This is a genomic window from Pseudomonas sp. 06C 126, assembly GCF_001855215.1.
GTDB classification, from domain to species: Bacteria; Pseudomonadota; Gammaproteobacteria; order Pseudomonadales; family Pseudomonadaceae; genus Aquipseudomonas; species Aquipseudomonas proteolytica.
In genome coordinates this window covers 1-55,803 of the sequence record NZ_MIFU01000094.1, presented here as the reverse complement: position 1 = coordinate 55,803, position 55,803 = coordinate 1, and the positions used below count along the sequence as shown (strand labels likewise).

Here is a 55,803-nt window from a genome sequence, read left to right as displayed (position 1 = left end):
AGATTTCGCCGCAGGTGCTGGAAGTGATCCTCGCCGGCAGCGGCGCGCAGAACCTCGACCCCAACCTTTGGGTGGGCAATGCCTCGCGTGACGACGCCGCGGTGTACGCGATCGACGACGAGCGCGGCGTGGTTTCCACCACTGACTTTTTCATGCCTATCGTCGACGATCCCTTCGATTTCGGGCGCATTGCTGCCACCAACGCCATCAGCGATATCTACGCCATGGGTGGCGACCCGTTGATGGCCATTGCCATTCTCGGTTGGCCGGTCAATGTACTGGCCCCGGAAATCGCCCGGGAAGTGATCCGCGGTGGCCGCTCGGTGTGCGACGCGGCCGGCATTCCCCTGGCCGGTGGCCACTCCATCGACGCCCCGGAGCCGATCTTCGGCCTGGCCGTCACCGGTCTGGTGCACAAGCGCCATATGAAGCGCAACGACACCGCCACCGCTGGCTGCCGCTTGTACCTGACCAAACCCCTGGGTATTGGCATCCTCACCACCGCCGAGAAGAAGGGCAAATTGCGCGAAGCCGATATCGGGTTGGCGCGGGACTGGATGTGCACCCTCAACAAACCCGGCAGCCGCTTTGGCAAACTGGCCGGGGTCAGCGCCATGACTGACGTGACCGGTTTCGGCCTGCTCGGGCACCTGGTGGAAATGGCCGACGGCAGCGGTTTGACTGCCCTGATCGACTACGAAAAAGTCCCACGCCTGCCGGGGGTCGAGTACTACCTGGACCAGGGCTGCGTGCCGGGCGGTACGTTGCGCAACTTCGACAGCTATTCGGGCCAGTTGGGCCGTATCAATGAGTTGCACAAGCGTGTGTTGTGCGACCCGCAGACCAGTGGCGGGCTGCTGGTGGCTGTCACGCCAGAAGGCGAAGCCGAGTTTCTTGCGGCAGCGGCCGAACTGGGCTTGAACCTGGCGCCCATTGGCCAGTTGGTCGAGCGACAGAGCAACGCGGTAGAGGTGTCTTGATGCCCAGCGACATCACCGATTACCGCGACATCTTTCTCAACGACCGCCCGATGATGGATACCCGCGCGCCGGTTGAATTCGTCAAGGGTGCGTTCCCCGGGGTGGTCAATCTACCGTTGATGAACGATGACGAACGCCAGCGGGTGGGCACTTGTTATAAGCAGCAGGGGCAACAGGCGGCGATTGTAATGGGCCATCAGTTGGTGTCCGGGGCGACAAAGGCTGAACGTGTCGAGCAGTGGGCACAGTTCGCGCGGGCCCATCCTGAGGGCTACCTGTATTGCTTTCGCGGCGGCTTGCGCTCGCAGATTGTCCAGCAATGGCTACGCGAGGCGGGTATCGACTATCCGCGGGTCGGTGGTGGCTACAAGGCTATGCGCAGCTTTTTGCTCGATACGGTCGAGCGCGCTACCCGCGAGTGCGACTTCGTCCTGTTGGGCGGCATGACCGGCACTGGGAAAACCGAAGTCCTCGGCCAGTTGCGCAATGCGCTGGATCTGGAGGGGCACGCCAATCACCGGGGCTCCAGCTTCGGTAAGCGCGCTACCGCACAGCCCTCCAACATCGATTTCGAGAACCGCCTGGGGGTTGATCTGCTGAAAAAGCGCGACCAGGGTATCGAGCAATTCGTGGTCGAGGATGAAAGCCGCATGATTGGCAGTTGTGCGCTGCCCCTGGCCTTGCACAAAGGCATGCAGGCATTCCCGATGGTGTGGTTGGAAGATAGCCTGGCGGGGCGGGTCGAGCGAATCCTGGGCGATTATGTGGTGGACCTGTGCGCCGAGTTTGTCAGCGTGTTTGGTGAGTCGGGCCAGCAGGTGTTTGCGCAGCGCCTGACCGAGAGCCTGGGCAATATCCACAAGCGCCTGGGGGGCGAACGGTTCCAGCGGTTGCAGGGCATCCTGCAGCAGGCCCTGGAAGAACAGGCGCGCAGCGGCGCGGTGGATCTGCATCGTGCGTGGATCGAAGGGTTGCTGCGCGAATACTACGACCCGATGTATGCCTTCCAGCGTGAGAAGAAGGGCGCCCGCATCGAGTTCGCAGGGGAGCAGGGGGCAGTGCTGGAGTATTTGCGCGAGCGCGGTGCCCGGCGCGGGTGCTGACGACTGTCCCCGTGGCGATGCGGCGTTCCGACAAGCCCGCTCGCCACAGGAGCCCTTTCAGCAGCATACCTATGCGGCGATGCCCAACCCTACAGCACGACCACCGCCACCAACCCACACACCACACCCATCAACATGGTCAGCCCGGCCACTGTCACCAGCACCCGTGTATCGAAATCCTTGCGCAGCATCAACAGCGACGGCAGGCTCACGCTCGGCAGGGTCATCAACAGGGCCACCGCTGGCCCGGTCCCCAGGCCCAGGGCCATCATGGTCTGCACAATCGGGATTTCCGCCGCGGTGGGAATCACAAACAGGGTGCCGACAATCGCCAGGGGCACCAGCCAAACCAGGCTGTCGGCCATCGCCCCGTCCACATGGGGGAACAGCCATACCCGTGCCGCGCCCAGCAGCAACACCGCCAGGATGTACACCGGGATGGTGCTCCAGAACAACTGCCATAAGGTGCGCAGCCAGCGGGTGAGGAAGGGCTGGCTGTCGGCGCCGCTGACGTTGGCCACGGCCTCCAGCGCCACTTCCGGCACCTGCTCCGGGCGTGCGATGCGTTGAGCGATCAGCGCCACACCGATCACCAACACGATCCCGGCCACCAGCCGCAGTGCGGCAAAGTCCCAGCCCAGGACAAAGCCCATGAACACCAGGGTCGCCGGGTTGAGTACCGGGTTGCCCATCCAGAACGCCAGGGCGGCGCCCACTGACACTTGCTGACGACGCATCCCCGCCGCCACGGGGGCGGCGCAGCAACTGCACATCATGCCCGGCAGGGCGAACAACCCGCCGCGTACCGTGGAACCGAGCCCGGCGCGCCCGAACAGGCGTAATAGCCAGTCCCGTGGAATCAACACTTGCAGCAACGATCCGAGAATCACCGCCAGCACGGCGGCTTTCCAGATTGCCAGGAAATACACCTGGGCATAGGCCAGGGCCGCCGCCAATGGCGAGCCTTGCTGATCGTTGAGGATCGAGTTGCCGATGCTGTGGCTGTCTGCCGCAACGAACGCCTTGAAGTAGTAGGGCGACCACTTCACGTAATACAGGCCGACGCAGGCGACCAACAGGAACAGCGCCGGCTTCCACCAGAAGGACCAGCCGCGTACAGGGCTGGCAGAGGTGAGGTTAGACATGGTCAGGATCCGCAGATAAGTCGATAGCGACGCATCATACGCGGTCCCGCCCCCAGTAGGAGCCGGCTTGCCGGCGATAGCGGTGTGTCACGCGGGACGCAGTCGCCGGTAAGGTCAGCTGTCAGCGTTTACGTGCGTCGCATCCGGGCAGGTCTGCAAGCCGTTATCCAGCCCTTGCTTGTAGTTGCGGCTGAGCAGGCTGGCCTTGCCGTTCTGCCAGGTCAGGGTCAACACGTACAGGGTGTCGAAGTCGCCGCCGGACCAGTCTTCGGTGATGGTGTACTTCTCGCCGACCGCTTCGCTCGCCACCTTGTTGATCAGCTCCGGCAGGTAACCGTGGGACCAGGCGGTGTAGATGGTGGAGTTGTGGTACTTGTCCTCCATCAGCTCGTTCGCCAGGTCGCTGGTATCGTTGGCCGAAAACTCGATGTTCACCGGCAACCCAAGTTTGATCGCGCTGGGGCTGATGGTCATCAATGGCCGGATATAGCTGTATGAGTTATCGAATTCGCCTTCCTCGACATTGCGCGTCGGGTTGGCCGCGAAGACGAAATCGGCGGCGCCGAATTTTTCCGGCAGTACGGTGGCCAGGTTCATCGCGCGGTTGAGGCCCTGGCAATTGAGTTGGCCCAGGCCGCCAGCGGGTTTTTCGCCATGGCGCAGGAACACCAGGGTCTGTACGCCGTTCTTCGGCTCGGCACTGCTCTCGCGGGCTTCGAAGGCCAGCATCAAGGCGCCGCCTACAAAGAACATCGGTAACACGTAATAAGCATATTGTTTGAAACGTTTGCCAAGGCACAAAGGCTTGATTTTCATTGGTTTTCGAGTCTTCAGTGCTTCGGATCAAGACCGCAAGGCCCAGCCACAGCGACGCTCCAAGCATCGTGCGGTTTCCATGAGTGTGGCGGTGTGCCTCCATTCAACCGTTCAAGCGTTTCTAAGAGTGCGCTATAGCGTTTTGGTTCGCTGGGACCCGAGATTAGCGACCCGATGTTGCGGATTGAAGACCAATGCAGCCTGGCCGCTAGATCGCTATCATGGGTTTTTCTCAGCTTGGGGTATATCGATGATTTCACTCGCTGCGTTTCCGATTATTACCAAATGGCCAGCCCAGCATCCCGAGCGCCTGCAGTTGTACTCGCTGCCCACCCCCAATGGCGTCAAGGTTTCGATCATGCTCGAAGAACTGGGCCTGGCGTATGAGGCGCATAAAGTCAGCTTCGACACCCAGGACCAGTTCTCGCCCGAGTTCCTGTCGTTGAACCCCAACAACAAAATCCCGGCGATCATCGACCCCAACGGCCCGGGCGGTGAACCGCTGGCGTTGTTCGAGTCGGGGGCGATCCTGATCTACCTGGCGGAGAAAACCGCGCAACTGCTGCCCCAGGCGCCTGCCGCGCGCTACGAAACCCTGCAATGGCTGATGTTCCAGATGGCCGGGATCGGGCCGATGTTCGGCCAGGTGGGGTTCTTCAATAAATTTGCCGGCAAGGCCTACGAAGACAAGCGCCCTCGCGACCGCTATGCGGCTGAAGCCCGGCGCTTGCTGGAAGTCCTGGAAAAACGCCTGCTGGGCCGTAGTTGGATCATGGGCGATGAGTACACCATCGCCGATATCGCGACCTTCCCCTGGATCCGCAACCTGATCGGTTTTTATGAGTCAGGCGATCTGGTGGGCATCAGCGACTTCCCCAATGTACTGCGCGCGCTGGACGGCTTTGTTGCCCGACCGGCGGTGATTCGTGGCCTGAATATTCCGAGCTGACCCATGCCGACTTTCGATTTCAAGCAACTTGATGTTTTCAGCAGCGTGGCCCTCAAGGGCAACCCATTGGCCGTGGTGCTGGGCGCCGATTGCCTGAGCGACCAGCAGATGGCGGACTTCGCCCAGTGGACCAACCTCAGCGAGACCACGTTCCTGCTGCAACCGCGCGACCCGCGCGCTGACTACCGGGTGCGTATTTTTACGACCACGCAGGAATTGCCCTTCGCCGGCCATCCGACCCTGGGCAGTTGCCATGCGTGGCTGCAAGCCGGTGGCGTGCCCCGGGGCAGCGAGATCATCCAGGAGTGCGAGATCGGCCTGGTGCGCATCCGCCGCCAGGGCCAGGAACTGGCGTTCATCGCACCACCCTTGCTGCGCTCAGGGCCGCTGGATGCCGAGCTGTTGGAGCGTGTGCGCGTGGCCCTCAACCTTGAACCCGAGGCGATTGTACGCAGCCAATGGGTCGATAACGGTGCCGGCTGGCTGGCGCTGATGTTGGCGGACCGGCAGGCGGTGCTGGACCTGCAGCCGGACTATTCGAAGCTGCTCGGGTTGGCAGTGGGCGTGGTTGCCCCATGCGATCCGAGCCGCGACGACGTGGATGCGCAGTTTGAAGTGCGCGGGTTTATTGCCGGCGACGGGGCGCCTGAGGACCCGGCCACCGGCAGCCTGAATGCCGGCGTGGCCCAATGGCTGTTGGGTGAAGGCTTGGCCCCCAGCCAGTACGTGGTCAGCCAGGGCACGGCCATGGGCCGCGCCGGGCGTATTCGGGTACAGCAACAAGGGGATGAGATCTGGATTGGCGGCGCCGTCTCGGTGTGTATCGAAGGCAGCCTGAGCCTTTAACGGTTATGGGCCGCCAGCTTGATCCCAAAGCCGAAGGCATATTGTTACGGGAATGGCAAAACACCGTTATGGCCACGGTATTTGTGCTCTCGGTCAATCCAGGCATAAGCTTTCGCCCTTAAGCTAGCGGCCTTGCCACGTGCCATGGCCCTTTTTGTAGGAAATTGTAGGAAAACCCATGTCCAGCCAGTTCCCCGAAGCCCGCTCCCGCCGCCTGCGCCGTTCCCCCGAGTTGCGCAGCCTGTTCCAGGAAACCGAATTCACCCTCAACGACCTGGTATTGCCGATCTTCGTCGAAGAAGAAATCGACGATTTCGTGCCCATTACCAGCATGCCCGGTGTGATGCGTATCCCCGAATCGAAACTGGCCAGTGAAATCGAGCGCTTCGCCCGCGCCGGGATCAAGTCGGTGATGACGTTTGGCGTGTCCCATCACCTGGACGCCAGCGGCAGCGACACCTGGAACGAGCGCGGTCTGGTCTCCCGCATGTCGGCGATCTGCAAGGATGCGGTGCCGGAGATGATCGTGATGTCCGACACCTGCTTCTGCGAATACACCGACCATGGCCATTGCGGCGTGATGCACGGTAATGAAGTGGACAACGATCGCACCCTCGCCAACCTGGGCAAGCAAGCCGTAGCGGCAGCCCGCGCCGGCGCCGATGTGATCGCGCCTTCGGCAGCGATGGACGGCCAGGTCCAGGCCATTCGCCGGGCACTCGATGCGGCGGGCTTCACCCATATCCCGATCATGGCGTACTCCACCAAATTCGCTTCGGCCCTGTATGGCCCGTTCCGCGAGGCGGGCGGCAGCGCGCTGAAGGGCGACCGCAAAAGCTACCAGATGAACCCGATGAACCGCCGCGAAGCCGTGCGCGAATCCCTGCTCGATGAGCAGGAAGGTGCCGACTCGCTGATGGTCAAGCCGGCCGGTGCGTACCTGGACATCATCCGCGACATCCGCGAAGCCTCGCGCTTGCCCGTGGCGGCGTACCAGGTCAGTGGCGAGTACGCGATGATCAAGTTCGGCGCCCAAGCCGGTGCCATCGACGAAGCCCGTGTGGTGCGCGAGACCCTGGGTTCGATCAAGCGCGCCGGTGCGGACCTGATCTTCACCTACTTTGCGATGGACTTGGCGCTCGCCGGCATCTGATCCCGGCTCCTACATGGGGTGGGGGGTTGTGAGATAGTGGTCAGATCCACCGACTCACAGGACACCCCCCGCATGCTTTCATCCCGGCTGACTCTCTGCCTGACCACCTTGCTGGTGCTGGCCGGCTGCTCAACCCAACGCAGCCAGCCACTTCCAGAACGCAGTGAAACCGAGGTCAAGGCGCAGATCGTGCGGCTGATGCCGGCCAAGGTGGCGGATCGCGCCGGCTGGGCCCAGGATATCTACACGGCGTTCGACAGCCAGAAGATCTACCCCAGCACCGAGAATATCTGTGCGGTACTGGCGGTGACTGAGCAAGAGTCCACCTATCAGGTCGACCCGCCGGTGCCGAACATGGGCAAGATCGCCCAGGATGAAATCCTCAAGCGTGCGGCCAAGGTGCATGTGCCGGCCGTGCTGGTGCGCACCGCGCTGCAACTGCGTTCGCCCACGGGCAAGTCCTACGCCGACCGGCTGAGTGCTGCGCGTACCGAGAAGGACCTGAGTGGGATCTTTGACGACTTTATCGGCACCGTGCCGTTGGGCCGCACCTTGTTTGGCAGTTTCAACCCGGTGCATACCGCAGGCCCGATGCAGGTGAGCATTGCCTTCGCCGAGAAACAGGCCCGGGATTATCCCTACACCGTAGATGGAAGTATTCGCCGGGAAGTGTTCACCCGGCGTGGTGGGATGTACTTCGGTATCGCCCATCTGCTCGGTTATCCGGTGAGCTACGAGCAGCCGCTGTACCGCTTTGCCGACTTCAATGCTGGTTGGTACGCCAGCCGCAATGCGGCGTTCCAGGCCGCTGTCAGCCGTGCTTCCGGGACCCGCCTGGCGCTGGATGGCGATTTGATCCGCTACGGTTCGATCATGCCCGGCACCACCGAACTGGCGGTGCGCTCATTGGGCAAGAAGCTGGACATGCGCAACCCGAGCATCCGCAGCCAGTTGGAGCAGGGCGATCGCCTGGACTTTGAAGAGACCACCCTGTACCAGCGGGTCTTTGCCCTGGCCGAGAAAGCCGAAGGCAAGCCCTTGCCACGGGCGATCCTGCCAGGGATTGTGCTCAAGAGCCCGAAGATCACCCGCAACCTCACCACAGCCTGGTTCGCCCAGCGCGTGGATGAGCGGTACCAGCGCTGCATGAAACGCTAAGGTCAAGGGCGGCGCTTGACCAGCTTGCGCCACAGCCAAACCCACAGCCACAACACCGGGAACGCGAGGATCACGAACGGCAGCACGTAGCTTGAGCGCTCCAGGGCGTCGGCAGTGCCGTCGACCAGGTTGTCGCCCAGGTTGCCGAACATGCGCGCGAAACGTGATTGCTGATGCTCGCCGTCGGATGGGCGGAAGTTCAGGGTCACGCGGTTGGTGTCCAGGCGTCGCTGCTGGCCGGCGGCGATCTGCGCCAGTTCCTGCAGCTCGTTTTCGATGGCGGCTTGTTCCTTGGTGAGGGTGATCAAGTCGCCCACGGTGATGTCCTTGCGCGCGGCCAGCTCATCCAGGCGTTTCTGCTGGGCCTGCAAACGCTCCTGGCGGCGGCGTACATCGGCCACTGCGTCGGCCAGGTCCTCGGCGCTGGTGATGCGCTGGCCCAGCTGCCCGCCCTCGGCCGCCATGCTCACCAACGGCTCGACCCCGCTGGGGGCGATGCGCAACACAATCATGCCGCCGTCGCTGTTTTCTTCGATACGCAGGATGTTGCAGGCGCCGAACTGCGCCGACTCACAGGCTTGGCGCGTGGCCTGCATGCGCGGTGCCAGCAGGGCAACCGGCATCGCCAGGCTCAGCTCGTGTTCATAGGCCAATTGCGCGCCGGCCCGGCCCTGTTCGCCATTGATCTGTGTGGCTTCGGAATACTCCTTGGGCGAACAGCCGCCAAGCAGCAGGGCGGCCAAAAACATCAACGCAGTAGATCTGCCTTCCAGATGGCGCATTACGTCTCCTTCAGTGTGCGGGATAAAGTGCGCGGCGATTAAAGCCGGTTTGCCCGGCGAACGCAAAGTGGGTGTGGGCTTATCGGCACAGATTTACCCGGTTGATCATGCTGGCTGCATCGACCGGCGCGGGTTAAACCTCATGCCTTATCACAAGGAAGATCCACCATGACGGATACCCCTGAAGGTTTTGCCCCCTTATCTCGCAGCAGCCCGCTCCTTGACTTGTTGGGCCCGGTGTATTGCCGCGGCGAGGGCCTGCAGTTGCAACTGGGCCTGCGTGCCGACCACCGCCATGCCAACGGGCGCGGCACGGTGCACGGTGGCGTATTGGCAACCCTGGCGGATGTCGGCATGGGCTATGCCATGGCGTTCTCCAGCGATCCGCCGTTGCCGCTGATCACCGCGAGCATGACCCTCGATTATCTGGGGGCGGTGCAGGTTGGCGATTGGATCGAAGTACGGTTGGAACATCACAAACGCGGACGGCAGATGGCGTTTGCCACGGTCAGCCTGCAGGTGGGGGAAAAGGTCGTAGTGCGAGCCAATGCGGTATTCGCCGTGCCCCAGGCCGCTGTGTAGCTACCCGCAAAGCTGTTACAGCGCTGTTTTATGTACATTGTCGAGTCGTGCGCGTCCCCCTTGTGGCAAGCCCGCTCGCCACAAGGGGGCCAGTTTGCTGCGCGACAGCGCAAATCAGATAGGCAAAAAAAGGCCCGGCTTTTCGTGGAGCCGGGCCTTTTCCATGTTGCTCGTTGAATCAGTCGCGCTCAAGGGCCAATGCCACGCCCTGGCCGCCGCCGATGCACAAGGTGGCCAGGCCTTTCTTGGCATCGCGCTTGATCATTTCATGCAGCAAGGTCACCAGTACGCGGCAGCCTGATGCGCCAATCGGGTGGCCGATGGCAATGGCGCCACCGTTGACGTTGACCTTGGCCGTGTCCCACTCCAGCTCCTTGCCCACTGCCAGCGCCTGTGCGGCGAAGGCTTCGTTGGCCTCGATCAGGTCCAGCTCGGCCAACTGCCAGCCGGCCTTGTCCAGGCAGCGCCGGGTCGCGGACACCGGGCCGATGCCCATGATCGCCGGATCGACCCCCGCGTTGGCGTAGCTGGCGATCCGTGCCAGCACTGGCAGGCCCAGTTCCTTGGCCTTATCGGCGCTCATCAGCAGCACCGCAGCGGCACCGTCGTTGAGGCTCGACGCGTTGCCGGCGGTGACGCTGCCGTCCTTCTTGAAGGCTGGCTTGAGCTTGCCCAGGGATTGGGCGGTGGTGCCGGCGCGAGGTTGCTCGTCCACGGCAAAGGCAATCGGGTCGCCTTTGCGCTGGGGGATCAGAATCGGCGTGATTTCGTCGGCAAAGCGCCCGGCTTCAATGGCGGCAGCCGCTTTCTGCTGGGAAGCGGCGGCAAAGGCGTCCTGGGCTTCACGGCTGATGCCGTACTTGTCCACCAGGTTCTCGGCGGTGATGCCCATGTGGTAGTCGTTGAACGCGTCCCACAGGCCGTCGCTGATCATGCTGTCGACCATCTTCGCATGGCCCATGCGCAGGCCGGTGCGGGCGGCGGGCAACACATAGGGCGCCAGGCTCATGTTTTCCATGCCGCCGGCGATGATCACTTCGGCGTCACCGCAGCGGATGGCCTGTGCGCCCAGGTGCAAGGCCTTGAGGCCCGAGCCACAGACTTTGTTCAAGGTCAGGCTCGGCACCGCGTGCGGCAGGCCGGCGAGGATCGATGCCTGGCGCGCCGGGTTCTGGCCTGAGCCTGCGGTCAGCACTTGGCCAAGGATCACTTCGTCTACAAGCGCTGGGTCCACGCCCGTCTGCTCCAGCAGGCGGCGGATTACCGCGGCTCCCAGTTCCGGTGCCGGGATGGTGGCCAGGGCCCCTTGAAAGCTGCCCACGGCGGTGCGGGTGGCAGCAACAATCACGACGTCTTGCATGGAATCTGTCCTCACTGGAAGTGCATTTCTGGAACGTGGTCCGGGACGATCAGTTTACCGGCGGTCTTGCTCACAATCTCTTCAACGCTGACGCCAGGTGCGCGTTCCTTGAGGACAAAAGCGCCATTTTCGATTTCCAGGTAGGCCAGGTCCGTGAGCACGCGCTTGATGCAGTTGGCACCGGTCAGCGGCAGGCTGCACTGGCTGAGCAACTTGGACTCACCGTCCTTGGAGGCGTGGGTCATGATCACGATGATGTTTTCTGCGCCGGCCACCAGGTCCATGGCGCCGCCCATGCCCTTGACCAGCTTGCCGGGGATCATCCACGAGGCGATATTGCCGTGCACGTCCACTTCAAAGGCGCCGAGGACGGTGAGGTCTACGTGGCCGCCACGAATCATCGCGAAGGATTCGGCCGAAGAGAAGATCGACGCACCGATGCGTGCGGTGACGGTCTGCTTGCCGGCGTTGATCATGTCGGCATCAATGGTGTCTTCGGTAGGAAACGGTCCCATGCCCAGCAGGCCGTTTTCCGACTGCAGCATCACTTCCATGCCTTCGGGAATGTAGTTGGCCACCAGGGTCGGGATGCCGATGCCGAGGTTGACGTAGAAGCCGTCCTGCATTTCGCGGGCGACGCGTTGAGCCATTTGTTCGCGGGTAAGAGCCATTTTATGAGTCCTTATTGTTCGGGCTGGAGGCAGATTATTTGCGGACAGTGCGCTGTTCGATGCGCTTCTCGAAGGTGCCGCAGATGATCCGGTCGACGTAGATACCAGGGGTGTGGATCTGCGCCGGGTCCAGCTCGCCCGGTTCGACGATTTCCTCGACTTCGACCACCGTGATCTTGCCCGCGGTGGCGGCCAGCGGGTTGAAGTTCTGGGCGGTGTGGCGGTAGATCACGTTGCCGAAATGGTCGGCTTTCCAGCCTTTGACGATGGCGAAGTCGCCGGTGATGGACTCTTCCATCAGGTAGGGGCGACCGTTGAACTCGCGGGTTTCCTTGCCTTCGGCGACGGGCGTGCCCACACCGGTGGCGGTAAAGAACGCGGGAATGCCAGCGCCGCCTGCGCGCATTTTTTCTGCGAGGGTGCCTTGGGGGGTCAACACCACTTCGATTTCGCCGCTGAGCAGTTGCTTCTCGAACAGGGCGTTTTCCCCGACGTAGGAGGCGATGACCTTGCTGATCTGCTTTTCTTCGAGCAGTACACCCAGGCCAAAGCCATCCACACCGCAGTTGTTGGAGACGACCGTCAGGTCGCGGGTGCCTTTGCGCTTGATTTCGGCGATGAGGTTTTCCGGGATGCCGCACAGGCCAAAGCCGCCGGAGAGTACGGTCATGCCGTCTTCCAGGCCTGCCAGCGCTTCTTCATAGGACGCCACGCGTTTATCGAAACCTGCCATATGCACCTCTTTTATTGTTTGTGGTCCAGCCAGTGACCCGAGTGTTGCGCCGGTGGATTGATTTGTTAAGTTGTTTTTTAAGGTTGATTGATTTAAAAAACGGGACAATAGAGTGGGTAGCGGAGCACAGCCATGACAGTTAAACAGATGCGGGCCTTTCTGGCCGTGGCCCAGACCCTGAGTTTTGCCGCCGCCTGTGAGCGCCTGCATTTGTCCCAGTCGGCCCTGAGCCTGACGATCAAAGGCCTGGAGGAGGGCCTGGGCGGGCGGCTTTTCAGCCGCAATACGCGCAACGTCGCACTGACCCCGGAAGGCGAATCCCTGTTGCCCCTGGCCCGCCGGTTGATTGCCGACTGGGACAATGCCGAGGATGAATTGCGCCAGCGTTTTACCTTGCAGCGCGGGCGCGTGACGGTGGCGGCGATGCCGTCGTTTGCTGGCAACCTGCTGCCGCCGATCCTGAAGATTTTTCGAGCGCGGTTTCCCCAGGTCAATGTCACGGTGCACGACCTGATCAATGAACAGGTGCTGGAGATGGTCCGCGATCGCCAGGTTGAACTGGGCGTGGCATTCGAGCCCTCGCCGGGCTCGTCGCTGGCCTTTACCCCGCTGTATCTGGACCGCTTTGTTGCGGTAGTGCCCGGTGATTCAGCGTTGGCGCACATGAGCGAAATCGACTGGAAAACCCTGCTGGCGCAACCTTTCATCACCTTGCAGCGGCCTTCTACGGTACGGGTGATGCTGGAAGAGCACTTGGGTGCATTGCAGATGAAGCTGCCGGTGGCGTTGGAGAGCCATCAATTGGCAACGGTGGGCAAGATGGTTGCCAGTGGCCTGGGCGTGAGCGCCGTGCCCGCGTTGTGCGCGCCGCAGATGGAAGAGGCGGGCGCCCATTGCATCACCTTGCGTGACCCGGTGATCGAGCGACCGATTGGCGTTCTGACCAAGCCCGGGCATGAACTGTCGGCGGCGGCGCAGGCCCTGTTCGATATCTTCCGGGACGAAGCAGCGAAGGGACGGTTTCCCGGTATTTAAGTCTGCACAAACAACTGTAGGAGCTGGCTTGCCGGCGATAGCTATTTAACAATCAACCGTGTTGATCGTTAAACCGTCATCGCTGGCAAGCCAGCTCCTACAGAGGGTGAGTAGTTCTTAGTAGTAGCGGTCAATCACTTTAACTTGCGAGTTGTCCTTAAAGGACTCCCAGGCATTGTTAAGTGTGTCGAACACTTGCTCGATAAAGTTGCGATCGGCAGCAGCTTTTTTTCCGACATAACCCTGGCCACGGCGGTACATCTTCAGGCGCGCCGCCAGTTCACGGTTATTGCGGTCGAACTCGGCTTCTTCGGTATGGGGCGCCAGGCAGTCAATTTGCACTTCGCCCGATTTGCCAATCCACAGGATATGGTCGTCGAGTGTGTCTTTCTGCGCTGCGAACATCTCAGCCAATTCATCGATAGTTGGTTGGTTGTTCAGATTCATTGTAAGCCCCTTGACCAGTTGGCGATCTTCAGTTGATTCGTTAATCCACGTTAGTTGTCTCCGGTTGCGAAAACCGGGCGTCAGAAACGGTCTGCCAAATACGGGCAGGGTCTTGAACCTGATGCATGTAGTGTTTCTGATGAACTGCTACGCAATGGTTTCATAACGAAGACAAGTAGCATTTGAGCTTCTTGTACCGTGCCTTTCGGTTCGGTCAGCTTCATCAATCTGCCTTGTGGGCAGTGCACATCCGGAAAAACAGCTCGGCGGTCAGACGAGCTTGTTCAAAACGCTTGTTACCAACGCTCCCGATCCGGGAGACGTCTGAATCATGCAAGGTCAAAATGGTTACGTCAACGGTTATGTAGTGATTATTTTTGCTCACTACATAAATATTCCGGTGCGGGGGGTGGGGCGGGGAAAAGTGACTTGGGCGTCATTTTTTGTGCTGGCAGGTCGGATATTTGCCCTTCTGTAGGCGCTGGCTTGCCAGCGATGGCATGACCACGGTGTGTGATTGAAACCGAGGTGATGCCATCGCCGGCAAGCCGGCTCCTACATTGGATTTGTGGGGCTTGGGAGTGTCATTCGCCGCGGATGTACTGCTCCAACTGCTGGATAAGGGCCGCCTGTTCAGCAATGGCTTCCTTGACCAGGTCGCCGATGGACAGCAGGCCTAGCAGTTGTCCGTCTTCCACCACCGGTAGGTGGCGCAGGTGGCCGTCGGTCATGATGCCCATGCAGTCTTCGACGCTTTTGTGGGTGTCCACGGTGATCGCCGGTGAGCTCATCACTTGGTGTACCTGTGTGCTCGTCGAGGACAGTCCATGGAGAATCAGTTTGCGCGCGTAGTCGCGCTCACTGATGATGCCGACGACTTTGTCCTCCTTGACCACCGGCAAAGCGCCGACGTTCTTCGCTGCCATCACCACCAGCGCTTCAAACACGGTGTGATTCCACTGGATGGTATGCACTTCCTGATTCTTCTGGTCCTTGGACTTGAGCAACTGTGCGACGGTCTTCATGGTGGCCACCCCGGTTTTGTTATTAGGCAGTTCCTACAGAATCCTAGACCGTTGGCGCCAGAGCAAGAGCCAAAGCGGCGTATATCCGCTCGAAAAACGTCATTAGCGCCTTTTTTCGGTATTTCAGCCCTTGTTTGCCGGTGTTGCCGCCCGTTTCGGGCCGGCGCCGGTCTTGCGCTTGGCCGGCTTGCGTTTGTTTTTCCAAGGGGTGGCACCACGGCCTGCCGGGCTGGCAGGGCCGCTGATGGTCATTTGCATCCCATTGCAGCGGGCCACTTGCTTGCTCATCCAGGCCGCCTGCTTGGCGACAAACTCCTCCAGGCTCATCTCACCACTTTGCACCATGTCCAGGGCCTGCTCCCAAATCGCGGTGGTGCCCGGGTCGGCAATCGCCCTGGGCACCGCGTCGATCAGGCTGAAGGCTGCCGGTGTGGCGGACAATGCCTTGCCATTCTTTACCAGGTAACCACGGTCCAGCAGGCCCTGGATAATCCCGGCCCGTGTCGCCTCGGTGCCGATGCCGGTGGTGTCCTTGAGCTTTTGCTTGAGCAGCGGGTCTTGCACCAGTTTGGCGACGTTTTTCATCGCCTTGATCAGGTCGCCTTCGGTAAAGGGCTTGGGCGGCTGGGTCCACAGGTCCTTGAGGTTGACCTGCGCCACCCCGTAATCCTCACCCTGTACCAGGGTTGGCAAAGGCTGTGGTGCAGGTGCTTCGCGGCCTTTGCTCGGAGCCAGGGCTTCGGGCAAGGCGCGTTTCCAACCGGCCTCTACCACCACTTTGCCTACCGCGCGCAGGGCTTCGCCGGCACAGTCGAAATCCGCCTGGGTGCGATCGTATTCGTGGTTGGGCAGGAACTGCGCCAGGTACCGGGCGCGGATCAAGGTGAAGACGGCGCGGTGCTTGCCGGTCAACTGCGCCAGATCCTTGCCGGCGCCGGTGGGGATGATGCCGTGGTGGGCGCTGACCTTGGCGTCGTTCCAGGCCCGCGAGCGGCGTTGCGCATCGAGGTGCGGCAGCAGAGCGCTGAGCGCCGGATCGGCGCGCCCCAACGCCGCAAGAATCGTTGCCGCGTCGCCATGCTGGCTTACGGGCAGGTAGCCGCAGTCACTGCGTGGGTAGGTGATGACCTTGTGGGTTTCGTAGAGGGACTGGGCAATGTCCAGGGTTTCCTGGGCACCGAGGCCGAGTTTCTTCGAGCAGATTTCCTGCAGGGTGCCCAGGTCAAAGGGCAGGGGCGCCACTTCGCGCATGCGTTCGGTGCGCAGCTTCACCAGGCGTGCGCTGGCCGCGTTATTCATGGCGGTCGCCGCCTGCCGTGCCCGTTCATGGTTGAGGCAGCGGCCCTGGTCGTCACAGATATCGTCGGCGGCGCGCCATTGCGCGATAAAGCTCATCTGCGAATGCAGCAATTGCACATCGATTGCCCAGTACGCCACCGGGACGAAGTCGGCAATGCTGCGGTCACGATCCACCACCAGGCGCAGGGTCGGGGTTTGCACCCGGCCCACCGGCAACACGCCTTGATAGCCGGACTGGCGGCCGAGCAACGTAAACAGGCGGCTCATGTTCATGCCGATCAGCCAATCGGCACGGGAACGGCCCAGGGCCGAATGATAGAGGCTGAAGGTGTCCGCACCCGGCTTCAACGAAGCCAGGGCCTTGCGGATCGAGGCGTCATCCAGTGCAGACAGCCACAAACGCTGGATCGGCCCGCGATAGCGGCAATGCTCCACCAGCTCCCGGGCGATCATCTCGCCCTCGCGGTCGGCGTCGGTTGCAATCACCAGTTCCCGGGCTTCGCCCAGCAGGCGCTTGACCGCCTTGTACTGGCTGGCCGTCTTGGGTTTTACCGTCATCTTCCATTTTTCCGGGACGATGGGCAGGTCGGCCAGCACCCAGCGCTTGTACTTGGCGTCGTAGGCATCGGGCGGGGCGGTTTCCAGCAGGTGGCCGATGCACCAGGTGACTGTGACGTCGGTTCCCAGCCAGCACCCGTCGCCCCGGCGCCTGGCACCGAGCACGGCCGCGATATCCTTGGCCTGGGAGGGTTTTTCACAGAGGAACAGCCGCATGGTCAGCCCATTCGTTACGCAGTTGAATGGGAGAAGGATGGGCAAAAGAAGGGAATTGAGCAACCTTTATCTGGATGGATATACAGCAATTTGTGTGGGCGCCGCAAACCAATGTGAGAGCGGGCTTGCCCGCGATAACGGTGGATCAGTCAATACATCTAGTGACTGACACAGCGTCATCGCGGGCAAGCCCGCTCCCACAAGGGGATATCAGTTGTTATCCAGGTCCACGTTCTTGGTTTCCTTCAGGCATACCAGCCCGACAATCAGGCTCACCCCGGTAATCACCACCGGGTACCACAGCCCGTAGAAGATATCGCCGGTATACACCACCAACGCAAACGACACGGTCGGCAGGAACCCGCCAAACCAGCCGTTACCGATGTGGTAGGGCAGGGACATGGAGGTGTAGCGGATGCGCGTCGGGAACAGTTCGACCATCAGCGCGGCCAGGGGGCCGTAGCACATTGCAGCGATCAGGATCAGAGCGACGATCAGCACCACCACCATGGTTTTGTTGACCTGGGCCACGTCCGCCGATTTCGGGTAGCCGGCCAGGGTCACGGCGCCGCGCAGGGCGTCTTCGTCGTAGCCGTCGATGCGCACATCGCCGATGCTCACTTGTACCGCGCTGCCGGCCGGTGCGGCTTCGCTGCTGTAGGGCAGGCCCTGTTTGACCAGGAAGGTCTTGACCTTGTCGCAGGGGCTGTCAAACCGCGCCTTGCCCACCGGGTCGAACTGGAAGGTGCAGGTGGCCGGGTCCGCCAGTACGGTGATCGGAGCCTGGCGGCTGGCCTGGTCCATTGCCGGGTTGGTGTAGTGGGCCAGGCCCTTGAAGATCGGGAAGTACAGTGCAGTGGCCAGCAACAGGCCCACCATCAGTACGGGCTTGCGCCCCCATTTGTCCGAGAGCCAGCCGAAGAAGATGAAGAACGGCGCGCCAATCACCACGCTGATGATCAGCAGCATATTGGCCAGGGCCGGGTCCATCTTCAGGAACTGGGTAAGGAAGAACAGCACGTAGAACTGCGCGGCATAGAAGGTCACGGCCTGGCCGGCGTTGATACTGAACAGTGCGATCAACACCACCTTGAGGTTTTCCCAGTTGCCGAACGACTCGCGGATCGGCGCCTTGCTGGCCTTGCCTTCCTCTTTCATTTTCAGGAACGCGGGTGATTCGTGCAGGCTCATGCGGATCCAGGTGGAAATCCCCAGCAGCACGATGGACAGCAGGAACGGCAGCCGCCAGCCCCAGACTTCAAACTGATCGCCGGTGAAGTAACGGCAGGCCAGCACCACCAGCAACGACAGCAGCAGGCCGAGGGTGGCGGTGGATTGAATCCAGCTGGTATGGAAGCCGCGCTTGCCGGCCGGCGCGTGCTCGGCGACATAGGTTGCGGCCCCCCCGTATTCACCGCCCAGGGCCAGGCCCTGGAGCATGCGCAGCACCACCAGGATGATTGGCGCGGCGATGCCGATGCTGGCGTAGGTGGGCAACAGGCCCACGCAGAAGGTCGCCACACCCATCAGGACGATGGTGGCGAGGAAGGTGTATTTGCGCCCGATCATGTCGCCCAGGCGCCCGAATACCAGCGCGCCGAACGGCCGCACCACAAAGCCGGCGGCAAAGGCCATCAAGGCGAAGATAAAGGCCGTGGTGTCGTTGACCCCGGCAAAGAATTGCTTGCTGATCACCGCCGCGAGGGCGCCATAGAGGAAAAAGTCATACCACTCGAACACCGTCCCCAGGGACGAGGCGAAGATGACCTTTTGCGACTCCTTGCTGGTAACAGTGGCGCCAGGTGTGGCGTCCAGGGGTTGAGCACGTTCTGACATGGGGTAGCCCTCACAGTGATTATTTATTGTTGTTCCACTGTCGGCGCCAACTTCAGCGCCGCTCTTACCCTGTTGGAGCGAGCTTGCTCGCGAAAAGCCTGAGAGCAACGCGTTTATCCAGAATGCCCGCGTTATCGTTGGCGATTCTCGCGAGCAAGCTCGCTCCTACAGGTCATGCCGGTGTTGTCTGTTCTCGTTGGGGGGTGAGGTTCCTCGTTGAAGGGGACAGGATCAGTTGCGCGGCTTTTTCCGCGATCATCAGCGTGGGTGAGCAGGTGTTGCCGGAGGTGATGCGCGGCATGATCGAGGCGTCGGCGATGCGCAGGCCGGGAACCCCGTGCACACGCAACTGGGCATCGACCACGGCGTCCTTGTCCTGGCCCATGCGGCAGGTGCCCACCGGATGAAAGATCGTGGTGCCGATCCGCGCTGCGGCTTCCTGTAATTGTTCGTCGCTCTGCAACGCTTCACCGGGCAGGTACTCCACCGGGTTGAACGGGCGCAGGGCCTGGGCGCCGACAATCCGCCGGGTCAGGCGGATGGCGTCGGCGGCCACGCGTAAATCTTCTGGATGACTCAGGTAGTTGGGCTGGATCAGCGGCGGCGCAGACGGATCGGCCGAGCGGATATCGATGCGCCCGCGACTCTGCGGGCGCAAGTCACAGACCGATGCGGTAAACGCCGGGAACGCGTGCAGCGGCTCGCCAAAGCGCTCCAGCGATAGCGGCTGCACGTGGTATTCGAGGTTGGCCGAGGTCTGTTCCGGCCCCGAGCGGGCGAAGGCGCCGAGTTGGCTGGGCGCCATGGACAGCGGGCCGCTGCGGTCATACAGGTACTGCAGGCCCATGCCCATCTTGCCCCATACGGAGCCGGCGATCTGGTTCAGGGTGCGGGCGTTTTCCAGCTTGTAGATCAGCCGCAGTTGCAGGTGATCCTGCAGGTTGCCACCGACCCCGGGCAGTTCGTGCAGCACCTCGATGCCCAGTGGCCCAAGGACGCTGGAAGGGCCGATACCGGAGCGTTGCAGAATGCCCGGCGAACCCACGGCGCCGGCACACAGGATGATTTCCTTGTGCGCTTTCCACGTCACCGCTTGCCCCAGTTGGCGGCCCACTACGGCACTGGCACGGCCGTTTTCCAGGAGGACGCGGTCGACTTCGACCCCGGTCAGCACGGTGAGGTTGGCACGCTGGCGGATGGGCTTGAGAAACGCCTTGGCCGCATTCCAGCGCACGCCACCTTTCTGGTTGACCTGGAAGTAGCCACACCCTTCGTTATCACCCTGGTTGAAGTCGTCGATGCTGGCAATCCCGCTCTGCTTGGCGGCTTCGCGGAAGGCGTCGAGGATCGGCCAGTGCAGGCGCTGTTGCTCCACGCGCCACTCGCCGCTGTCGCCATGCAGGGGCGAGGCGCCGGCAAAATGGTTTTCGCTTTGTTTGAACAGTGGCAGCACATCGTCCCAGGCCCAGCCCGGGTTGCCTTCGGCGGCCCAGCCGTCGTAGTCGTTGGCCTGGCCACGCATGTAGATCATGCCGTTGATCGACGAGCAGCCGCCCAGCACCTTGCCCCGTGGATAGCTCAAGGCGCGGCCTTGCAGGCCTTCCTGGGCTTCGGTCTTGAAGCACCAGTCGGTGCGCGGGTTGCCGATGCAGAACAGGTAGCCGACGGGGATATGGATCCAGGGGTAATTGTCGCGGCCACCGGCTTCCAGCAGCAGCACGCGATGGGCGGGGTTGGCGGACAGTCGATTGGCCAGCAGGCAGCCCGCAGGGCCGGCGCCTACTACCACGTAATCGTATTGCGCAGGTGCAATAGTCATCTGGGGTCTCGCTTGTTTTTCTTATTGGCTCCATCCTAGTTGTTAGTTTTCGTCTTAAAAATGTTAGTTTTTACCCAGCTGCTGTGCGTTTTTAAACAGCGCTGTTCTCATGGCCGGGAGGGGAGGCGACATGTTCGACTGGAATGACCTGCGGTATTTTCTGGAGTTGCAGCGCAGCGGGCGCCTGCTCACCGCTGCCCAGCGCCTGAAGACCACCCATGCGACCGTGGCCCGGCATATCGAGGCCATCGAGAAAAGCCTCGGCACCGCGTTGTTTGTGCAGCACGCCCAGGGTTATGAACTGACGCCGTCGGGCGAGGCACTGCTCAAACATGCCGAAGCCATGGAGAACGTTGCGCTGCTGGCCGAAGAAGAACTGACCCACTCCGCCGCGCCCCTGGGCAAGATCCGCCTGGGGGTGGCCGAAGGGCTGGGGGTGATGTTCCTGGCCAGCCGCATGGGCGGCCTGTTCGAGCGTTATCCGGGGCTGGAAGTGGAGTTGGTGGCGGTGCCGCGCTTTGTCAGCATCCTCAACCGCGAGGCCGAGATCAGCATCCACCTGGAGCGGCCCAGCGTCGATCAATTGGTCACGCGCAAACTCACCGACTACCGCCTGGCCCTGTATGCCAGCCGCAGCTACCTGGCGCGCACGCCCGCCATCGAGAAGCGCGAAGACCTGGCTGCCCATGCGTGGATCGACTACGTCGACGACCTGCTGTTCAGTCAGGAGTTGAAGCTGCTCAGCAGTTTTTGTCGCAACCCCAGGGTGGTGTTCCACAGCACCAGTGTGATTGCCCAGCAACAGGCAGCGCGTTCGGGCTTGGGAATTGCGGTGTTGCCGTGCTTCATGGCCGCAGGCGACCCGGACCTGGTGCCGTTATTGCCGGAGGAAAGCATCCAGCGCAGCTACTGGATCAGCTCCCGGCGCGAGTTGCACAAGTCGGTGCGGTTGCGGGTGTTGTGGGATTACGTGGTGGAGTTGTGCGCCAAGGAGCAGGGGCTGCTGTTGGGCGAGTAGCGAAGGGCGCGATGATCAAAATGAGGAGGATGTACAACGCTCAAGCCGGGGGAGCCAATCAGATGTGAGGGTGTACAGAGATCAAATGTGGGAGCTGTCTCGCCCTGCGAGGCTGCGATGGCGGCAGGTCAGTCAACTCAATGCTGGCAATACCTTCGTCATCGCAGCCTCGCAGGGCGAGACAGCTCCCACATGGGACTGTGCGTGGGTTTAGAGTTTTACTGTCTGGTGTACCTGTTCACCACATGCACGAGCATCGTTGATCATCTTTTCAAACGGTGCACTGACGATTTCGTCATGGCCCAACCAGCGCACTTTCTGGGTCAACCGGTAGTGGTAGCGCAAGCCATCCTTGAGCTGTTCGCCATCGAGCTCCAGGTCATACCAAGGCGAGTGGATCTTGCAGCCCTGGACCGGCTTGTCCATCTTCCCGCCGGTCAAGGTGAAGGTGTAGTCGACGGTGTCCGGGTTGCCCAGGTACAGGTCGCCCCGTTGCCCATTGCGGCGGTAGTTGAGCAGGCCGTCCCATTTCTCCTTGAGCGACTGGTCGGTGTAGACGTAGCCTTCATCGAGTTTTTCCAGGGCGCGCAGGTCGGTCATGCTGGCCTTGACCGTGTAGCTATCGGGCTGCACGAACCCAGTGGGTTGGCGGGTCACCTGGCAATCGCTGATCTCGCGGCCGAAGTTGTCGCAGATGTTCTGGTCAGTGGCAGTGGCCCCCTGTTCACGGTCAGCCATGCTCAACTGCATCAGCGTCAGGCGGCTGAAGGTGACGCTGGCGCGGGTCGTGCCGTTGCCCTGTTTGTCGTAATGCACCTGCTTGTCCAGGCGGATGCTGGTGTCAGGGCGCGCCAAGGGGATATGTTCCTCGCGCACCTGGCCCTGCGCATCGTTGACGAGTACCCAGCGATCCTGGATATCGGGCATGGTCTGGCCCGGGGCGAACACCGGGTTGGTCGGGTCCAGCCACCACACCTGGCCGGCCACCTCGGCACGCACGATGGCATGGTTGGGCGCGCCAGTGCCCGGAACCAGCAATGAGTCCACCACATCCCCCCGGCTGACCCAGGCGGTCTCGGCCTTGATCCCGCTGGCCTTGAGCATGGCGGTCAGGAGGATCGCCAGGTCCTTGCAGTCGCCATAACCATGCTGCTCGATCTCCGCCAGGTTAAACGGTACATAGCCGCGATCCGTGGCACGCCAGTCACCCAGGTAACGGTAGTGATCGTTGATGTGCTGCATCAGCCCCGCCACTTGTTGCGCGGGGGCCAGGCCCTTCACCGCGGCCACGGCAGCGGCACTGCCCGCCGGCAGCTTGGCCGCGAGGATCTGGTTGTAGCGCTGGGCAAAGCCACCGAAGTGCTTTTGCACATCAAGGCTGCTGCCCACTTCGATACGCGGGATCAGCCGCATATAGGCATGACCCGATTCGTTGATGTAGTTGAGGTAGCTCGGCGCTTTTTGCTCGATATCCAGGGTCTTGCGATTGACCGAGGGGGTGATGGTGAAGCCGTCCATCAACTCCGCGCGCCACTCGATTGGCCGTTCAGCGGTAAAGCGCGCCTTGAGCCGGTCGCGACGGGCGTTGCTGGGACCAAACTGCAGGGCGTAGTGGAACTCGGTCATCAGCGGCTTGGCCGGGTGATGTTCGCGCACGGTGTAGCGGATCTGTGTGCCGACCCGCAGGTTGGGGAAGGCCAGGGAGGTCTGTTTCACGCGGGAAAAGCCCTGGTCGGGGTTGGGCGCGGTGCGCGTATCGATCTGCGACTCGGCCAGGGCCTGCGGCTTGCCGCCGGGCTGGGTGGACTCGGCGTGCAGCACTTCAAACCCATCGCCTTCGGCGTAGTTGAAGTCGATGCGCGACAGTATTTCCCGGCCGCTGGGCTGGAGGATGGTGTAGCGGTAGGTGGTCGTGCAATCGGTGCTGGCGTCACGGTTGAAGTGGCAGTGCAGCTCGGATTCGTTGGCAAGTGCAGCTTCGGCCATGGGTTGCAACGCGGCATGAGCAGTGTGCGAAACAAGCCCCAGACTGGCGCAAATCAAAGGGCGGTAAAACGAGAAACGGTGCATGGGCGCCTCAGGTGGAACGTTGACACAGATACCCGTGCGGGTACCAAGAGGCGCCAGATGATAATGGATCGCAACTTCAAAAACCAGCATTGTAGGACAATAAATATCGCTGAAAGGCCCGAGATAGAGCCTTTTGTTCGGTAGGAGGGGTCAGCCGATCAGCTCAAATCCGCTGCTCGCCAGGCGCTCGCCGTTCACCAGTACGTGCACCGTATGCTGGCCGGGGTAATGCTTGCGCGTGGTCATGTCGCGGATGTGTTGGCCACGCAGCACGGTGTGTCGTTCACCCGCGCCGAGGGTGAACGCCTTGAGCTTGAACACCTTGGCGGCGCTATGGCCGGCGCTTTTTACATACTCGATGGCGTAGTCCACCACCAGTTTTTGTGGGGCACTGGTCGTGGATTCGAGGGTAAACGACAGATTGATCCGCTCGCCCAGGCGAATCGCCGCTGGCTCGACCTTGAACTGATGGATCTTCACCTCGGCCCGGGCGCCGGCGCCCATGATCGTCAGCGCGCGGGTATTGCCTTGCTTGATCAGGCTGCGCAGGGCGTGGCGGGCGATCCAGGCGGTGTGAGGGTTGTCCAGGGACCAACTCTCGATCACATCCAGCACCCACTCAGGATGGTCCTTGGTGATGTCGTTGAGGTGGTTGGCCACGGACTTGCGCACATACAGGCTGCTGTCGGCCTTGAGGTTGTCCAAGATTGATGCGCACAGGCGTGGGTCGGCCTGCACCTGCGCCAGGCGAAACGACCACGGCAACCTGGGCCGCGAGCCTTCGCTGGCGAGGCGGCGCACGTGTTCATTGTCGTCCAGCGACCACTGTTGCATCACCGCCAGCGTGCGCTGCAAATCCTGGAGCAGAAAAGCCCGCACGGCAAACTCGGCAGAGCCAAAGGTGGTGAAGTACTTGAGCGCCGCCATCGAGCGCTTGAAATCATCCAGGCCGTAGCTGGCCACATAGTGCCCGAGGAACAGGCTGACAAAACCACTGTTCAGGCGCGGGGCCAGGGCATACAGAAGCTTGAGGGTCTGTGCATAGTCCAGGGGGATCACCGCGTGCAGGCTTTCACTGACGCGGGCCATGCGCTGCATCACCGACAACCCGGCAAGGCCCTGGCTGGCGTGCTGGAGAAACCCCTTGGCATCGAACGGCGGGTACACCGCGCTCATCTCATCGGCGATGTGCTGCAGGCGCTGGAGGTTGAAGATTTCCTTGAGGGCAGGGGGGCTTTGGTCGGTCATGGGGAGTCCGCAGGAGAGGGTGGTCATAAGACCTTTGCAAGGTAACAGCTTTGCAGGAGCCGGCTTGAAGCGATAGAACTCCCCTGTGGCGAGCGGGCTTGCCCCGCGCTGGGCTGCGAAGCAGCCCTAAACCCGCCCATCGCAGTTTATCTGAAGAAACACGGCGGGCTTTTTGGGGCTGCTTCGCAGCCCAGCGCGGGGCAAGCCCGCTCGCCACAGGGGAGTTCGTGAGTTTCTGAAAGTTGTGTAGTTACCTATGGCCATCGCTGGCAAGCCAGCTCCTACAAAGGGACGGTCGCTAGAGATACCAGCGATATTCCCGCGCATTGATTTCCTGCTGGAAAGCCAGGTGATCCTGGCGTTTGTTTTCGCAATAGACGTCGACAAACTCCGCGCCCAAGCCTTCGCGCAGGGCCGGTTGTTGCTGCATGGCGCGTACGGCTTCGAGCATTTCCAGGGGGAAGTCGTGGCCGCTGTCGCGGTCCTCGTTCAGTGGTGCGATAGGTTCACGCGCTGCATCCAGGCCATGTTCAAGCCCGACCAGGATCGCCGCCAGCACCAGGTACGGATTGGCGTCGGCACTGGCCAGACGGTGTTCGATTCGCAGGTTGCGCGGGTCGGACTCGGGAATGCGTACGCAGGCATCCCGGTCTTCATAGCCCCAGCAGGCCTTGGTAGCCGCATTGACGGTACCGCCCAGGCGGCGGAAGGCGTTGTGGTTGGGCGAGAAAATCGGCATGCAATGGGGCAGCAGTTCCAGGCAGCCCGCCACTGCGTGACGCAGCGGTTGCTGCTGGTGCGCCGCCAGTAGGTTGTTGCCGGCGGCATCGTACAGGCTGACATGCACATGCATGCCACTGCCGGGATGTTGCAGGTAGGGCTTGGCCATGAAACTGGCGCGATAGCCATGCTTGAGCGCCACGCCACGGGTGCTGCGGCAGAACAGCGCGGCCCAGTCCGCGGCGCGCAGGCCGTCGTCGAGGTGGCCGAAATTGATTTCGAACTGGCCAGGGCCCAACTCGGCAGTGATCACCGTAATGTCGATCCCCTGGGCCTGGGCGGTCTGCACCATGTCATCGAGTACCGGGGCGAAACGCGACAGCCGCTCGATATGCAGGGTCGGTTGGTCGTCGGGGTCGTCGCTCAATGGGTCGCGGGCAAATTGCGGCAGGCCGTCGGCGAGCTTTCTGTCGAACAGGTAGAACTCCAACTCAAACGCCACCACCGGGTGAATGCCCTTGCGGTGCAGGCGTTCCAGGACTTTGGCCAGTACTTCCCGGGGCTCGAATTCGATGGGCGCCTCAGTGCCGTCGGAGGTGATCAGCATCTGCCCCAGGGGCTGCGCCTCCCAGCTCACAGGCTTGAGCGTGCCCGGTACCAGGCGGCGGTTGGCGTCGGGGTCGCCGTCATGGAAGCAATAGTCGCCAATCTTGAACAAACCGCCCTGGGCGCCCAGCAGCACCGCGTTCTGCGGCAGCTTCAGGGGGCTGCCGGCGGCGACTTTTTCCAACATTTCAACCGGGTAGCGCTTGCCGTAGAAACGCCCTGGGATGTCCAGGCAAATCAGGTCGACGTAACGTACATCCGGATGGTTCTGGCGAAAGGTCCGTACTTCGGCCAGTAACGTGGAGGAATGGCTTTTCACGGGTGACGCTCCTTGGTGTGCCTTAGTTGTAGACCCACAGCACGCGGGCCGGCAGGTCGGTCAGGTTGCCGTAGCGGCAGTGGGCAAAACTGGCGAGGTGAAAGCTGTCGCCGGGGCCGAGGGTGACCGCATCGGCTTCGCCCTCGACCCACAGGGTCAGGTGGCCTTCAAGCACGAAACCGGCCTGCTCGGCGCGGTCGCTCATGGTCTGTTCGCCACTGTTGGCGCCGGGTTCGAGCAGACTGTCGAGGATCGAAAACGCCCCTTGCATGCTGGGCGAGACAAGGATGTCGGTGATGCCATTGGCGTAATACACCGTACGCCGCTCGTTGGGGCGCGTGACCCAGGCCACGGCCTTGGGTTTGGACAGGCTGTAGAAATAGGTGGTGGGTACGTCGAGTGCATGGCTGATGGCGGTCAGGTCCGCCACGGTGGGGCGCGACAACCCACGCTCGACCTGGGACAGGAACCCCACGGAACGCTCGATCTTCTGTGCCAGTTGGGCCAGGGTGAGCTTCTTGTATTTGCGCAGGTCGTGAATCAGGATCGCCAGGGCGTCCAGTTCTTCTTGTTTGTCCATGGGAGGTTCGTGAAATTCTTGTCTAAAAATTTCATGAAAAATTACAGGATTAATTTCACCAGCGCAACAGAAGTCCCCTTGTAGGGGCAGGTGAATGATTGCCCAGCCCTGCTGTCGGAATCTGGGTACACATCATTTATTGAAGGAATGCCCATGAAAGCAACGTCCCTGATTGCCAGCCTGCTGGTTGCCGCCAGCCTGTCCGCCACCAGCCTTACCGTGCAGGCCGAGGACAATCCGCAGAAAACCGTGGAGCCTTCAAACATCAATACCCGAGACTTGAAAGTGGGAGACCGTGCGCCGGATATCCTGGTGCGCAAGGAATCGGCCCTTGCGGACTGGAAAAAGCGCGGGCTCAAAGCGCCCCATGACGACAGCCAGTGGGCGCGGGTCAACGACCGTTATGTGCTGGTGAAAATCACCAATGGCACCATCCTCGATATCACGCCTGCCAAATAAGCGATTGTGGGGGGGCGGGCCAATGCCTTCCTCCCCTGGGGTCGAGGTATTTAATAAATCATGCACGGCTGCATAAAAACGGCATTTTTTGCCGCTCGTCCTGAGTTAAGGTAGCTGCGCTTTGCGCCTGTCGTAGCCTGTGCAACGACGACCTTCAGGGAACGAGAGCAGGATGCTGAAAACAATAAAAAACTACCCCCGCAGCGTAAACCTGCTGCTGTCGGCCACGCTGGTACTGACCCTGGCCAAGGCGATCACCTTTCCGTATATGGTGATCTACCTGTCCAGCCACTTCGCCCTGGGTATCAGCGAGGTGGGCCTGGTGATCGGCAGTTCGCTGATCGTCGGATCCCTGCTGAGTGTGTATGGCGGGTTCCTTGTGGACCGGATCAATAGCTACCGGCTGTTGCTGGGGCTGAGCCTGCTGTTCGTCCTGGGGTTTGTCGGCACGCTGCTGGCCCGCGAGCTGTGGCTTTTCTACAGTTGCCTGATCCTGATCAACCTGGCGTACGCGGTGATCGATATCGCGGTCAAGGCCGGCTTTGCCAGCCTGTTACCCCTGGACGCCCGTAGCGAAGTGTTTTCCATCAAGTACACCCTGACCAATATCGGCTATGCGGTAGGGCCGTTCTTGGGCGCGATGGTGGCCAAGGTCGACATGAGCCTGCCGTTTGTCTTGTCGGTGCTGCTGGGGATGGGGTTCTTCCTGCTCTACTGGCGCTGGGGCGACCGCAGCCTGGCGACGGTGGACTCCGCGCAAAAACCGGTGCCGTTCCTCGCGGTGGGCCGGGTATTGCTGCGCGATCATCGCCTGGTGTGCTTTACCCTCGGCGGCCTGCTCAGCGCGGTGGTGTTCGGGCAGTTTACCGCCTACCTGTCGCAGTACCTGGTGACCACCTCGGACGCCGAATACACCTACACCGTAATCAGCGCCATCCTGACCACCAACGCACTGCTGGTGATCGCCCTGCAATACGTGATTGGCCGGCAGATCAGCCACCGTCACCTGAGCCGCTGGCTGCTCCTGGGGCTGGCGATGTTCATGGTGGGGGTGATCGGCTTTGCGCTGTCCACCAGCGTGTGGTGGTGGGTGGTGTCGATGGCGATCTTTACCGTGGGCGAAATCATCGTGTTCCCCGCCGAGTACATGTTTATCGACCGCATCGCCCCGGACCACCTGCGGGGCATGTACTACGGCGCGCAAAACCTCTCCAACCTCGGCGCCGCGCTGGGGCCGGTGTTGTGCGGGCTGGTGCTGGCCAGCCTGCCGGCGCACTACATGTTCTACATGCTGGCCGGGTTTATCGTGGCCGGGGGGCTGTTCTACTTTATCGGGGCGTCGTTGAAGCCGCGCCCTGACATCCCACCCCCTGTGTAAACGACTGCGTCCCTGTGGGAGCGGGCTTGCCCGCGATTGCGGCCTGTCAGTAAATGCATCTTTGACTGAGCCGCCGCTATCGCGGGCAAGCCCGCTCCCACAGGGGATAGTGCCTACAAAGGGGCGGGGTCAGATGGAGATGGCACCGCCCACGGTGTTGCTGTGCAATTCGTAGCGCAATTCTTCGACCATCGTCGCGACGTCCTGCGGGGTCTTGAGCTTGTTCACGCTGATCCCGGTGACCACCAGGTCCACGCGCCCACTCTCGGCATCAAATACCTTCAACGTCAGTGACGAATCGCGGCACAGGGTGAACTCGCAAGTCAGCGGCAACAAGGCTTCTTCGATGCAGTTACGCAGTTGGGACAAGGTAAACATGCCGGCCCCCATTAACGACGACGCAGCAACAGGCCCAGGACCAGACCCACGCCCGCGACGATTGCCACGGTGGCCAGCGGCTTGCGTTGGGCGAAGTCACCGACATTGTCCAGCACATCGCCATAGGTCTGTTGCAGTTGGCCGGCCGCCTGGCGCGCTACGCCCTGGGCCTGGAGTTGTTCGTCATCGGTCATGTCGCCAAGAAAGTCCTGGGCCTTGCCGACGGCCTTTTCCACGCGGCCTTTGATTTGTTCACTTTTCATGATGTCTCCTTCAAGGGCAACAATCGCCATGGCACAGAGCGTCAAACCCTGTGGCTACCCTTCAAGGTTATGCAGCCCATCCCCTCGCAATAAGGCGAATTTGCACTGGTAGGGCTAGTGCATTTGCACTTGGTTCATGGTTTTTTTACCCGTCGCTCGCCGGCAAACAGCCCTCGTTCCCGCGCCCATACAATCGCGGCGCTGCGGCTGTGTACGTTGAGCTTGGAGTACACCGTTGCCACATGATTGCGCACGGTATTGGGCGCCAGCTTCAGGCGCGAGGCGATTTCCTTGTCGGCCAGGCCTTCACAGATCAACCCCAGGACATCCCGCTCACGGGCGGTCAGGTCGGTGAAGGCGATGTTCGGCTGGTTGGGGCTGTTGACGCTCTTGGCGTTGGCCAGTTTTTCGATCAGCGTCTGGCTGAACCAGGACGCGTCCTTCATCACTTCCTCGATGGCCGACACCAACTCCAACTCCGAGCGTTTGCGCTCGGTGATGTTCATCATCACCAGCAGGTAACAGGCGGTGTCCTGGATGGTTACGGTGTCGGCCGACACCACGCAGTCAATCACCTCATGGCCTTTCTTGCGGATCTTCAGGTCCTGGCCTTCGAGGTTGCCGGCCTTTTCCAGGGTGGCGAACAACTGCGTGCAGGCCTCGCTGCTGTCGATAAAGTTGATATCGCTGATGGATTTGCCGATCAACTCTTCGCTGGTGTAGCCGGTGATGGTCATGAACGCATCGTTGACGTCCACCACCTGCTGATTGCCCGCATCGCAAACCAGGGTTGGCACCGGCGTCAGGCGGAACGACTTGGCAAACCGCTCCTCGCTCTGGCGCAGGGCGGTTTCGGCCTTGCGCCGGGGCTCCAGATCGGTGAAGGAAAACAGCATGCATTCCTCATCGTTCATATCCAGCGGCTGGCCGGCGACAATCACCAGCTTGCTGCCGCCTTCGGGCAGCTTCAGCTCGGCTTGCATCTGCGGGATGGTCGCGCCTTCGCCCAGGCGCTGGATCGCCAACTCCTTGCGCTCGGCCTGTTCCAGCACGTCCAGTTCGTACACCGAACGGCCGATGACCTGGTCGCGGTTGTAGCCGGTCATTTCGAGGAAGCCCTGGTTGACCTTGATATAGCGCAAATCACTCAAGCGGCAGATCACCGCCGGCGCCGGGTTGGCGTTGAAGGTCTTTTCAAAACGCTGCTCGGCGCTGGCCCATTCGGTGGCATCGCTGAGGATCAGCACCAGCAGTTCCGGCTTGCCGGCGCTGTCGGTGAGCGCCAGGCTGCGCAGGCGATGGACCCAGGTGCGGTCGGGGTCGGCAGTGGGCGTGACTTCCACTACCACATCGCTGAACTCTTCGCCGTTGGCCACTCGGCTCAGTGGATAGGCTTCCAAGGGCAGCGGGTGGTTGTTGCGGTAGCGCAGGGCAAAACGCTCGGCGTATTCAGCGGTATTGGCGCCAAGCCCGGCAATATCGTCCAGGCCATGCATGGTCAGCGCAGCATCGTTGGCCCACAGAATGCTCTGGTCGAGTTCGGCGAGAATCACCCCGTCGGACAGGCCGGAAATGATCTGCTGCAATTGGCGGCGATTGGTTTCTTGGGCGAGGACGGCCTGGCTCATGCTTTCTCCAAAATGGGTAGATAAGGACAACCGTGTCTCTTGTAGGAGCGAGCTTGCTCGCGAAGGTCTCCAACGGTAACGCGCGCGCCCTGGAAGAACGCGGCGCCCTCAGGTTCTTCGCGAGCAAGCTCGCTCTTACAAAACAGGGCGTGTCTGGCACATGTGGGGTACGACAACAGAGCCTGAGCATAGTGCAGAGCCAATCACCCTGGCGGGGTGCGAATGCACCAGCCGTCCTAGTGCATTTGTGCCGAGACCGTAGCCACCGGTCTGGACACACTGAAGGCCTACTCATTTGTCCAAGGAACGATCATGACCACTCTTTATGAAACCAACCGCTCGCCGTTTCGCGTGTCCTGGGGCTCAGTCCTGGCCGGTAGTGCAATTGCCCTGGTGACCTACCTGGTGCTGAGCGTACTGGGCACTGCCATCGGCGCCAGTGCGGTCGACCCAATGGCGGCCGGCAACCCGCTGAGCGGTTTTGGCACCGGCGCCGGGATCTGGCTGTTTGTCTCTACCTTGCTGGCGATTGGCGTAGGCGCCTTTGTCGCCGGACGTACCGCTCCGGATCGTGGAGGTTTGCATGGTGTCCTGAGCTGGACCATCACCACCTTGCTCACCACCTGGCTGCTGGCGGCATTGGCCACCAGCGTGGTGGGCGCCGCAGGCAATGTGGTGGGCAAAGGCCTGTCGGTGGCCGGCAGCGGGATTGCGGCGGTAGCCCCCGGCATCAGCGATAGCGTCAAGCAGCAGTTGAACGAGAAGGGTATCAGCCTGGATTGGGACAGCCTGCAGGGCGAGCTCGACACCTTGCTCAAGCAAAGCGGCAAGGCAGAACTGGATCCCGCCAATGTCGAGCAAAAAGCGGACCAGGCAGCGGCAGACGGCCAGCAAGCAGCCACTGATGCAGCCACCCATCCAGCCCAGGCGGCGGCCGAACTCAAGCAGTGGTTCGAACGCGTCAAAGCCTCCGGTGAACCTGCGTTGAACGCGGCAGACAAAGAGGCGCTGGTCAACATCGTCGCCGCCCGCACCGGCAAGAGCCAGGCCGAGGCCAGCCAGATTGTCGAGAACTATGCCCAGGCCTACCAACAGGCTGTGCAGAAAGTCCAAGAGCTGAAGGCCCAAGCTGAACAACAGGCCCGTGAAGCGGGTGAAGTGGCGGCCAAGCAACTGTCCCGCGCGGCGTGGAGCACCTTGTTGATGCTGGTACTGGGCGCGGCATTGAGCTTTGGCATCGGTCGCCTGGCCATTTCGACCCGCAAAGTGCCATTGGCTTGATCAAGGCCAATTGATGTCATGACCACAACACCTTGCGTGAGCGCGTAAACTGTCGGCTTTTTTCGCGCTCACGCAAAGGTATGCTTTTGACCCCGGTAAAAACCACAGCCCTCCTGCTCTTCACCACCTTATTGGCGGCGTGCGGTACCTCACCGCCGCGCTCCCCCGATGACCTCTGCGCCATCTTCCGCGAGAAGGACGACTGGTACGACGCGGCCAAAGTCACCCAGAAACGCTGGGGTGTGCCGATCCAGATACCGTTCGCCATCATGTACCAGGAATCGGGCTTCCGGCAGAACGCCAAGACCCCGCGCAAATACCTGTTGTGGATCATCCCCTGGGGCCGCGTGAGCACCGCCGCCGGCTATGCCCAGGCCAAGGATGAAGTGTGGGGCGACTACCAGAAAAGCACCGGCCGCAACTGGGCCAGCCGCCAGGACTTCGACGATGCCATCGACTTTGTCGGCTGGTACATGGACAAGACCGCCACCATCAACGGCGTGTACAAATACGACGCCTACGGCCAGTACCTGAACTACCACGAAGGCTGGGGCGGCTACCGCAACCGCACCTATGCCAGCAAGGCCTGGTTGTTGCCGGTTGCCGGCAAGGTCAAGGCCCGTTCCGATCTATATGCGCGCCAGTATGCGGGGTGCAAGGCGGATCTGGAGCGGGGGTTCTGGGGGCGGTTTTGGCGGTGGTTGTAATGTGTGGAGTGGGTAAGGCCCGGGAGCCGTACCCGCTCGTTTACGCGACCAGTCTTCCCACCAGGGGCACGATCAGCAAGGTGCTCAGTGCCATCGAAAGCACATTGCCAATGTACGGATGAAAGTGGGGCGCAAGTCGTCCCGCAATGGCACAGGCCAGGGGCGGCGCAACCAATGCGCCAAGCAACGCACTTGAACCGACCACCATCCAGCTCCCGCCATGGGTCAACACCGCCGCCGGCACCACCGATACCAACGGCACATAGGTGGGATACCAACCGCGCTTGATCCACTGACTGCGCCAGATCAGCACGCCCAATGCCGATGTCAGCGCCTGGGCGCCTACCAGTTGCAGCACCAGCCCCGAGCCATAGGCAGCGCTCACGGGATTCAAGGCATACGCCAGCAGGACTCCCGCCAGCAGGCCGAGGCTGGCCCACTCATTGCCAAAGAACGGCGCTTCGGAAAAGTCCGCCAAGACCCTGCGCAAGCTCCAGGCCAGGCCATAGGATGGTGGTTTGGGCGCAAGCGGTTTGTCTGGAGCGAGATAGTCGGAACGCACAAGAATCGGTACGCGACGACACACGACAAAGGCAATCACGCTGCCCGCCGCCATGCCCAGCACGTTGCCAATCACCGCCGGCAAATCCAGCGGTACACAGACAAAATTGACGATCAGCAAGCACATCGGCGTGACCAGCAGCGCGCCCAACAACGCACCGTTGAGGGTGACCTTCCAGCCGCCACCAAACATCAGCACCATCGCTGCGGGCAGTGAAACAAACGCGGCGAAGGTGGGCTGCCAGGTCTCGGCAGTGACCGTCCACCCCCATAGCAGGTTGCTCAGCAACAGGCCCAGCAGGGAACTGGTCACCAGCCACGGCCACAGTCCACTGCCGTAGCAAATCGCAAAGCCTTGCCAGCGCTTGCCGGTGCGGCTGGCCCACCAGGCCAGGTACGCGCCCACCAGCAACCCGAGGGAGGCCAGTTCATGCTTGTAGAAGGCCACCTCGCTGATATCCCCCAATACCCAGCGCAGCCAGGCCATTGGCTCGGGAAAACTGGCCACCATATCGCCGTAACTGGGCCAGGAGCCTTGATGCGTGAATGCCGTCCAGAGGATCAACAAAGCGCTGGTGAGTACCAAGGCGATGATCGTCTTATCGACCCGCGACCGCCCGGTTCCGGGCTTCATGAACAGATTTTCCATGACCTGCCCTCCCTTCAGCGTGGCAGGGCGGGATGTTGGGAGTACCCGAGCATCTGATCGTAAAGATCGTTGCGTCGGTCACGTTGCAGGTCGTTGAGGCTGTTCCAGATCGGCGCACTGCGGGCACTGGTCAGGTCGATATCGGCGAACAGGATTTCCTGGCGGTCGGCCGACGCCACTTTGCCGATAGGCCAGCCATTGGTCCCGGCAATCAGCGAGCACCCCAGGTAACGCGCATCGCGCTCCTCACCGATGCGGCTGGCGGCAGCGATAAACACATTATTGACGTGGGCGGCAGTCATGGTCAGGTATGACGCCATGCATTTGCCGGCCTCGTCGAACAGCGGAGGCGGGGTCCACACCCAGTTGTTGAGGCTGCAAATGATATCGGCGCCTTGCTGGCTGAGCAGACGTGGTACTTCCGGGAACCAGATGTCCCAGCAGATCAACAGGCCAATCCGCCCGATAGGCGTTTCAAACACCGGAAAGCCCAGGTTGCCAGGGGTGAACCAGAGCTTCTCCAGGTTCCATAAATGGGCCTTGCGGTACTTGCCGATCAACCCATCCGGCCCCAGCAGTACGGCGGTATTGAACAACTGCCGGCCATCGATCTCGTTGAGGCCCGCCACCAGATACACCTGATGCGTGGCGGCAAACGTCATCCAGGCCCGCACACTGGCCCCGCCGGGAACAACCTCGGCATGCTCGAATGCATCCTGACGGCTGTTGAAAAAGTAGCCGCAGTTCGACAACTCGGGCAACACGATCAGGTTAGCCCCTCCGTTGACAGCCTCGGCGGCCAACGCCAGGCTGCGGCGCAGATTGCTTTCGCGATTCTCCAGGCCGACCTGGGGATCGAACTGCACGACAGCGATACGGACAGGGCTTGTTGGTTCGCTCATTGGGATGACCTCTTATTTTTATGCAACCGGGGTGGTTGGTTTTTTATAAGAGGGGAAAAAACGGACGGGGTTAAGTCAGGTGCTTCTGGCTGTGGTGTAGTCTGGATCCTTTACAGAGCACTTGCCAAAGCCCCTGGATTCTGGGAAAAAGCCGGCCAGTGTGAACCCTACGAGACCCCCATGAGTAACGACGAACTGCAAATCACCGACATCCGCCAAGGCGACGGTAAAACCGTGGTCAAGGGTGCACTCATTACCACCCAATACACCGGCACCCTGGAAGACGGTACGGTGTTTGACTCGTCCTGGGAGCGGGGCAAGCCCTTTCAGTGTGTGATTGGAACAGGGCGTGTGATCAAGGGATGGGACCAGGGCCTGATCGGGATGAAGGTCGGCGGGCTGCGCAAGCTGTTTGTGCCGGCGCATCTGGCCTATGGCGAGCGAACGATGGGCAAGCATATCCAACCCCATAGCAACCTGCATTTCGAGATTGAGTTGCTGGAAGTGCTGACACGCGACGATTGAAGACCTGACACCGAGCCCCTGCAGGAACCGGCTTGCCGGCGATGGCGTTCCAAGGTACGCCGCACGTCTGCGGGCCTTGTCGCCGACAAGCTGGCTCCTACAGTGATTTGTTCTACCGTTCGCCTATCTGTCCTTGAATAGCACGCGTCGCTGCTGATACTGTACAAAAATACAGTATCCGGTAGCCCGCCATGCAGTTGATCGAAAAACTCAGCATCCTCGCCGATGCCGCCAAGTACGACGCGTCCTGCGCCAGCAGCGGGGCGCCCAAGCGCAGTTCCGAGGGCAAGGCCGGGCTGGGGTCGAGCGATGGCATGGGCATTTGCCACAGCTACACGCCCGATGGGCGCTGTGTGTCGTTGCTCAAGGTGTTGCTGACCAATTTCTGCCTTTACGACTGCCAATACTGTGTCAACCGCCGCTCCAGCGATGTGCCCCGTGCACGCTTCAACCCGGAGGAGGTGGTGAGCCTGACCCTGGACTTCTACCGGCGCAATTGCGTCAGTGGCTTGTTTCTCAGCTCGGGGATCATCCGTTCGGCGGACTACACCATGGAGCAGTTGGTACGGGTCGCCAAGCTGTTGCGCGAGGAGCATGACTTTCGCGGTTACATCCACCTCAAGACCATTCCCGAAGCCGATCCTGCATTGATCGCCGAGGCCGGGCGTTATGCCGATCGCTTGAGTGTGAACATTGAGCTGCCCACCGATAAGAGCCTGCAGATCCTCGCGCCAGAGAAGCAGATCGGCTCGATCAAGCAGGCGATGCAGACGATTTTCACCGGCGAGCAAACCGTGCTCAACGAGCCCCGTTCACCGCGTTTTGCGCCGGCGGGGCAGAGCACGCAGATGATTGTCGGTGCCGATGACACGGATGACAGCACCATCCTCCACGGTGCCGAAGCGTTGTATGGCAACTTCAAGTTGCGCCGGGTCTATTACTCGGCGTTCAGCCCGATCCCCAATAGCCCGAAAAGCGTGCCCCTGGCGGCGCCGCCGTTGATGCGCGAGCACCGGTTGTATCAAGCGGATTTCCTGCTGCGCAGTTATGGCTTTCGCGCCAATGAACTGTTCGCCGGGCCGGGGGATCTGGCGCTGGATATCGACCCCAAACTGGCCTGGGCCCTGGAGCATCGTGAGGTGTTCCCGCTGGACCTGAACCGTGCCGAGGCGACGTTGATCGCACGGATCCCGGGGATTGGCCTGCGCACCACCGAGCGTCTGGTAGAACTGCGCCGGCAGCGCAAGATCCGCTTTGAGGACCTGGCGCGCATGCGCTGCGTGTTGACCAAGGCCAAGCCGTTTTTCATCACCAGCGACTACCATCCCCAGCAGGCGGAAAGCACCAGTGTGCTGCTGCGCGAGCAACTGCGCGACCGCCCGCAACCGCAACAGATGGGGTTGTGGGGATGATCAGCCTGGAATGCGACAACCTGTTCAGTACCTGGCGCGAGCAGGCGCGCTGGCTGCTCAGCCATCAGATCGACCCCAGCCATGTCAGTTGGGGCGAAGTGGAAGTGGCGGATCTGTTCGCCACCGACGAGCATTACCCCGCGCACAATGGCCCGTTCCAGGCGCGTATACCCAAGGCGCTGCTGGAGTTGCTGGAAAGCGCAGCCTGTTACCACGGCGAACAACGCTGGAGCCTGCTGTATGAAGTGCTGTGGCGTGTCAGCCATGGTGACCGCACGGCAATGATGGCCGGGGATCAACTGGGCAGTGAGCTGCAGCGGCGGATCAAGCAGGTGCGTCGCGAAGCGCATCATCTGCACGCGTTTGTACGTTTTATCGCCCTGCCGGCAGCGGCGGGCCCGCAGTTGCCGGAGTACGTGGCGTGGCACGAGCCGGCCCACGACATTTTGCACAGTGCCAGCCAGCACTTTGTCGGGCGCATGGGCCGCCATCGCTGGATGATCGCCACGCCCCTGGATGGGGTGTATTACGACGGTGAGCAGTTGATCCATCAACGCCAGTGCCCGGAGCAATGGCAGCAGTTGGCGCAGAATGTCGAGGATCCACACAGTGCCATGTGGCTGACCTACTACAGCCATATCTTCAACCCGGCACGGTTGAATCCCAAAGTCATGGAAGGGCATCTGCCGAGCCGGTTCTGGAAGAATCTGCCGGAGGGCAAGTTGATACCGGGGTTGATCAGCGAGGCACGAACGGGGAAGCAGCGGGATGGGCAGGCGAAGCTGATCGGTGAGCGCCCCGGCAAGCGGATTTCAAGCGGGCCTGGTTAGAACCTGTAGGCGCTGGCTTGTGTGGGAGCTGGCTTGCCTGCGATGCAGACGCCTCGGTCTATCCAGTTGTACCGAGGTGATGCTATCGCAGGCAAGCCAGCTCCCACACAAGCCAGCTCCTCACACAAGCCAGCTTGCACATTGGATCTTCATCGCGATAGGGGATGGCGTCAGGCCAACTCAGTCGCAGTGTTTTTCACCACCGCCAACTCCGGATGGGCCACCAATTTATCAATGTGCAGCTCATCATTGTTCAACCAGGTTTCCGTCAGCACGCGGTAGTGCTCCATGTCCCGGCAGCGCATGCGCAGGCTGTAGTCGAAGGGGCCGCTGATCAGTTGGCATTCGAACACTTGCGGGCAGGCCTTGACGCAGGCTTCGAAGGCCTTTTGCGCCGAGCGCCCGCTCTGGTTGGACAGGGCCACCAGCACCAGCAACGACAACCCCGGCGAGACCATCTGCACATCGATGATCGCGCCATAGCCGCGTATCACCCCGCGCCGCTCCAGCTTGCGCACCCGTTCCAGGCAGGGCCTGGGGGTCAGGTGCACCAGCGAAGACAGCTTCTCGTAGGTGATGCGCCCCTGATGGCGCAATACATCGATGATGGCTTCATCAATGCGATCCAGCGCAGGGGAGGAATGGGGTCCGTTGGCCTTGGTATCCATGGTCGATTCTGTATTCACTTCAAGCGGTTGGAGAGAAATTGCTGCAAACGTTCGCTCTTGGGATGGTCGAGAATCTCGGCGTTGCCTTGTTCTTCGACACGGCCCTGGTGCAGGAACAGCACCTGGCTGGACACCTGCCGGGCAAAGCCCATTTCGTGGGTGACCATGAGCATGGTACGACCTTCCTCGGCCAACGTCTGTATGACTTTGAGGACTTCCCCTACAAGCTCTGGATCCAGCGCCGAGGTCGGTTCGTCGAACAGGATAATCTCCGGCTCCATGGCCAGCGCCCGGGCGATGGCCACCCGCTGTTGCTGGCCACCGGAAAGAAACGCTGGGTATTGATCCGCGACCCGGCTTGGCAGGCCAACTTTATCCAGGTACATCCGCGCGCGTTTTTCCGCTTCGGCGGCGCTCACGCCCAACACCCGGCGCGGTGCCATGCAGATGTTCTCCAGCACGGTCATGTGGCTCCACAGGTTGAAATGCTGGAACACCATGGCCAGGCGCGTGCGCAGGTTCTGCAGCTGCGCCTGGTGCGGCGCCTGCACGCCGGCGCGGCCCTGGCGCATTTCAATGCTGATGCCATCCAGGGTAATCACCCCGGCGTCGGGTTGTTCCAGGAAATTGATGCAGCGCAGCATTGTGCTCTTGCCGGAGCCGCTGGCGCCGATCAGGCTGATCACGTCGCCCTTGCTGGCGTTAAGGGAAACGCCCTTGAGCACTTCATGCTCGCCGTAGCTTTTGTGCAGGTCTTCGACCTTGAGCTTGACGCTGGCACTGGCAGCAACAGCAGTCGGGCGGGAGGTGGCAAGATCAGCAGGATGGGCGGCCAGGGCCTGTGCGGACTGGTTCATGGGTTAGCCTCGGGTCGGGACAAGAAAGCGCATCCAGCGTCGTTCGGCCAGTCGGAACAGGCCCACCAATGCAAAGGACAGCAGCATGTACAGCAGCGCGGCAATGCCGAAGGCCTGGAACGTAAGGAACGTTTCGGCGTTGGCGTCGCGGGCCACCTTGAGGATGTCGGCGATGGTTGCGGTAAACGCCAGGGACGTGGCGTGCAGCATCAGGATCATTTCGTTGCTGTAGGCCGGCAACGCGCGGCGCAGCGCGGCGGGGATCACCACGAACAGGTTCATCCGCCAGCCGTGTAAACCATAGGCCCGCGCTGCTTCAATTTCGCCATGGGGAATATTGCGAATGGCCCCCGCGAAGATTTCCACGGTGTAGGCACAGGTGTTGAGCACAAAGGCCAGCAGGGTGCAGTTCAACGCATCGCGGAAAAACTGATTGAGCAGGGCGGTGTCTTGCACCACTTGCAGGCTGTACAGGCCGGTGTAGCAAATCAGCAACTGGATATACAGCGGCGTGCCACGAAACAGGTAGGTGTACACCTCCACCGGCCAGCGTAGCCAGAAGTGCTCGCTGACGCGGGCAATTGCCAGCGGGATCGACAGGACAAACCCGAGGATCACCGACACGATAAACAGCCACAAGGTCATGGCCACTCCGGAAAAGCCCGAGCCATCGGTCCACAGGTACGCCAGGCCATATTGCTGGATCAGTTCAATCATCGCGCGACCCCCTTGATGCCGACGTTGTAGCGCCGTTCCAGGCGTTTGAAGATGCGGTTGGAGAGGGTGGTGATCAACAGGTACACCAGGCCCGCGAGGATCAGGAAATACAGCGGGTCATTGGTGGTCTTGCCGGCGTTCTGCGCGGCCTTGACCAGGTCTGCCAGGCCGATGATCGACACCAGCGCCGTGGACTTGAGCAGCACCAGCCAGTTATTGCCCAACCCCGGCAGCGCAAAGCGCATCAATTGCGGGAACATCACCAACACAAAGCGCTGCCAGCGACTCAAGCCGTAGGCGGTCGCCGCTTCCAGTTGGCCCACGGGCACACTGAGCATCGCGCCGCGAAAGTTTTCGGTGAAATACGCGCCGTAGATAAAGCCCAGGGTGATGACGCCTGCGGTGAATGGATCGATTTCGAAGTAATTCCAGCCGAGCATTTCGGTCAGGTCATTGAGCCACAGTTGCAGGCTGTAGAAGATCAGCAGGATCAGCACCAGGTCCGGCACACTGCGGATCAAAGTGGTGTAGAGCGTGGCCGGGATGCGCAATAGCTTATGGCTGGACAGCTTGGCACCGGCGGCGACCAGGCCCAGGGTCAGGCTCAGGACCAGCGCGAGGAACGCCAGCTTGATGGTCATCCAGGCACCCTGGGCCAACAGCGGGCCGAAGCCTTGCAGGTTGAGGAGTTCATTCATGGGGGGAGATCTCGATGGGCACGGTGTCCCTTTTGTAGGAGCGAGCTTGCTCGCGAAGAACTCAAGGGCACCGCGTTTAATCTGGCTTTACGCGTTATCGTTGACGTTTTTCGCGAGCAAGCTCGCTCCTACAGGGGGAGAGGCTATCTGCTGACGTTATTCGTGGTAGATGTCTTCGTCACCGAAGTACTTCTTCTGGATCAGCGCGTAGGTGCCATCAGCCTGGATGGCCGCGATACCCTTGTTGATCAGCGCCCGCAACTCCTGGTCGTTCTTGCGCAGGCCCATGGCAATGTCCAGGGGCAAGGTCGGGTCCTTGAAGGCTGGGCCGGACTGGTAGTCGGCACCTTCAGGCTTGGACAGGAAGTTGAGCTGGGCTTCGAGCTTGTCGGTCAACGTCGCGTCGAGGCGGCCGTTTTGCAGGTCGGCGTAGTTCTGGTCCTGGGACTGATACGCCTTGACCTGCGCGCCGAGCTTGGCCAAATGCGCACGGGCGTAGGCTTCCTGCAGCGAACCCTGGAGCACGCCGACCTGTTTGCCTTTGAGCGATTCCGGGGTGTCGCCGAAGCCAGCGCCCTTGCGGGTAATCACCGAGGTGGGACTGAGGAACAGGCGGTCGCTGAAGTCGATCTGTTTTTGCCGGGCCGGGGTCACGGCCATGGAGGACATGATGGCGTCGAACTTGCGCGCACGCAGCGCCGGGATCATGCCGTCGAACTCGTTGTTGACCCAGGTGCATTTGACTTCGAGCTTGGCACAGATGGCGTTGCCCAATTCAATGTCGAAACCTTGCAGGCTGCCATCGGCGGCCACGGATTCAAAGGGTGGGTACTCGGGGAACACGCCGAAACGGATTTCTTTCCATTCCTGGGCCTGGACGGCGGTGGCGCACAAAGGCAGGAGCAGCGCGGCGATGAGTGATCGGAGCGGAGTCATGGTGTTTTCCCTATATTTTGTAATTGATGTCAGGGCAGTAGAAAGGGTGCGGCATGCATTCATTTGCTGACTCTTTGGTCGCGCTCAGAATGCTTCATGGTGGTGCGTTTTTTGTGTCGTTTACCTAGGCGTTGGCACGCGGAATACGCTGTTAAAACTCCGGTTGCAGCAGAATCGGCTGCAACACCCTGCATATCGGCTTTTCAAACCCGGCTCCGGGGCCCGCCGCTCGCGCAAAGCAGCAGGCCAGAGCGGTTTCAGGCGCGCTTTTTGTGCTGTGCGGCCGGTTGTTGGGCCAGGCGGGCGAACAGGTCCTTGGGGTCGGCCAGGTCCGGTACCAACTCCAACTCGCTGCCCACGTCCAGGGCCTTGGCCACATCCAGTACATAGCGCAGGGCCGAGTAGTCTTCGAGGGCAAAACCCACGGAGTCGAACAGGGTGACCTGGCGCGGGTTTTCCCGGCCCGGCTTCTGACCGTTGATCACCTGCCACAGCTCGGTGACCGGCGAGTCCTCGGGCATATGCTGGATTTCGCCCTCGATACGGCTTTGTGGTTCGTACTCCACGATCACCCGGGCGCGCTCGACGATACGGCGGTCAAGTTCGGTCTTGCCAGGGCAGTCGCCGCCCACGGCGTTGAGGTGCATGCCGGGCTCGATCATCTCGTCGGTAAGGATCGTGGCGTAGGCCTTGTCGGCGGTTACGGTGGTGACGATATCGGCGCCTTTGACCGCTTCGGCAACGCTACCGGCCAGGGTCACCTTGATGGCCGGGAAGGCCTTGAGGTTGTTCGCCAGCTTGTGCATGGCCTGGGTATCGATATCGAACAGGCGAATTTCGTTGATGCCCAGCAGCGCATGGAAGGCCAGGGCCTGGAATTCACTTTGCGAACCGTTGCCGATCAGCGCCATGCTGCGGCTGTTGTCGCGGGCCAGGTAGCGGGCGACCAGGGCCGAAGTCGCGGCAGTGCGGATCGCGGTGGTCAGGGTCATCTCGCTGAGCAGCACCGGCTTGCCGGTGTCCACATCCCCCAGGGCGCCGAACGCCATGACGGTGAGCATGCCGCTCTGGGTGTTTTTCGGGTGGCCGTTGACGTATTTGAAGGCATACAGCGAAGCATCCGAGACCGGCATCAGCTCGATCACGCCCTCGGGCGAGTGGTTGGCCAGGCGTGCGCATTTCTCAAAGTCGTTCCAGCGCAGGTAGTCGGCGCGGATGTACTCGGCCATCTCGGTGATGCAGGTTTGCAGGCCTTTTTGCGATACCAGGTAGCTGAGGTCGTTGACGTCGATATAACGGGTCATGGAAAAACTCCTTATTGGAATGAGGCGCGGGCCGGCAGATGCACTTCGGCCAACATGCAGCGGGCACTGCCGCCGCCGATGCGTTCGATATTGTCGATATTCACCACTACCGGGTGGGTGTGGCGCTCCACATGCTGGCGCTGCGCCGGCTTGAGCGAGCGCCAGGCGCTGGCGGACATCACCAGCAGCGGCTGGCCGTCGCGGTCGTGGACCTCCAGCATGTTGCCGGCGAAGGCTTCCAACTGGTCGAAGTCCAGGGCCAGGATGTCTTTGCCGGTGTCGCGCAGGGAACGTTCCAGGCCCAGGCGTTCGTGGGCTTGGGGTAGCGCGTCCAGGCACACCACCGACAGGTCGCGGCCGACGCTCATCATCACGTTGCTGTGGTAGATCGGTGCGTGATGGCGGTCGACGGCGTGGAAGGCGCAGACCTGATAGTCCAGGCGCTCGGCGAACTGGCGCAGGGCATCGTGGTGGGTGCGTCCGGAGTGACAGGCGTAGCTGATGCGGTGCTGGCGGTCGAGGACCATGCTGCCGGTGCCTTCGAGGAACATGTTCTGTTGTTCCAGGTGGCTGAAGTCGATGGTGTGTTTGATCGCGAAGCGTTGCTCCAGCACTTGCAACACGCCTTTGTTGCGCTCCAGGCGGCGGTTCTGGCCTTCCATCGGGTACAGCACCAGGCTGCCGTCGGCATGGCTGCTCCACCAGTTATTGGGGAAGATCGAATCCGGGGTATGGGGCGCGGGCGTGTCCTGCACCACCAACACTTCCACGCCATGCTGGCGCAGGGTCTGGACGTATCCGTCGAACTCTTCCAGCGCTTTGTGCTGTGCGGCCACCGGATCTGCGGGCGCGCGCTGGAAACGGTTGTTGATCGCGGTGTCCGGGTTAAAGGCAAAGTGCGCCGGGCGGATCATCAGGACAGTATTGGTGGTTTGCATGGGGGCACGGGTCCATGGGGTTGGGCATGGAGGCTATTTTGTGCGCTCTGGCGGCAGAATCCCGGCTGAAACAGGGGAGTGGCCCAGCCGGGAAAGCTGAAAAGAGGGGTATGGCAGCCGAATCGGCTGTAGCGTCGAGCGCCGCTCAAAATGTGGGAGCTGGCTTGTGTGGGAGCTGGCTTGCCAGCGATAGCATCACCGCGGTGTAACTGACACACCGAGGTGCCTGCATCGCGGCGATGCGGCGATCCGACAAGCCCGGCTCCCACACAAGCCCACACATAGGTATTGTGGTGGCTGTCATAACGCTGTCCGTCAGGAGGAGTCATGTCTACCGCCGTTCGCCTCGCTCAAGCCTCGGATGCCGAAGGTATCAGCCAGGTCATCCTTGCCGCCCTGCACAGCAGCAACGCCGGCGACTACCCGGCGGACGTGATTGCCCGGGTGGCGAGCAACTTCACACCGCCGGCGGTGCTGCACTTGCTTGCCCGCCGCACCGTGCTGGTGGCAATCCGTGATCAACTGATCGTCGCCACGGCCGCCCTGGACGCCAATGTCGTGCGTTCGGTGTTCGTCAACCCGGCGCTGCAAGGGCAGGGCATCGGCCGCCAACTGATGGTCGATATCGAACAGCGGGCCCGTGAGGCTGGGGTCACGGTATTGAGCGTACCGTCGTCGCTGACCGCCGAGCCGTTCTATACCAAGCTGGGGTTCCACACCGTGCGCGACGTGTACCACGGCAACGAGCGCACCCTGGTGATGGAGAAGGCATTGTCGTCCCGCCACCCCATCGGGCCTTACCGCGACCGCTTGCATCGTGCCCAGGTCGCGACGTTATGGCAGGCGGCGTTTGGCTACGACACGGCCCATAACCGGCCGGAGTTGGCGATTGATAAAAAGCTGGCGGTCGACGATGGGCTGTTCTTTGTCGCTACCGATAAGACGGCCGTGATCGGTACCTTGATGGCAGGTTACGACGGGCATCGTGGCTGGTTGTATTCGTTGGCCGTGCATCCCGACTATCGCCGGCAAGGCCTGGGCGCGTCGTTGGTGCGGCATGGGGAGCAGGCATTGATTGCCTTGGGTTGCCTGAAGATCAACCTGCAGATCACCTCGGGCAATGAGGCGGTCGTGGGGTTCTATGAAGCGCTGGGGTATGGCGTGGAACCGAGGATCAGCATGGGCAAGAAGATTGCGCAGAACCTGCCCAAATCCTGAAACCACCCCAAAACAAATGTGGGAGCTGGCTTGTGTGGGAGCTGGCTCCCACACAAGCCAGCTCCTGCATTCAGGGTTGGCTTAGACCTTGACGATCCAGCCAGCCGGCGCTTCAACGTCGCCGGACTGCACACCGGTCAGCTCTTTGTAGAGCTTCTGGGTGACCGGGCCGACTTCTTTTTCGCTGTAGAACACGTGCAGTTTGTCTTTGTACTCGATCCCGCCGATAGGCGTGATCACGGCCGCCGTACCGCAGGCGCCGGCTTCCTTGAAGTCTGCCAGTTTGTCGATCAGCACGTCGCCTTCGACCACTTCCAGGCCCAGGCGGGTCTTGGCCAGTTCGATCAGCGACAGGCGGGTGATGCCTGGCAGTACCGACGGCGAGTTCGGGGTGACGAACTTGTTGTCGTGGGTGATCCCGAAGAAGTTGGCCGAGCCGACTTCTTCGATTTTCGAGTGGGTGGCCGGGTCCAGGTAGATGCAGTCGGCAAAGTTGGCTTTTTTCGCCAGGGAGCCGGGCATCAGGCTGGCCGCGTAGTTGCCACCGACCTTGGCGGCGCCGGTGCCGTTTGGCGCGGCGCGGTCGTAGCCGGAGATCAGGAAGTTGTGCGGGGTCAGGCCGCCCTTGAAGTAGGCGCCAACCGGGATGCAGAAGATCGAGAAGATGAACTCGGGCGCGGTGCGCACGCCAATGTTGTCACCGGTGCCGATCACGAACGGGCGCAGGTACAGCGCGCCGCCAGTGCCGTACGGCGGGATGAAACGCTCGTTGGCGCGGACCACTTCCTTACAGGCTTGGATAAAGGCTTCGGTCGGCACTTGCGGCATCAGCAGGCGCGCGCAGCTGCGTTGCATGCGGGCGGCGTTCTGGTCCGGGCGGAACAGGTTGATCGAGCCGTCCTTGCAGCGATAGGCCTTGAGGCCTTCAAAGCATTGCTGGCCGTAGTGCAGGGCAGTGGAGCCCTCGCTGATGTGCAGCACGTTGTCGTCGGTCAGGGTGCCTTCTTGCCAGGCGCCGTCTTTCCAGGTCTGGAGGAAGCGCTTGTCGGTCTTGATGTAGTCAAAACCCAATTTGTCCCAATTGATGCTTTCGTTACTCATGACACCCTCTATCTCTTCGCAACCGCCTGGTCGAAGGCAGGCTTTCGGTTTATTTCTGGATGGGCGCAACAATACTTCATTCCGCTGCTGGTCTTCCAGTTACATGCGGTTCCTGTAGGAGCGAGCTTGCTCGCGAGAATCGTCAACGATGGCGCGTATGACCAGAATAAACGCGGCGCCCTTGAGCTTTTCGCGAGCAAGCTCGCTCCTACAGGGTGGTGTGTCGCTTTTTATAGATGCAGGGCATGCCCCAACGCCCGCAGGGCTGCTTCCTGCACCGCTTCACCCAGGGTCGGGTGGGCATGGATGGTGCCCGCCACATCTTCCAGGCGCGCGCCCATTTCCAGGCTCAGGCCAAAGGCCGTGGACAGCTCGGACACGCCAGCCCCCACTGCCTGCCAGCCGACAATCAGGTGATTGTCACGCCGCGCCACCACCCGCACGAAGCCGGTCTTGGACTCCAGGGTCATGGCCCGGCCATTGGCCGCGAACGGGAAGCTCGAGACGATGCAGTCCAGGCCCGCGGCCTTGGCTTCGTCCGGGGTCTTGCCGACCACCACCAGTTCCGGGTCGGTAAAGCACACCGCCGGGATCGACGCCGGGTTGAATTCCCGGGACTTGCCGCTGATCAGCTCGGCCACCATCTCGCCCTGGGCCATGGCCCGGTGCGCCAGCATTGGCTCGCCGCTCAGGTCGCCGATGGCCCACACGTTGCGCATGCTGGTCTGGCAGCGGTTGTCGATCTTGATCGCCGCACCGTTCATCGCCAGGTCCAGGGCTTCCAGGTTCCAGCCCTGGGTGTTGGGTTTGCGACCAACGGCGACCAGCACCTGGTCGGTGTCCAGGGCCAGGGTGCCGCCCTCCGGATCGCGTACTTGCAGGCTGCCACCCTCAAAACCGGTGACGCTGTGCTTGAGGTACAGCTTGACCCCCAGTTGCTTGAGGGATTCGGCCACCGGTTGCGTCAGTTCGGCGTCGTAGGCTGGCAGGATGCGGTCCTGGGCCTCGACCACGCTGACCTCGGCCCCGAGCTTGCGGTAGGCAATCCCCAGTTCCAGGCCGATATAACCGCCACCGACCACGATCAAGCGCTTTGGCACCCGGGTCGGCGCCAGGGCTTCGGTGGACGAGATGATCGGCCCGCCAATCGGCAGCATCGGCAGGTTGACGCTTTTCGAGCCAGTGGCCAGCAGCAGGTGCTCGCACTGGATGCGTTGGTCGCCCACGTCCACGGTCTTGCCGTCGACGATCTTGGCCCAGCCGTGGATGACCTGGACTTTGTGTTTTTTCAGCAGCGCGGCAACCCCGGTGGTCAGGCGATCGACGATGCCGTCCTTCCACTCCACGCTCTTGCGGATATCCAGGGTCGGCACGTCCACGTCGATGCCCAGGGCCGAACCCTGGCTCAGGTGCACGGTTTGCTGGAACTGTTCGGCCACGTGAATCAGCGCCTTGGATGGAATGCAGCCGATGTTCAGGCAGGTGCCGCCCAGCGCCTGGCCTTCTACCAGGATGGTCGGGATGCCCAGTTGGCCGGCGCGGATTGCCGCCACGTAACCGCCTGGGCCGCCGCCGATAATCAGCAGCGTGGTATGCAGTGTCTGAGTCATGCCCTTACTCCAGGAACAGGCTGGCGGGTTGTTCGAGCAGGCCACGGATGGCCTGGATGAATTGCGCCGCGTCCATGCCATCGACCACCCGGTGATCGAAGGAGCTGGAGAGGTTCATCATCTTGCGGATCACGATCTGCCCCTTGATCACCATTGGCCGCTCAACGATGCGGTTGACCCCGACAATCGCCACTTCCGGCAGGTTCAGCACCGGGGTGCTGACAATCCCGCCCAACGCGCCGAGGCTGGTCAGGGTGATGGTCGAGCCCGACAGCTCGTCGCGGCTGGCCTTGCCAGTGCGGGCGGCGGTAGCCAGGCGGGTGATTTCCTCGGCGGTGCCCCATAGGCTGCGCGCTTCGGCATGACGCACCACTGGCACCATCAGCCCGACATCGCTCTGGGTGGCGACGCCCACATGCACCGCGCCGAGGCGGGTGATGACCTGGGCTTCGTCGTCATAACGCGCGTTGATCTGCGGGAAATCGCGCAGCGCCACGACCATCGCCCGCACCAGGAACGGCAACAACGTCAGCTTGCCGCGGCTGGCGCCGTATTTTTCATTGAGGTGTACGCGCAAGTCGTCGAGGGCCGTCACGTCGATCTCTTCGACGTAGCTGAAATGCGCAGCGCGACGGGTCGCGTCCTGCATGCGCTGGGCGATCTTGCGGCGCATGCCGATCACCGGGATCTGCTCTTCGTCGTTGCGTTCGGCATACGGGTTGGCGCCCGCCGAGGCCCGCGTGGTGCCCTGTTGCAGATAGGCCTCGAGGTCGTCATGCAGAATGCGCCCGGCCGGGCCCGAGCCCTGAACCAGGCGTAACTGGATCCCGGCATCCAGCGCATGCTTGCGCACGGCGGGGGACGCCAGCGGACGCTCATCGGCGTCGCGGGCCACCGGGGCTTGCGCCGCAGCCACCAGCGGCTTGGCGGCCGGCTTGCTTTCAACCACCGGTGCCTTGATGTCGGCCTTGGGCGCCGGCGCGGCTTGCTCAACCACTGCCGACAGCGCCGACTCCTTGGTATTGCCGGCGCCTTCGACTTCAATGCTGATCAGGATACTGCCCACGGCCATGACCTCACCCGGCTCACCGCCCAGTGATATCACCTTGCCGTGGACTGGCGAGGGAATATCCACCATCGCCTTGTCGGTCATGACGTCCGCCAGCACCTGGTCTTCCACGACCATATCGCCGACCTTGACGTGCCATACCGACAGCTCAACCTCTGCGATGCCTTCGCCAATGTCCGGCATCTTGATAACGTGCGTGCCCATTCAGACCTCCATGACCCGTTGCAAAGCCGCGCCCACACGGGTCGGGCCAGGGAAATACGCCCACTCTTGCGCGTGCGGGTAGGGGGTGTCCCAACCGGTCACGCGTTCGATCGGCGCTTCCAGGTAGTGGAAGCAATGCTCTTGCACCAACGACACCAGCTCGGCGCCAAAACCGCAGGTACGCGTGGCTTCATGCACCACCACGCAACGGCCGGTCTTTTTCACCGACTTGACGATGGTTTCCAGGTCCAGCGGCCACAGGCTGCGCAGGTCGATGACCTCCGCGTCGATCCCGGTTTCTTCGGCGGCCACTTGCGACACATACACGGTGGTGCCGTAAGTCAGCACGGTGACGGCCGAACCTGGGCGCACGATGGCGGCCACATCCAGCGGTACGGTGTAGTAACCGTCCGGCACCTGCGCTTGCGGGTGCTTGGACCATGGCGTTACCGGGCGGTCGTGGTGGCCGTCGAACGGGCCGTTGTACAGGCGCTTGGGCTCGAGGAAGATCACCGGGTCATCGTTTTCGATGGAGGCGATCAGCAGGCCCTTGGCGTCATAAGGGTTGGACGGCATCACCGTGCGCAGGCCGCAGACCTGGGTGAACACCGCTTCGATACTCTGGCTGTGGGTCTGGCCGCCGTAGATGCCGCCGCCGCAGGGCATGCGCATGGTCAAAGGCGCGGTGAACTGGCCAGCCGAGCGGTAACGCAGGCGCGCCGCTTCGGAGATGATCTGGTCGGTGGCCGGGTACACGTAGTCGGCGAACTGGATTTCGGCCACCGGGCGCAGGCCATAGGCGCCCATGCCCACGGCCACGCCGACGATGCCGCTTTCGGAGATCGGTGCGTCAAACACCCGCGAGGTGCCGTACTTGGTCTGCAAGCCTTCGGTGCAACGGAACACGCCGCCGAAGTAACCGACGTCCTGGCCGAATACCACCACGTTATCGTCACGCTCAAGCATCACATCCATGGCCGATCGCAGGGCCTGGATCATGGTCATGGTGGTAGTGGTCATGGCGGTTTCCAACTCGATTTTATTGTTGTGATCGTTCATGTCAGATCCCCAACTCTTGACGCTGGCGCTTCAAGTGCTCCGGCATCTCTTTGTAGACGTCCTCGAACATGCTCGCGGCGCTCGGGATCTGGCCACCGGCCAGGGTGCCGTACTGTTCGGCTTCTTTCTGCGCGCTGAGTATTTCGGCTTCGAGCTCGGCAGTGACCGTGGCGTGTTCCTCTTCGGACCACTGGCCAATCTTGATCAGGTGCTGCTTGAGGCGGGCGATCGGGTCGCCCAGCGGGAAGTGGCTCCAGTCGTCGGCAGGCCGGTATTTGGACGGGTCGTCGGAGGTGGAGTGCGGGCCGGCGCGGTAAGTGACCCATTCGATCAGGGTCGGGCCGAGGTTGCGCCGCGCACGTTCGGCGGCCCAGGCGGAGGCGGCGTACACGGCAATGAAGTCGTTGCCGTCCACCCGCAGGGAGGCGATCCCGCAACCCACGCCGCGTCCGGCAAAGGTCGTGGCTTCACCGCCGGCAATTGCCTGGAAGGTGGAAATTGCCCACTGATTGTTGACCACGTTGAGAATCACCGGCGCGCGGTACACGTGGGCGAAGGTCAGGGCGGTGTGGAAGTCCGATTCGGCGGTGGCGCCATCGCCGATCCACGCCGAGGCGATCTTGGTATCGCCCTTGATCGCCGAGGCCATGCCCCAGCCCACGCCCTGTACGAACTGGGTGGCGAGGTTGCCGGAAATGGTGAAGAAGCCAAAGTCCTTGACCGAGTACATGATCGGCAACTGACGGCCCTTGAGCGGGTCGCGCTCGTTGGACAGCAGTTGGCAGATCAGGTCCACCAGCGGCACTTCGCGGGCCATCAGGATGCTTTGCTGGCGGTAGGTGGGGAAGCACATGTCATCAACGTTCAAGGCCAGGGCCTGGGCGCTGCCGATGGCTTCTTCGCCAAGGCTTTGCATGTAGAACGACATTTTTTTCTGGCGCTGGGCAACCACCATGCGGTTGTCGAAGATCCGTGTCTTGAGCATGGCACGCATGCCACGGCGCAGGATCTCTACCGGCACGCCTTCAGCCCACGGGCCCAGGGCCTGGCCCTGGTCGTCGAGCACGCGGATCAGGCCCTTGGCCAGGTCGGCGGTGTCGGCGGGTTCTACGTCTACGGCGGGTTTGCGCACGGTACCGGCGTCGGTCAGACGCAGGTAGGTAAAGTCGGTCTTGCAACCTGGACGGCCAGAAGGCTCGGGAACGTGCAGGCGCAGCGGTTCGTATTGCTGGGTCATGGCTTTCTACGCTCGATCTTGTGGATTTCTTATAGTGGGCGCGCTTAGCTGACAGTCAGTCCCCGGGTAGGGGAAATCTTGTCCTACAACAATCATAGGCCGGGCCGGGGAGAATATTTATCTCTGTTTGGTTGCGCATAAGATCATTTGAGGATAAAAAATCTGCATAAACATAATAAACAGGTGGTTTTGTCTCATGCGCAAGCTGGACCGTATCGATATCGGGATTCTCAACAGCCTCCAGGAGAACGCCCGCATCACCAACGCCGACCTCGCACGCTCGGTCAACCTGTCGCCCACGCCGTGTTTCAACCGGGTCAAGGCGATGGAGGAACTGGGCCTGATCCGTGACCAAGTCACGCTGCTGGATGCCGATTTGCTGGGGCTGCACGTCAACGTGTTTATCCACGTCAGCCTGGAAAAACAGAACGAACTGGCGTTGCAACAATTCGAGGGGGCGATTTCCGACCGGCCGGAGGTGATGGAGTGCTACCTGATGGCCGGCGACCCGGACTACCTGATCCGGGTGCTGGTGCCGACCATCCAATCACTGGAGCGCTTTATGATGGATTTCCTGACCAAGGTGCCGGGGGTGGCGAACATCCGCTCCAGCTTTGCGCTCAAGCAGGTGCGCTACAAGACGGCGCTGCCGCTGCCGGCCAATGGCATCAACCTGGGCTCCTGACGCAAACCGTTGTAGGAGCCGGCTTGCCGGCGATGACGGTGGATCAGGCAGGCCACCATCGCCGGCAAGCCAGTTCCTGCATCAAAGCTGGTTGAGGGGGATCTTCAGGTAGGTCACGCCATTGTCTTCCGCCGGCGGCATATTGCCCGCCCGCACGTTGACCTGGATCGCCGGCAGCAACAGGGTCGGCATCCCAAGCCCGGCGTCGCGCTGGGTGCGCATCTGCACAAACGCCGCCTCGTCCACCCCGTCATGCACATGAATATTGCCCGCGCGCTGTTCGGCCACGGTGGTCAGGCATTTGGCCGCGCGGCCTTCAGGCGGATAGTCGTGGCACACATACAGGCGCGTCTCGCCGGGAAAGGCCAGCAATGTGCGCATCGAGGCATATAACTGGCGTGCGTCGCCGCCGGGGAAGTCGCAGCGGGCGGTGCCGACGTCGGGCATGAACAGGGTGTCGCCCACCAGGATCATCTGGTCGTCGATCAGGTAGGCCATGTCCGCCGGGGTGTGCCCAGGCACGTGCAGGGCCTGGGCCTTGAGGTTGCCGATGTGGAAGATCTCGTCGGGAGCAAACAGATGGTCGAACTGCGACCCGTCGGCCCGGAACTCCGGCTCCAGGTTGAACAGGTTCTTGAACACATCCTGGACTTTGCTGATGGACTGGCCAATTGCAATCTTGCCGCCCAATTGCCGGCGCAGGTAGGGCGCGGCGGACAGGTGATCGGCGTGGGCGTGGGTTTCCAGCAGCCATTGCACCTGCAGGCCTCGTTCACGGACGAAGGCAATCACTTTGTCGGCCTGGGCCGTGTCGGTACGCCCCGAGGCCGGGTCGTAGTTGAGCACTGAATCGACGATGGCGCAGGGGCTGGCGTGCGTTTCATAGACGACGTAGGTGTAGGTCGACGACGCCTCGTCCAGAAAGGATTGAATCAACGCGGGCATGACGGTTGTCCTGGGTAGCTGATAGCAGCTTACATTCAAGGTGATTTCCACATAGGCTTGCGAGCTTAAGTGAAACAAACGATCCGAGGCAAAGGATCGATTGTGAGTGGGACGTGACGCCATGCGGCAGCGACCCTTGTGTGCATTGTCGAAGAACAAAGGCCAAGACTATGAACGACCAACACTGGGGACCGACCATCAGTGGCGATATCGTGGTCATCGGCGGCGGCTCGGCGGGCATCGGCCTGCTGGCCAGCCTGCTCAAGCGCGACCCGCAGTTGAACCTCATCCTGATCGAACCCAGCACCGACCATTACTACCAACCGGCCTGGACCCTGGTGGGCGGCGGCGCCCATGACATTCGCAAGACCATGCGACCCATGGCCCGGGTGCTGCCCGATGGTGTGACCTGGGTGCAGGCGGCGGTCAGCCAGTTGCTGCCCGACGAACAGGCCCTGGTGCTCGACAGTGGCCAGCGTGTGACCTGGAACAACCTGATCGTCTGCCCCGGCCTGCGCCTGGCCTGGGAGAAAATCGAGGGCCTGGAACAGACCCTGGGCCACAACGGCGTCACCTCCAACTACAGCTACCAGCACGCGCCCTACACCTGGCAATTGGTGCAGCAGCTCAAGGGCGGCAAGGCGATCTTTACCCAACCGGCCATGCCGATCAAATGCGCCGGTGCGCCGCAAAAAGCCATGTACCTGTCTTGCGACCACTGGCTCAAGCAGGGTGCCCTGGACACTATTGATGTTGAATTCAACCTGGCCGGTGCCGCGTTGTTCGGCGTGGCGACCTTTGTCCCGCCGTTGATGAACTACGTCGAAAAATATGGCGCGCGGTTGGCCTTCAATTCCAACCTGATCAAGGTTGATGGCCCGGCGCGCAAGGCCTGGTTCGAGGTCAAGGACGCCGAGGGCAATGTCAGCATCGAAGAAAAGTCCTTCGACATGCTGCACGTCGTGCCGCCACAGGTGGCGCCGGACTTTATCCGCCACAGCCCACTGGCCGACGCCGCCGGCTGGTGCGAAGTCGACCCCCACAGCCTGCAACAGGTGCGTTACCCCCATATCTTCGCCCTGGGCGATGTGTGCTCCACCAGCAATGCCAAGACGGCCGCCGCCGTACGCAAGCAAATCGTGGTGGTGGCCGAGAACCTGCTGGCCTTGCGCAAACAGGCGCCGTTGCCGCTCAAGTACGACGGTTACGGCTCCTGCCCGCTGACGGTGGAGAAGGGCAAGGTGGTGCTGGCCGAGTTTGGTTATGGCGGCCGCCTGTTGCCGACCTTTGCCCTCGACCCTACCGTGGCGCGGCGTTCGGCGTGGTTCTTGAAGGCCACACTGCTGCCGTGGTTCTACTGGAACGGCATGCTCAAGGGTCGCGAATGGCTGACCCGCCTGGCCAAGGTGGAGTGAGAGAACCCTATGCTGCTGGCAAGTTTTTTTGGCGTGATGATGGGTTTGGTGATGGGGCTGACCGGCGCCGGGGGCGGGATTCTCGGGGTGCCGGCGTTGGTGCTGGGGCTGGGCTTGACCATGACCGAAGCGGCGCCGGTGTCGTTGTTTGCGGTCGGTGCGGCCGCGGCAGTCGGTGCGCTTGATGGCCTGCGCCATGGCCTGGTGCGTTACCGCGCGGCGCTGTTGATCGCGTTGCTGGGCGCGCTGTTCTCGCCGCTGGGGGTGTTCTTCGCCCATCAGTTGCCGGACAAGATCCTGATGGGCCTGTTCAGCGCGCTGATGGTGCTGGTGGCCTGGCGCATGCTGCGGCGCGAGAAGGTCGAGGCCGGCCCCAGCGACCATGGCGCAGCCTCCTGGGGGCAAAAGAACTGCATGCTTGATCAACAGACCGGGCGCTTTTCCTGGACCGCCAAATGCACCGCGACCCTGGCGGCATTGGGTGCGGTGACGGGGGCGGTATCGGGCCTGCTCGGCGTGGGCGGCGGCTTTCTGATTGTGCCGGCGTTCAAGCAACTGACCGATGTGCAGATGCGCGGGATCGTTGCTACGTCGTTGATGGTGATCAGCCTGATCTCGCTGATCGGCGTGGTCGGCGCGTTCCATGCCGGGGTAGTGATCGACACCATGGGCTGGGTGTTTATTGCTGCCAGCATCGTCGGCATGCTCGCTGGCCGCCGCCTGGGGTCGCGGGTCCCGGCGCGGGCCTTGCAGATCGGCTTTGCCAGCCTGTGTGTGGTGGTAGCCGGCGGGATGCTGTTCAACGCCCTCTAACCTGCACACCGCCCAACCTGTAGGAGCGAGCTTGCTCGCGAAGGTCGTTAACGATCACGCGGGGCATAGGTATCTACACAACTATCTTCTTGGTGTGTGTACATATCCGTTGCTGCGGTCACGGCCACTTAGGGTTCCGCCCTGACGGCGGGTCACTTTGGAAAAGCCCCAAAGTAACCAAAAGGCTCTTGCCCCACCACTCGGTGCCTCGCCTAGGCTCGGCATGCCCGCAGTCAGGCATTGCTCCGTGGGCCCGCCGCGATCGGCCATCCATGGCCGTGT

At 61.8% G+C, this 55,803-nt stretch carries 53 protein-coding genes (1 of these 53 only partly in view); 20 read left to right on the top strand and 33 right to left on the bottom strand.

Annotated features, from left to right (window positions below; all coding sequences use genetic code 11):
• Both selD and mnmH read left to right on the top strand, forming a co-directional pair.
• Positions 1-980, top strand: partial view of a selenide, water dikinase SelD gene (selD, locus tag BHC62_RS17775; protein WP_070995680.1) — the 3' portion only. It extends 55 nt beyond the left edge of the window; the window shows 980 of its 1,035 coding nt (coding positions 56-1,035); its start codon lies beyond the left edge, outside the window; its stop codon occupies positions 978-980.
• Positions 980-2,083: a tRNA 2-selenouridine(34) synthase MnmH gene (mnmH, locus tag BHC62_RS17770; protein ID WP_070995679.1), complete on the top strand. Its 1,104-nt coding sequence runs from the start codon at positions 980-982 to the stop codon at positions 2,081-2,083. The genes selD and mnmH overlap by 1 nt, the downstream gene beginning before the upstream one ends.
• An 89-nt stretch (positions 2,084-2,172) precedes the next feature.
• Here mnmH and BHC62_RS17765 read toward each other — a convergent pair whose 3' ends face one another.
• Both BHC62_RS17765 and BHC62_RS17760 read right to left on the bottom strand, forming a co-directional pair.
• Positions 2,173-3,228: a permease gene (locus BHC62_RS17765; RefSeq protein ID WP_029296602.1), complete on the bottom strand. Its 1,056-nt coding sequence runs from the start codon at positions 3,226-3,228 to the stop codon at positions 2,173-2,175.
• Between the two features lie 114 nt (positions 3,229-3,342).
• Entirely contained in the window at positions 3,343-4,044 is a 702-nt protein-coding gene (locus BHC62_RS17760) for a histidine phosphatase family protein (protein WP_070995678.1), read from the bottom strand.
• Positions 4,045-4,294: 250 nt separating this feature from the next.
• Here BHC62_RS17760 and BHC62_RS17755 point away from each other — a divergent pair, with 250 nt between their 5' ends.
• The 4 genes from BHC62_RS17755 (at position 4,295) to BHC62_RS17740 (ending at position 8,150) form a co-directional block, all read left to right on the top strand.
• Positions 4,295-4,993 carry a glutathione S-transferase N-terminal domain-containing protein gene (locus tag BHC62_RS17755; protein WP_029296598.1) on the top strand — a complete coding sequence of 233 codons (699 nt, stop codon included), beginning with the start codon at positions 4,295-4,297 and terminating at the stop codon, positions 4,991-4,993.
• Positions 4,994-4,996: 3 nt separating this feature from the next.
• Positions 4,997-5,839: a PhzF family phenazine biosynthesis protein gene (locus tag BHC62_RS17750; protein ID WP_029296596.1), complete on the top strand. Its 843-nt coding sequence runs from the start codon at positions 4,997-4,999 to the stop codon at positions 5,837-5,839.
• A gap of 178 nt (positions 5,840-6,017) precedes the next feature.
• Positions 6,018-6,992, top strand: coding sequence for a porphobilinogen synthase (gene hemB / locus BHC62_RS17745; protein ID WP_029296595.1), 975 nt, complete (start codon positions 6,018-6,020; stop codon positions 6,990-6,992).
• A gap of 72 nt (positions 6,993-7,064) precedes the next feature.
• On the top strand, positions 7,065-8,150 hold the full coding sequence (locus tag BHC62_RS17740) for a DUF1615 domain-containing protein (RefSeq protein WP_029296593.1): 1,086 nt from the start codon (positions 7,065-7,067) through the stop codon (positions 8,148-8,150).
• A 2-nt stretch (positions 8,151-8,152) separates the two neighbouring features.
• Here the strand turns inward: BHC62_RS17740 and BHC62_RS17735 are convergent, their stop codons facing one another.
• The gene (locus BHC62_RS17735; RefSeq protein ID WP_029296591.1) at positions 8,153-8,932 is read right to left on the bottom strand and encodes a DUF4349 domain-containing protein; all 780 of its coding nucleotides are present in this window, start codon (positions 8,930-8,932) and stop codon (positions 8,153-8,155) included.
• 168 nt (positions 8,933-9,100) lie between these two features.
• Here BHC62_RS17735 and BHC62_RS17730 point away from each other — a divergent pair, with 168 nt between their 5' ends.
• The gene (locus tag BHC62_RS17730; RefSeq protein WP_070995677.1) at positions 9,101-9,514 is read left to right on the top strand and encodes a PaaI family thioesterase; all 414 of its coding nucleotides are present in this window, start codon (positions 9,101-9,103) and stop codon (positions 9,512-9,514) included.
• 178 nt (positions 9,515-9,692) lie between these two features.
• On the opposite strand, the gene BHC62_RS17725 is transcribed toward BHC62_RS17730, so the two are convergent.
• The 3 genes from BHC62_RS17725 to BHC62_RS17715 are packed head-to-tail and all read right to left on the bottom strand — an operon-like array spanning position 9,693 to position 12,278.
• Positions 9,693-10,874 (bottom strand): acetyl-CoA C-acetyltransferase, encoded by a 1,182-nt coding sequence (locus BHC62_RS17725; protein ID WP_070995676.1) that lies wholly within the window; start codon positions 10,872-10,874, stop codon positions 9,693-9,695.
• Between the two features lie 11 nt (positions 10,875-10,885).
• Positions 10,886-11,545 carry a CoA transferase subunit B gene (locus BHC62_RS17720; RefSeq protein ID WP_027603173.1) on the bottom strand — a complete coding sequence of 220 codons (660 nt, stop codon included), beginning with the start codon at positions 11,543-11,545 and terminating at the stop codon, positions 10,886-10,888.
• Positions 11,546-11,579: 34 nt separating this feature from the next.
• A complete protein-coding gene (locus tag BHC62_RS17715) occupies positions 11,580-12,278 on the bottom strand; it encodes a CoA transferase subunit A (protein ID WP_010211319.1) in 699 nt (232 codons plus the stop codon).
• A 132-nt stretch (positions 12,279-12,410) separates the two neighbouring features.
• On the opposite strand from BHC62_RS17715, the gene BHC62_RS17710 reads away from it, so the two are divergent.
• The gene (locus BHC62_RS17710; protein WP_029296581.1) at positions 12,411-13,313 is read left to right on the top strand and encodes a LysR family transcriptional regulator; all 903 of its coding nucleotides are present in this window, start codon (positions 12,411-12,413) and stop codon (positions 13,311-13,313) included.
• Positions 13,314-13,430: 117 nt separating this feature from the next.
• On the opposite strand, the gene BHC62_RS17705 is transcribed toward BHC62_RS17710, so the two are convergent.
• The 5 genes from BHC62_RS17705 to BHC62_RS17685 all read right to left on the bottom strand — a co-directional run bounded on the left by BHC62_RS17705 (position 13,431) and on the right by BHC62_RS17685 (position 20,513).
• Complete coding sequence (locus tag BHC62_RS17705; protein ID WP_029296579.1) at positions 13,431-13,760, bottom strand: hypothetical protein; 330 nt, start codon at positions 13,758-13,760, stop codon at positions 13,431-13,433.
• A 584-nt stretch (positions 13,761-14,344) separates the two neighbouring features.
• A complete protein-coding gene (locus BHC62_RS17700) occupies positions 14,345-14,785 on the bottom strand; it encodes a CBS domain-containing protein (RefSeq protein WP_029296577.1) in 441 nt (146 codons plus the stop codon).
• A 123-nt stretch (positions 14,786-14,908) separates the two neighbouring features.
• Positions 14,909-16,858, bottom strand: a complete 1,950-nt coding sequence (locus BHC62_RS17695; protein ID WP_070995675.1) for a DNA topoisomerase III — start codon at positions 16,856-16,858, stop codon at positions 14,909-14,911.
• A 210-nt stretch (positions 16,859-17,068) separates the two neighbouring features.
• Entirely contained in the window at positions 17,069-18,694 is a 1,626-nt protein-coding gene (locus BHC62_RS17690; protein ID WP_029296574.1) for an MFS transporter, read from the bottom strand.
• A gap of 172 nt (positions 18,695-18,866) precedes the next feature.
• Positions 18,867-20,513: a GMC family oxidoreductase gene (locus BHC62_RS17685; RefSeq protein ID WP_070995674.1), complete on the bottom strand. Its 1,647-nt coding sequence runs from the start codon at positions 20,511-20,513 to the stop codon at positions 18,867-18,869.
• Between the two features lie 130 nt (positions 20,514-20,643).
• Between BHC62_RS17685 and BHC62_RS17680 the strand changes: the two genes are divergently transcribed.
• Positions 20,644-21,531, top strand: a complete 888-nt coding sequence (locus BHC62_RS17680) for a LysR family transcriptional regulator (protein WP_070995673.1) — start codon at positions 20,644-20,646, stop codon at positions 21,529-21,531.
• A 210-nt stretch (positions 21,532-21,741) separates the two neighbouring features.
• Here the strand turns inward: BHC62_RS17680 and BHC62_RS17675 are convergent, their stop codons facing one another.
• From BHC62_RS17675 to BHC62_RS17660, 4 genes are all read right to left on the bottom strand, one after another.
• A complete protein-coding gene (locus BHC62_RS17675; RefSeq protein WP_029296568.1) occupies positions 21,742-23,601 on the bottom strand; it encodes a DUF3857 domain-containing transglutaminase family protein in 1,860 nt (619 codons plus the stop codon).
• A gap of 150 nt (positions 23,602-23,751) precedes the next feature.
• Positions 23,752-24,849 (bottom strand): DNA alkylation repair protein, encoded by a 1,098-nt coding sequence (locus BHC62_RS17670; RefSeq protein WP_070995672.1) that lies wholly within the window; start codon positions 24,847-24,849, stop codon positions 23,752-23,754.
• 298 nt (positions 24,850-25,147) lie between these two features.
• Entirely contained in the window at positions 25,148-26,494 is a 1,347-nt protein-coding gene (locus BHC62_RS17665) for a glutamine synthetase family protein (RefSeq protein WP_070995671.1), read from the bottom strand.
• A 22-nt stretch (positions 26,495-26,516) separates the two neighbouring features.
• Positions 26,517-27,074, bottom strand: a complete 558-nt coding sequence (locus tag BHC62_RS17660; protein WP_029296561.1) for a helix-turn-helix domain-containing protein — start codon at positions 27,072-27,074, stop codon at positions 26,517-26,519.
• A gap of 153 nt (positions 27,075-27,227) precedes the next feature.
• Between BHC62_RS17660 and BHC62_RS17655 the strand changes: the two genes are divergently transcribed.
• Positions 27,228-27,533: an RcnB family protein gene (locus BHC62_RS17655; RefSeq protein ID WP_070995670.1), complete on the top strand. Its 306-nt coding sequence runs from the start codon at positions 27,228-27,230 to the stop codon at positions 27,531-27,533.
• 172 nt (positions 27,534-27,705) lie between these two features.
• The gene (locus tag BHC62_RS17650; protein WP_070995669.1) at positions 27,706-28,911 is read left to right on the top strand and encodes an MFS transporter; all 1,206 of its coding nucleotides are present in this window, start codon (positions 27,706-27,708) and stop codon (positions 28,909-28,911) included.
• A 129-nt stretch (positions 28,912-29,040) separates the two neighbouring features.
• Here the strand turns inward: BHC62_RS17650 and BHC62_RS17645 are convergent, their stop codons facing one another.
• The 3 genes from BHC62_RS17645 to BHC62_RS17635 form a co-directional block, all read right to left on the bottom strand.
• The gene (locus BHC62_RS17645) at positions 29,041-29,289 is read right to left on the bottom strand and encodes a DUF1652 domain-containing protein (RefSeq protein ID WP_029296553.1); all 249 of its coding nucleotides are present in this window, start codon (positions 29,287-29,289) and stop codon (positions 29,041-29,043) included.
• Between the two features lie 11 nt (positions 29,290-29,300).
• Positions 29,301-29,552, bottom strand: a complete 252-nt coding sequence (locus BHC62_RS17640; protein ID WP_029296551.1) for a CsbD family protein — start codon at positions 29,550-29,552, stop codon at positions 29,301-29,303.
• A gap of 134 nt (positions 29,553-29,686) precedes the next feature.
• On the bottom strand, positions 29,687-31,180 hold the full coding sequence (locus BHC62_RS17635) for a PAS domain S-box protein (protein ID WP_070995668.1): 1,494 nt from the start codon (positions 31,178-31,180) through the stop codon (positions 29,687-29,689).
• A 312-nt stretch (positions 31,181-31,492) separates the two neighbouring features.
• Here BHC62_RS17635 and BHC62_RS17630 point away from each other — a divergent pair, with 312 nt between their 5' ends.
• The gene (locus tag BHC62_RS17630; RefSeq protein WP_029296548.1) at positions 31,493-32,461 is read left to right on the top strand and encodes a hypothetical protein; all 969 of its coding nucleotides are present in this window, start codon (positions 31,493-31,495) and stop codon (positions 32,459-32,461) included.
• An 80-nt stretch (positions 32,462-32,541) separates the two neighbouring features.
• Entirely contained in the window at positions 32,542-33,168 is a 627-nt protein-coding gene (locus tag BHC62_RS17625; RefSeq protein ID WP_070995667.1) for a hypothetical protein, read from the top strand.
• 40 nt (positions 33,169-33,208) lie between these two features.
• On the opposite strand, the gene BHC62_RS17620 is transcribed toward BHC62_RS17625, so the two are convergent.
• Together BHC62_RS17620 and BHC62_RS17615 are read right to left on the bottom strand one after the other, a co-directional pair.
• Complete coding sequence (locus tag BHC62_RS17620; RefSeq protein WP_070995666.1) at positions 33,209-34,378, bottom strand: hypothetical protein; 1,170 nt, start codon at positions 34,376-34,378, stop codon at positions 33,209-33,211.
• A 14-nt stretch (positions 34,379-34,392) separates the two neighbouring features.
• Positions 34,393-35,280 carry a nitrilase family protein gene (locus tag BHC62_RS17615; protein WP_070995665.1) on the bottom strand — a complete coding sequence of 296 codons (888 nt, stop codon included), beginning with the start codon at positions 35,278-35,280 and terminating at the stop codon, positions 34,393-34,395.
• Between the two features lie 180 nt (positions 35,281-35,460).
• On the opposite strand from BHC62_RS17615, the gene BHC62_RS17610 reads away from it, so the two are divergent.
• The 3 genes from BHC62_RS17610 (at position 35,461) to BHC62_RS17600 (ending at position 38,047) form a co-directional block, all read left to right on the top strand.
• Positions 35,461-35,805 carry an FKBP-type peptidyl-prolyl cis-trans isomerase gene (locus BHC62_RS17610; protein WP_070995664.1) on the top strand — a complete coding sequence of 115 codons (345 nt, stop codon included), beginning with the start codon at positions 35,461-35,463 and terminating at the stop codon, positions 35,803-35,805.
• A 191-nt stretch (positions 35,806-35,996) separates the two neighbouring features.
• The gene (locus tag BHC62_RS17605; protein WP_029296545.1) at positions 35,997-37,217 is read left to right on the top strand and encodes a putative DNA modification/repair radical SAM protein; all 1,221 of its coding nucleotides are present in this window, start codon (positions 35,997-35,999) and stop codon (positions 37,215-37,217) included.
• Positions 37,214-38,047 carry a TIGR03915 family putative DNA repair protein gene (locus BHC62_RS17600; RefSeq protein ID WP_070995663.1) on the top strand — a complete coding sequence of 278 codons (834 nt, stop codon included), beginning with the start codon at positions 37,214-37,216 and terminating at the stop codon, positions 38,045-38,047. Before BHC62_RS17605 ends, BHC62_RS17600 begins: the two co-directional genes overlap by 4 nt.
• 170 nt (positions 38,048-38,217) lie before the next feature.
• On the opposite strand, the gene BHC62_RS17595 is transcribed toward BHC62_RS17600, so the two are convergent.
• From BHC62_RS17595 to ctlX, 7 genes are all read right to left on the bottom strand, one after another.
• On the bottom strand, positions 38,218-38,715 hold the full coding sequence (locus BHC62_RS17595) for an Lrp/AsnC family transcriptional regulator (protein WP_029296543.1): 498 nt from the start codon (positions 38,713-38,715) through the stop codon (positions 38,218-38,220).
• A 14-nt stretch (positions 38,716-38,729) separates the two neighbouring features.
• Positions 38,730-39,572: an ABC transporter ATP-binding protein gene (locus tag BHC62_RS17590; protein WP_254813628.1), complete on the bottom strand. Its 843-nt coding sequence runs from the start codon at positions 39,570-39,572 to the stop codon at positions 38,730-38,732.
• A gap of 3 nt (positions 39,573-39,575) precedes the next feature.
• Complete coding sequence (locus BHC62_RS17585; protein ID WP_029296541.1) at positions 39,576-40,289, bottom strand: ABC transporter permease; 714 nt, start codon at positions 40,287-40,289, stop codon at positions 39,576-39,578.
• Positions 40,286-40,987 carry an ABC transporter permease gene (locus BHC62_RS17580; protein WP_029296540.1) on the bottom strand — a complete coding sequence of 234 codons (702 nt, stop codon included), beginning with the start codon at positions 40,985-40,987 and terminating at the stop codon, positions 40,286-40,288. Before BHC62_RS17580 ends, BHC62_RS17585 begins: the two co-directional genes overlap by 4 nt.
• 156 nt (positions 40,988-41,143) lie before the next feature.
• Positions 41,144-41,923: an ABC transporter substrate-binding protein gene (locus BHC62_RS17575; RefSeq protein WP_070995662.1), complete on the bottom strand. Its 780-nt coding sequence runs from the start codon at positions 41,921-41,923 to the stop codon at positions 41,144-41,146.
• A 257-nt stretch (positions 41,924-42,180) separates the two neighbouring features.
• The gene (locus BHC62_RS17570; protein WP_029296538.1) at positions 42,181-43,227 is read right to left on the bottom strand and encodes an ornithine cyclodeaminase; all 1,047 of its coding nucleotides are present in this window, start codon (positions 43,225-43,227) and stop codon (positions 42,181-42,183) included.
• A gap of 11 nt (positions 43,228-43,238) precedes the next feature.
• Entirely contained in the window at positions 43,239-44,165 is a 927-nt protein-coding gene (ctlX, locus tag BHC62_RS17565; RefSeq protein ID WP_070995661.1) for a citrulline utilization hydrolase CtlX, read from the bottom strand.
• Positions 44,166-44,492: 327 nt separating this feature from the next.
• Here ctlX and BHC62_RS27790 point away from each other — a divergent pair, with 327 nt between their 5' ends.
• Positions 44,493-45,383 (top strand): GNAT family acetyltransferase, encoded by an 891-nt coding sequence (locus tag BHC62_RS27790; RefSeq protein WP_083335451.1) that lies wholly within the window; start codon positions 44,493-44,495, stop codon positions 45,381-45,383.
• A gap of 81 nt (positions 45,384-45,464) precedes the next feature.
• Here BHC62_RS27790 and BHC62_RS17550 read toward each other — a convergent pair whose 3' ends face one another.
• The 5 genes from BHC62_RS17550 to BHC62_RS17530 form a co-directional block, all read right to left on the bottom strand.
• Entirely contained in the window at positions 45,465-46,484 is a 1,020-nt protein-coding gene (locus BHC62_RS17550) for a branched-chain amino acid aminotransferase (protein ID WP_070995659.1), read from the bottom strand.
• A 230-nt stretch (positions 46,485-46,714) separates the two neighbouring features.
• A complete protein-coding gene (lpdA, locus tag BHC62_RS17545; RefSeq protein WP_070995658.1) occupies positions 46,715-48,094 on the bottom strand; it encodes a dihydrolipoyl dehydrogenase in 1,380 nt (459 codons plus the stop codon).
• Positions 48,095-48,098: 4 nt separating this feature from the next.
• Positions 48,099-49,367 carry a dihydrolipoamide acetyltransferase family protein gene (locus tag BHC62_RS17540; RefSeq protein ID WP_070995657.1) on the bottom strand — a complete coding sequence of 423 codons (1,269 nt, stop codon included), beginning with the start codon at positions 49,365-49,367 and terminating at the stop codon, positions 48,099-48,101.
• Complete coding sequence (locus tag BHC62_RS17535) at positions 49,368-50,426, bottom strand: alpha-ketoacid dehydrogenase subunit beta (protein WP_029296529.1); 1,059 nt, start codon at positions 50,424-50,426, stop codon at positions 49,368-49,370.
• Between the two features lies 1 nt (position 50,427).
• The gene (locus BHC62_RS17530) at positions 50,428-51,663 is read right to left on the bottom strand and encodes a 3-methyl-2-oxobutanoate dehydrogenase (2-methylpropanoyl-transferring) subunit alpha (protein WP_029296528.1); all 1,236 of its coding nucleotides are present in this window, start codon (positions 51,661-51,663) and stop codon (positions 50,428-50,430) included.
• A 196-nt stretch (positions 51,664-51,859) separates the two neighbouring features.
• Between BHC62_RS17530 and bkdR the strand changes: the two genes are divergently transcribed.
• Positions 51,860-52,348, top strand: coding sequence for a Bkd operon transcriptional regulator BkdR (gene bkdR, locus BHC62_RS17525; protein ID WP_029296526.1), 489 nt, complete (start codon positions 51,860-51,862; stop codon positions 52,346-52,348).
• Between the two features lie 81 nt (positions 52,349-52,429).
• Here the strand turns inward: bkdR and BHC62_RS17520 are convergent, their stop codons facing one another.
• The gene (locus BHC62_RS17520) at positions 52,430-53,293 is read right to left on the bottom strand and encodes an MBL fold metallo-hydrolase (RefSeq protein ID WP_029296523.1); all 864 of its coding nucleotides are present in this window, start codon (positions 53,291-53,293) and stop codon (positions 52,430-52,432) included.
• 170 nt (positions 53,294-53,463) lie between these two features.
• Here BHC62_RS17520 and BHC62_RS17515 point away from each other — a divergent pair, with 170 nt between their 5' ends.
• Together BHC62_RS17515 and BHC62_RS17510 are read left to right on the top strand one after the other, a co-directional pair.
• Positions 53,464-54,708 carry an FAD/NAD(P)-binding oxidoreductase gene (locus tag BHC62_RS17515; protein ID WP_070995656.1) on the top strand — a complete coding sequence of 415 codons (1,245 nt, stop codon included), beginning with the start codon at positions 53,464-53,466 and terminating at the stop codon, positions 54,706-54,708.
• Positions 54,709-54,717: 9 nt separating this feature from the next.
• Positions 54,718-55,521: a sulfite exporter TauE/SafE family protein gene (locus BHC62_RS17510; RefSeq protein ID WP_029296519.1), complete on the top strand. Its 804-nt coding sequence runs from the start codon at positions 54,718-54,720 to the stop codon at positions 55,519-55,521.
• Positions 55,522-55,803 lie beyond the last annotated feature (282 nt).

Bases quoted from the DNA above. Each gene is read 5' to 3' on its own strand.
- BHC62_RS17760 (WP_070995678.1), bottom strand. From the start codon at position 4,044: ATGAAAATCAAGCCTTTGTGCCTTGGCAAACGTTTCAAACAATATGCT.
- BHC62_RS27790 (WP_083335451.1), top strand. From the start codon at position 44,493: ATGTCTACCGCCGTTCGCCTCGCTCAAGCCTCGGATGCCGAAGGTATC.
- BHC62_RS17615 (WP_070995665.1), bottom strand. From the start codon at position 35,280: ATGAGCGAACCAACAAGCCCTGTCCGTATCGCTGTCGTGCAGTTCGAT.
- BHC62_RS17580 (WP_029296540.1), bottom strand. From the start codon at position 40,987: ATGAATGAACTCCTCAACCTGCAAGGCTTCGGCCCGCTGTTGGCCCAG.
- BHC62_RS17570 (WP_029296538.1), bottom strand. From the start codon at position 43,227: ATGACCCGTTATATCGACGTCAACGACCTCAGCTACCTGGTATCGCAA.
- BHC62_RS17550 (WP_070995659.1), bottom strand. From the start codon at position 46,484: ATGAGTAACGAAAGCATCAATTGGGACAAATTGGGTTTTGACTACATC.
- BHC62_RS17600 (WP_070995663.1), top strand. From the start codon at position 37,214: ATGATCAGCCTGGAATGCGACAACCTGTTCAGTACCTGGCGCGAGCAG.
- BHC62_RS17590 (WP_254813628.1), bottom strand. From the start codon at position 39,572: ATGAACCAGTCCGCACAGGCCCTGGCCGCCCATCCTGCTGATCTTGCC.
- mnmH (WP_070995679.1), top strand. From the start codon at position 980: ATGCCCAGCGACATCACCGATTACCGCGACATCTTTCTCAACGACCGC.
- BHC62_RS17715 (WP_010211319.1), bottom strand. From the start codon at position 12,278: ATGGCAGGTTTCGATAAACGCGTGGCGTCCTATGAAGAAGCGCTGGCA.
- BHC62_RS17675 (WP_029296568.1), bottom strand. From the start codon at position 23,601: ATGCACCGTTTCTCGTTTTACCGCCCTTTGATTTGCGCCAGTCTGGGG.
- BHC62_RS17540 (WP_070995657.1), bottom strand. From the start codon at position 49,367: ATGGGCACGCACGTTATCAAGATGCCGGACATTGGCGAAGGCATCGCA.
- BHC62_RS17700 (WP_029296577.1), bottom strand. From the start codon at position 14,785: ATGAAGACCGTCGCACAGTTGCTCAAGTCCAAGGACCAGAAGAATCAG.
- BHC62_RS17685 (WP_070995674.1), bottom strand. From the start codon at position 20,513: ATGACTATTGCACCTGCGCAATACGATTACGTGGTAGTAGGCGCCGGC.
- BHC62_RS17660 (WP_029296561.1), bottom strand. From the start codon at position 27,074: ATGGACAAACAAGAAGAACTGGACGCCCTGGCGATCCTGATTCACGAC.
- BHC62_RS17650 (WP_070995669.1), top strand. From the start codon at position 27,706: ATGCTGAAAACAATAAAAAACTACCCCCGCAGCGTAAACCTGCTGCTG.
- BHC62_RS17635 (WP_070995668.1), bottom strand. From the start codon at position 31,180: ATGAGCCAGGCCGTCCTCGCCCAAGAAACCAATCGCCGCCAATTGCAG.
- BHC62_RS17765 (WP_029296602.1), bottom strand. From the start codon at position 3,228: ATGTCTAACCTCACCTCTGCCAGCCCTGTACGCGGCTGGTCCTTCTGG.
- ctlX (WP_070995661.1), bottom strand. From the start codon at position 44,165: ATGCAAACCACCAATACTGTCCTGATGATCCGCCCGGCGCACTTTGCC.
- BHC62_RS17725 (WP_070995676.1), bottom strand. From the start codon at position 10,874: ATGCAAGACGTCGTGATTGTTGCTGCCACCCGCACCGCCGTGGGCAGC.
- BHC62_RS17710 (WP_029296581.1), top strand. From the start codon at position 12,411: ATGACAGTTAAACAGATGCGGGCCTTTCTGGCCGTGGCCCAGACCCTG.
- BHC62_RS17670 (WP_070995672.1), bottom strand. From the start codon at position 24,849: ATGACCGACCAAAGCCCCCCTGCCCTCAAGGAAATCTTCAACCTCCAG.
- BHC62_RS17620 (WP_070995666.1), bottom strand. From the start codon at position 34,378: ATGGAAAATCTGTTCATGAAGCCCGGAACCGGGCGGTCGCGGGTCGAT.
- BHC62_RS17530 (WP_029296528.1), bottom strand. From the start codon at position 51,663: ATGACCCAGCAATACGAACCGCTGCGCCTGCACGTTCCCGAGCCTTCT.
- BHC62_RS17730 (WP_070995677.1), top strand. From the start codon at position 9,101: ATGACGGATACCCCTGAAGGTTTTGCCCCCTTATCTCGCAGCAGCCCG.
- BHC62_RS17510 (WP_029296519.1), top strand. From the start codon at position 54,718: ATGCTGCTGGCAAGTTTTTTTGGCGTGATGATGGGTTTGGTGATGGGG.
- lpdA (WP_070995658.1), bottom strand. From the start codon at position 48,094: ATGACTCAGACACTGCATACCACGCTGCTGATTATCGGCGGCGGCCCA.
- hemB (WP_029296595.1), top strand. From the start codon at position 6,018: ATGTCCAGCCAGTTCCCCGAAGCCCGCTCCCGCCGCCTGCGCCGTTCC.
- BHC62_RS17630 (WP_029296548.1), top strand. From the start codon at position 31,493: ATGACCACTCTTTATGAAACCAACCGCTCGCCGTTTCGCGTGTCCTGG.
- BHC62_RS17705 (WP_029296579.1), bottom strand. From the start codon at position 13,760: ATGAATCTGAACAACCAACCAACTATCGATGAATTGGCTGAGATGTTC.
- BHC62_RS17690 (WP_029296574.1), bottom strand. From the start codon at position 18,694: ATGTCAGAACGTGCTCAACCCCTGGACGCCACACCTGGCGCCACTGTT.
- BHC62_RS17720 (WP_027603173.1), bottom strand. From the start codon at position 11,545: ATGGCTCTTACCCGCGAACAAATGGCTCAACGCGTCGCCCGCGAAATG.
- BHC62_RS17695 (WP_070995675.1), bottom strand. From the start codon at position 16,858: ATGCGGCTGTTCCTCTGTGAAAAACCCTCCCAGGCCAAGGATATCGCG.
- BHC62_RS17515 (WP_070995656.1), top strand. From the start codon at position 53,464: ATGAACGACCAACACTGGGGACCGACCATCAGTGGCGATATCGTGGTC.
- BHC62_RS17680 (WP_070995673.1), top strand. From the start codon at position 20,644: ATGTTCGACTGGAATGACCTGCGGTATTTTCTGGAGTTGCAGCGCAGC.
- BHC62_RS17610 (WP_070995664.1), top strand. From the start codon at position 35,461: ATGAGTAACGACGAACTGCAAATCACCGACATCCGCCAAGGCGACGGT.
- BHC62_RS17740 (WP_029296593.1), top strand. From the start codon at position 7,065: ATGCTTTCATCCCGGCTGACTCTCTGCCTGACCACCTTGCTGGTGCTG.
- BHC62_RS17735 (WP_029296591.1), bottom strand. From the start codon at position 8,932: ATGCGCCATCTGGAAGGCAGATCTACTGCGTTGATGTTTTTGGCCGCC.
- BHC62_RS17605 (WP_029296545.1), top strand. From the start codon at position 35,997: ATGCAGTTGATCGAAAAACTCAGCATCCTCGCCGATGCCGCCAAGTAC.
- BHC62_RS17750 (WP_029296596.1), top strand. From the start codon at position 4,997: ATGCCGACTTTCGATTTCAAGCAACTTGATGTTTTCAGCAGCGTGGCC.
- BHC62_RS17640 (WP_029296551.1), bottom strand. From the start codon at position 29,552: ATGAAAAGTGAACAAATCAAAGGCCGCGTGGAAAAGGCCGTCGGCAAG.
- BHC62_RS17655 (WP_070995670.1), top strand. From the start codon at position 27,228: ATGAAAGCAACGTCCCTGATTGCCAGCCTGCTGGTTGCCGCCAGCCTG.
- BHC62_RS17755 (WP_029296598.1), top strand. From the start codon at position 4,295: ATGATTTCACTCGCTGCGTTTCCGATTATTACCAAATGGCCAGCCCAG.
- BHC62_RS17520 (WP_029296523.1), bottom strand. From the start codon at position 53,293: ATGCCCGCGTTGATTCAATCCTTTCTGGACGAGGCGTCGTCGACCTAC.
- BHC62_RS17625 (WP_070995667.1), top strand. From the start codon at position 32,542: ATGCTTTTGACCCCGGTAAAAACCACAGCCCTCCTGCTCTTCACCACC.
- BHC62_RS17575 (WP_070995662.1), bottom strand. From the start codon at position 41,923: ATGACTCCGCTCCGATCACTCATCGCCGCGCTGCTCCTGCCTTTGTGC.
- BHC62_RS17585 (WP_029296541.1), bottom strand. From the start codon at position 40,289: ATGATTGAACTGATCCAGCAATATGGCCTGGCGTACCTGTGGACCGAT.
- BHC62_RS17535 (WP_029296529.1), bottom strand. From the start codon at position 50,426: ATGAACGATCACAACAATAAAATCGAGTTGGAAACCGCCATGACCACT.
- BHC62_RS17645 (WP_029296553.1), bottom strand. From the start codon at position 29,289: ATGTTTACCTTGTCCCAACTGCGTAACTGCATCGAAGAAGCCTTGTTG.
- BHC62_RS17595 (WP_029296543.1), bottom strand. From the start codon at position 38,715: ATGGATACCAAGGCCAACGGACCCCATTCCTCCCCTGCGCTGGATCGC.
- bkdR (WP_029296526.1), top strand. From the start codon at position 51,860: ATGCGCAAGCTGGACCGTATCGATATCGGGATTCTCAACAGCCTCCAG.